We start from the raw sequence: 57,277 nt of genomic DNA on the forward strand, positions 1-57,277 counted from the left end.
ATAAATATATCCATAACTACAACTGCTTACTACAAGGAGAAATAATGGATTTAATTACAAGGCTCTTAGCAGAGAGAGAAGGAAAAGTACACGGTGGTATTTATGATATTACACAGAAACGCTTTGCTTATAATTCTAACCGAATTGAAGGAAGTCGTCTGACAGAAGAGCAGACTAGTTTAATTTATGAGACAAAGACGATCGCAAATATTGATGCAAAAGGAATCAAAATTGATGATTTGGTAGAAATGAATAATCATTTTAAATGTTTTGATTATATCTTAGATACCGTTAACGAGCCACTGACAGAGGACTATATTAAAACACTGCATCGTATTCTAAAAAGTGGAACAAGTTCTGAGCATAACCCGATAGCTCCAGTTGGGCGTTATAAAGTATTGCAAAATGAGGTAGGAAAAATTGCGACAGCTTCTGTTGAACAGACTGAAGATGAGATGCTTTCTTTACTGATTGGCTATGATTTGAAAAAACAGAAAGATTTAGATTACTTAACAAGTTTTCATGCACAATTTGAAAGGATTCATCCTTTCGCAGATGGCAATGGTCGAATAGGTCGATTGCTTTTGTATAAGCAATGCTTAAAAGAAGGGCTTACCCCTTTTATTGTAGATGATATTAATAAGGCAACTTATTATTCAGCACTTGAAGCCTTTCAGGTTCACGATAACCGACAGCTATTATTTGATTATTTCCGATCTGAGCAACTTTTTTATATGAATTATCTTAAAAATAAAGGATTTGAAGGAGCTATCAATGATGAAAAAGAGGGGGACTTCATAAAAAAGTCAGATAAATTCTAAGAAAAGGTGCAACAGTTTAAGCTAAGAGGAGAAAGTCATCCCTGGAAAAAACAGTTATATTTATAAATCTAATTACAAATATAAACATAACTATAACTATAATTATAAAATCTGTTATATTAGTTGTGAGATGATGATTCTGACAACTGTACTGAGCTTGGTTCTTATATCAGGCTTTTATTTTTACCTTGAAATAGAAACAGTTGAATTTCTGATACTCAATTAAATCACTTTAGTATTTTTCAATAATAAATAGGGCGTTGATTTTAATTTAAAGAAAAAGTCTATTTTATTATTGGAACAAAAATAAATTTGATGACTTGTTTTAAAAATCATACAATTTTCATAAGAATTGAAAGGGAAATGAAAAATTGTATGAAACAATTTGATGAATTGAAATTTAGTAGTCAGGAACAAGAAAAGACAAAACAAAATTTTTTACAGCATATTGCACAGTATGATGAGTCGATAAGCTCTAGTATGAGATCTAAAGGATATCGTTGTAAAAATCAGTCTGAACGTACAGTAGCTTTTACATTTGGAGAAGTGACCTTTTCTAGAAAACGTTGGTATAAGAATGGTGAATGTAGAATACCAGTTGATGAAATGTTAGGCTTAGAAAAGAATGTACGTCATTCACAGGAACTATTGTATCAAGCTGCGGTTCTAGCTACAAAACTACCCTATCGTCAGGTAGGAGAGACAATTGAGATGGTTTATAATGTAACTGTCACTAAAGATACGGTCAATAAGGTCGTCAAATTAGCCAATCAATTACTAGAAGAAAAGGATGATTATCGATTTTTTAAAGAAGAGAAGAAGATTGAAAAAATTAAAGCAGATATCATCTACATCGAGGGAGATGGTGTATATGTGAAAACATCTGAAGATGGTTCTGAAAAAAGGAATATGGATTTATCACATTTTGTAGTTCATACAGGCTCAAAACAGATTAGCCCAAATCGTTTTGAGCTAGAAAATAAAAAAGAGCTTATCCGATTGGATAATCGCTCAGCTCGTAGAGAATTGTTGGATTTATTGGAAAATGAATATGAAATTACAAATGAGACCGTACTAGTTACCAATTCTGACTGTGGCAAGGGTTATACTCCACATGTATTTACTGAAATTGCTAAATCATTTAATGTTAAGAGACATGAGCATTTTTGGGACGAATATCACTTGAATAAAGAAATTAAAGAATTTACAAAGTCTTATCCGAGAGAGTTGAGAGAAGACTTATTTCAAGCTATTAGAGAGCATAATAAGAAATTATTAAGGCGTTCACTAGATACTATAGAATCTTTGATTAGTAGTGAAGAGGGAGAGGAAAAATTTGAATATTATTCGAGTAGGTTAATGAGGAATTTTCAGTATACGAAACCAGCGGAGATGAGAGGACTTCCAAAGGCAGGTATTGGGATTATGGAGAGCCAGCATAGAAAAATAACGTATAGAATGAAGCATAGAGGGATGTATTGGACAAGTGAAGGTGGGATAGCCGTAGCGAATATGATATTGTTAGAACGTGAAGGAAAATTAAGAGATTTATTTTTTGGAGAATGGAAGAGGGACTATGATAAGTATACTTCATTGGATCATATCAGTGCGGATAGTGTTCGACCTAAAAATGACTCTAAAGACTACAAACTTCCCCGTTTACATAAAAATATAGAAAAGATATTTAAGATGAAATAATTTAAGTGCTAATTTCAACGAAAACAAAAATATAAATAAGCAAAAATTTCTAGTGAGATTTGGGCTTTTTTGGCGTGGAATAATTGACATTTATCCTGATTTTGGTATAATAGAGATATAAAAAACAACGAAAAAAGGAGTTGGAAATGAGCCTCCAACTCCGCAGAGTAACACAAACCACACTTGTATTACTCAGTCAATAAAATGATAGCATAAGAAGAAATCATTGTCAAGGGCTGAGCATACAAAAATGTTTAGCCCTTTCGTGTATCTGCATTTATTTATATGGAAATCTGGGATTTCTCAAAAATCACGACACATACGTAACTATGTTTTTACTTGACAAGTGCTAGTAGAAATAATAGAATAGTAAAAAACCTTTAAAGCAGTCCAGAGAGGCAGCTAAGGTTAGACGGTGAAAGGGTGGAGACTACCCATTTTTCGTGGAACCTTGCTGTTGGCAGGTTCCTTTTTTCGTGGTTTCTGTTACCCAGACTCTCTCACTAGCAAAGGTAAAAGGAGAAACCTATGCGAGAACATCGTCCAGTCATTGCTCTTGATTTTCCTAGTTTTGAGGCAGTCAAGGAATTTTTAGCTCTTTTCCCAGCAGAAGAAAGCCTTTATCTCAAGGTAGGGATGGAGCTTTATTACGCAACGGGTCCTGAGATTGTATCTTACTTGAAAGGTCTGGGTCATAGTATCTTTTTGGATCTCAAACTTCATGATATTCCCAATACAGTCAAGTCAGCCATGAAGGTCTTATCTAAGCTTGGTGTGGATATGACCAATGTTCATGCGGCTGGGGGTGTAGAGATGATGAAGGCTGCGCGTGAAGGTCTTGGAAGTCAAGCCAAATTGATTGCTGTTACTCAGCTCACATCAACATCAGAGGCCCAGATGCAGGAGTTTCAAAATATCCAAACCAGCCTGCAAGAATCTGTCATTCATTATGCTAAGAAGACAGCTGAAGCGGGATTAGACGGTGTTGTTTGCTCGGCTCAGGAAGTGCAAGTCATCAAGCAGGCTACCAAACCAGATTTTATCTGTCTGACACCGGGCATTCGTCCTGCAGGTGCTGTGGTTGGAGATCAAAAACGCGTTATGACACCTGCTGATGCCTATCAAATTGGGAGTGACTATATCGTAGTTGGACGTCCCATTACCCAAGCTGAGGATCCTGTTGCAGCTTATCATGCCATCAAGGATGAATGGACACAGGACTGGAATTAAAGAATTAGATTAGAAAAACAAAAGGAGAAGACCATGACACTTGCTAAAGATATCGCTAGCCACCTCTTGAAAATCCAAGCCGTTTACCTCAAACCAGAGGAGCCTTTCACTTGGGCCTCTGGTATCAAGTCACCTATTTATACGGATAACCGTGTAACTCTTGCCTATCCAGAAACTCGTACTCTCATTGAAGATGGTTTTGTAGATGCTATCAAAGAAGCCTTTCCTGAGGTTGAAGTGATTGCAGGGACTGCAACAGCAGGGATTCCACACGGAGCTATCATTGCTGATAAGATGAATTTGCCGTTTGCTTACATCCGTAGCAAACCAAAAGACCACGGAGCTGGTAACCAAATCGAAGGCCGTGTAGCTCAAGGTCAAAAAATGGTAGTGGTTGAAGACCTCATTTCAACGGGTGGTTCTGTTCTTGAAGCTGTAGCAGCAGCCAAACGCGAAGGAGCAGATGTACTTGGAGTTGTAGCGATTTTCAGTTACCAATTGCCAAAAGCAGATAAGAACTTTGCGGATGCTGGTTTGAAATTGGTAACACTTTCAAACTATAGCGAGCTTATCCATCTAGCCCAAGAAGAAGGTTACATTACACCAGAAGGACTCGATCTTCTAAAACGCTTTAAAGAAGACCAAGAAAATTGGCAAAATGCTTAAAACATAGAAAATCAGGTAGTCACTAGGATTACCTGATTTCTTTTTGTGATGTTATTGGATCTTATACTCAATGAAAATCAAAAAGCAAACTAGGAAGATAGCCGCAGGTTGCTCAAAGCACTGCTTTGAGGTTGAAGATAAGACTGACGAAGTCAGTCACATATATAATCCAAGGCGAAGCTGACGTGGTTTGAAGAGATTTTCGAAGAGTATTAATCAACTTTTCCACCTTCAACAACTAGATCATCTGCTTTAGCAGCGTCACCGTAGGTTGGGTGGAGTGTTTTTTCATAGGCCTTGTGGAAGAAGTTTTCCTTACCTAATTTTTCAATATCTTTATTAATAAAGTCTAGCAATTCTTGGTTGCCTTTTTGAACTGCTGCTGCGATGGTATCTGGATTACCGAGGGAAGTAATTCCTACTTCAAATCCTTTATTTTCAAGCGCCCAAGCTAGGACTTCAGTATTGTCAGTTGAAAAGGCATCTCCACGTCCGTCAAGAAGAGCTTGGTAAGAGTCACTGTATTGGTCGTATTTTTGGAGTTTTACTTCTGGGTGATTTTTCTCAAAATAAGTTTCAGCGGTCGTTCCTTTTGTGACAATCAAGGTTTTACCTTCAAGTTGTTTGACGTCTGTAATGAGACCAGTCTTAGGTGATACGACACCCAGAGAAACTTTCATATATGGAAGGGCAAAATCAACTTGTTTCTTGCGTTCGTCAGTCACTGTAAAGTTGGCAAGAGTAATATCTACCTTGTTTGAAATCAAGTATTCAGCACGGTTGGCAGCGTCGACTGAAACGTATTTAACCTTGACGCCAAGGTCTTGCGCTAATTGGTTCCCAAGCTCAATATCGTAGCCTTGGTAAGAACCGTCATTGTCAACGTAACCAAAGGGTTTCTTGTCTCCAAATACGGCGATTCGTAGCTCACCGCTTTTTTTGATTTCATCAATTGTGCGAGCCTTGGCAGTGGTTTTGCCAGAGGATGAACCAGCGTTTCCACCTGAGCTACAAGCAGTGACAAAGATAAGGGCAAAGGCAAGTGCCAAAACAGTTAAGAGTGGTTTGAGTAGTTTCATAAAAATCTCCTTTATAGATATGAGCCAAATTGGCTAAAGTCAAAGACGTTTAAAAATTCCTGGGCTCGTTTGGTTTGCGGATTGGTAAAGAAGGCTTGAGCCGTTCCTTCTTCAGCGATTTTCCCTTGGTTGAGGAAGATAATCCGATCGGCAATTGCTTGGGCAAACTGCATTTCATGGGTTACTAAAATCATGGTACGGCCTTCTTGGGCCAAGTCGTTGATGAGTTCCAGAACCTCACGCACCATTTCTGGATCCAGCGAAGCAGTCACTTCGTCAAAGAGGATAATTTCTGGATGCATGAGGAGGGCACGGACAATTGCAACCCGTTGCTTCTGTCCACCAGATAATTGACGGGCAAAGCTATGTTGTTTATCTAGAAGTCCGACACGTTCTAGTAGTTGCAGAGCTTCTTCCGTTACTTCCTTCTTGTCCCTTCCTTGAGCTTTGATAGGGCCTAGGATGAGGTTTTGTAGGACATCCAGATGGGGAAAGAGTTCATAACTTTGAAAGACCATGCCAATCTTTTGGCGAACTAGGTGAAAGTCTTTTTTATTTTCAACGATAGACTGACCGTCCAGAAGAATATCTCCACCTTGAATACTTTCTAAGCCGTTGAGGCAACGAAGGAGGGTACTTTTTCCACAACCAGATGGCCCTAGGATAACCACAACTTCCCCTTTTTTGATATCTAGAGAAAGTCCTTGGAGGATGGGATTGTCTCCGAAGGATTTTTTTAGTTCCTTGATTTCTAAGATAGTTTCAGACATTTAGTTCCTCCAATGTTTTTCTAGGTGAGTGGATAGTTTGGAAATAGGAAAGCAAACTGCGAAATACAAGACCAGAATGGTTCCATAAATCCAAAAGGAAGCGGTTGGGATGGTCAAGCGATTGCTATCGATGATTTGTTGTCCAACCTTGGTAACCTCTACAACTCCAATCAAAACAACCAAGGAGGTGGTTTTAATCATCCGAGTGACAAGATTGATAGCCTGCGGTAGCAGTCTTCTCAAGACCTGTGGGATGATGATGTGGTAGTAAAGTTGAACATTGGTTAAACCTAGCGCCTGTCCACTTTCAAACTGATGCTTAGGGAGGGAAGTGATGGCCCCACGAACCAAGTCTCCCATTTCAGCTGTTCCCCAGAGGGTAAAAACGATAATAGCTGAAGTCTCACCTGAGATATTGATATTAAAGTTTCGAGCCAAGCCAAAGTAAACGATGAAAAGTAGCACCAGCTGGGGCATGATACGGATAAATTCCAGATACAATCGTGTTAAAAATCGTATGATTCTAGAATGGGAGGTCATGATGATTCCCATGACTGTTCCGAACATCATGGATAAGAGGACAGACAGGATGGATATACCAATCGTAACGCCCAATCCCTGTAAGATTCTCAGGAGATTATTCCCCTGAAAGAGTACTTGGATTCCCGAATCCTGCATGGCGGAGCCTCCTTTCTATCCAGCTAAAGACCAGTGAGATGGGTAGCAGCATGATCAGATAAGCAACTACCAACATAGCTAGCGCAATGTCTGTCTCATAATAGAGCCCAATCAAGTCCTTGGCGACGTACATGAGGTCGGCTAAAGCCACTGCTGAGAAAACAGAGGTTTCCTTGATGAGGAAAATGACATTGGCACTAAAAGACGGTAGAGCCACCGCTGTTGCTTGCGGAAGAACCACATAGCGAAAGACCTGTACAGGTGTCAGACCGATAGCTAATCCAATCTCCTGCTGGGTTTGACTGACGGCTTCCAGCCCACTTCGGAAAGATTCTGCCATATAGGAGCCTCCTAAAAAGACCAGTCCTAAAGTGGCACAGACTTCTGAAGATAGGACAATCCCGATTCGGGGAAGACCGAAGTAGAGAAAGAAGAGTTGAATCAAAAGGGGCGTATTACGTGACAATTCAATATAGGCTGTCGCTACTTGCGCCGAAACAGGGATTCGATAATGTCGGATGATACTAACGATTAAACCGAGCAGAAAGGATCCCAGAATCCCCCAAACTGAAATATGCAAGGTTAGAAGAAATGCCTTTTGATATAGTGGTAGATATTGTTCAACAATGGACCAATCCAAAAATAGAACCTCCCATCTAGAAATAATACAGTTATTGTAGCACTTAAAATCTCCTTTGGATAATATGTATTTTTTATTGTCGTTATAAGGATTTTTTATCATAGAAATAAAATTTCTGAAATTTCCAAACAAAACTCTTGAAAATGATTGAAAAAAGAGTTATTATAGTTGTATAGTAAAAAGCAAACGCTTACTTAATCAAGGAGGACAGTTTATGTCATACAAAACAAGCAATGCAGAAGGTCATGTAGATTTCATCAATACCTATGATTTGGAGCCCATGGCGCAAAAAGTGATCCCTAAAGCAGCCTTTGGTTATATCGCCAGTGGAGCAGAGGATACTTTTACTTTACGGGAGAACATCCGTGCTTTTAACCACAAACTCATCGTTCCGCATACGCTTTGCAATGTAGAAAATCCAAGTACAGAAATTGAATTTGCAGGTGAAAAATTGTCTTCACCAATCATTATGGCGCCTGTTGCGGCTCATAAATTGGCAAACGAACAAGGTGAAGTGGCAACTGCGCGTGGTGTGCATGAGTTCGGTTCTCTTTACACAACCAGTTCTTACTCTACTGTTGACCTTCCAGAGATTTCTGAAGCCCTCCAAGGGACACCTCATTGGTTCCAATTTTACTTTAGTAAAGATGATGGCATTAACCGCCACATCATGGACCGTGTGAAGGCTGAAGGTTATAAGGCGATTGTCTTGACGGCAGATGCTACTGTAGGGGGTAATCGTGAAGTGGATAAGCGTAATGGTTTTGTCTTCCCAGTTGGCATGCCGATTGTTGAAGAATACCTGCCAGAAGGTGCTGGTAAATCAATGGACTTTGTTTACAAATCAGCTAAACAACGCTTGTCTCCACGCGATGTAGAATTTATCGCTGAATACTCAGGACTTCCTGTGTATGTCAAGGGACCACAATGCCGTGAGGACGTTGAACGTTCGCTTGCTGCAGGAGCTTCTGGTATCTGGGTAACCAACCACGGTGGTCGTCAAATCGACGGTGGACCAGCTGCCTTCGACTCACTTCAAGAAGTAGCAGAAGCAGTTGACAAACGTGTGCCGATTGTCTTTGACTCTGGTGTTCGCCGTGGTCAACACGTCTTTAAAGCCTTGGCTTCAGGAGCAGACTTAGTAGCTATTGGTCGCCCGGTTATCTATGGCTTGGCTCTCGGCGGTAGTGTTGGTGTGCGTCAAGTCTTTGAACACTTGAATGCGGAATTGAAGACAGTCATGCAGTTGTCTGGAACTCAGACTATTGAAGATGTCAAACACTTCAAGCTCCGTCACAATCCATACAACCCAACCTTCCCAGTTGACCCACGTGACTTAAAATTGTATTGATAAAAGAGATTGCCTCCACTGAATGTGGAGGTTTTTCTTCGTGTATTGGAAGAATAAATCGCTATCAAAAACTATATAAAGATATTTTTCGGTCAAATATCTTGCTAGAGCTTTCATTTTTTGCTATACTGGTGCAGTAATTAAATAATAAAGACATTTGGGGTGCTTTAAGCTGAGATGATACCCATTGAACCTGATACAGTTAAGACTGGCGAAGGGAAATGTGAACAGTTTTTTTCGTATGGCGAAATGAACGATCTAATCTTGTAAGTCAACTCTAATTCTTGATTGTAATTGGAGTTTTTTTGTTTATATAAAACTGGATAGGCTTGTTTAGGTAGCTCTCTGCAAATGCCCTAGATTTTCTTTAAAAGGGTCAAGTGAAACTAGGATTTTGCTTGGTATTTTATTGATTACTAAGGAGTAAAGAGAGGAAAAATAAATATGGAAACACAGATTTATGCATTTCAGCCAGGTTTGACTGTTGGAGAATTATTAAAAAGTAGTCAGAAGGATTGGCAGGCTGCTGTCAATCATCGTTTTGTCAAGGAACTTTTTGCAGGGACAATTAAGAATAAGGTCTTAAAAGACTACCTAATTCAAGATTATCACTTCTTTGATGCCTTCTTATCCATGCTGGGTGCCTGCGTAGCTCACGCAGACCAGCTTGAATCCAAACTTCGTTTTGCCAAGCAACTAGGCTTTCTTGAAGCAGATGAAGATGGTTATTTCCAAAAGGCTTTCAAAGAGTTAAAAGTATCTGAGAATGATTATCTGGAAGTGACCTTGCACCCTGTAACAAAAGCCTTTCAGGATCTTATGTATTCGGCAGTGGCTTCATCAGACTATGCCCATCTTTTGGTCATGCTGGTCATTGCAGAAGGTCTCTATTTAGACTGGGGTTCTAAAGATTTGGCTCTACCTGAAGCCTATATTCATTCGGAATGGATCAATCTCCACAGAGGTCCTTTCTTTGCAGAGTGGGTTCAATTTCTGGTTGACGAACTCAATCGTGTTGGGAAAGGTCGAGAAGATTTGACAGAACTTCAGCAACGCTGGAATCAAGCGGTCGCTTTAGAATTAGCCTTTTTTGATATTGGTTATGACGCCTAGAGAAAGTTTAGGATATTTACAAATTTGATGAGGTAAATCATTCAATGTAAATGAAAAAAATTTCTTAACAAAAGATAGAGATAAATCGAAATCAGTATATCGTATAAAGTGAAAAGGAAGGATTTCAATATGACAAGTTTAAAATTATTAAAAGAAAAAGCACCTTTGGTCATTTGCATCACCAATGATGTAGTAAAAAATTTCACAGCAAATGGATTAGTAGCACTGGGTGCGTCACCAGCTATGAGCGAGTACCCAGCAGACTTAGAAGATTTATTAAAATATGCTGGAGGATTATTGATTAACATTGGGACTTTAACGGATGAAAATTGGAAGCTGTATCAAGAGGCACTAAAAATTGCTGAAAAATATAATGTCCCTGCAGTTTTAGATCCTGTAGCCTGTGGAGCAGGAGAATATAGAAAAAAAGTAGCAGATGATTTAATCAACAATTACAAACTAGCTGCGATTAGGGGAAATGCTGGAGAGATTGCTTCTTTAGTAGGTATAAATGTGGCATCTAAAGGAGTAGATAGTGCTGGTGTGGATAATATTGATGAGATTGCTCTAGCAGCCAACGCTAAGTTCAATATTCCAATTGTAGTAACAGGTGAAGTGGATGCTATTGCGGTAAATGGAGAAGTGGTAACGATTCATAATGGTAGTGCCATGATGCCAAAAGTTATTGGGACAGGATGCTTATTAGGTGCTGTAGTAGCAAGCTTTATCGGACTAGAAAAAGGTCAAGAATTGAAATCTTTAGAAACAGCAATGTTAGCATATAATATTGCCGGGGAAATGGCAGAAAAGCGTCCTAATGGACATCTACCAGGAACGTTTAAAGTTGAATTTATTAATGCATTATATGAAGTTACTGATAAAGATATAGAAACATTTAAAAAGGTGAAATAAGATGTTTAATAAAGAACTATTAAAATTATATTTTATTTGTGGAACGACTACTTGCTTAGGTAAGGATTTATATACAGTTGTTGAAGATTCTTTAAAAGGTGGTATAACTTTATTTCAATTTCGAGAAAAAGGTAAAGGTGCTTTAGAAGGTAAAGAAAAACTGGAATTAGCAATAAAACTTAAAAAACTTTGTAAAAAATACAATGTACCGTTTATCGTAAATGATGATATAGAGTTGGCATTAGAAATAGATGCTGATGGGGTTCATGTAGGACAAGATGACCTAGGTGTTGATGAAATTAGAAAATTGATGCCAGATAAAATAATTGGTCTTTCTATAAAAAACGAGAAAGAATTTCAACAGTCAAAAGTTGAATATGTAGATTATGTTGGTGTTGGTCCTGTATTTGATACCCAGTCAAAAGATGATGCTGGTGGCGCTATAGGTTATGAAGGTCTTAAATTGATGAGAAAACTATTGCCACAAATGCCCTTAGTTGCAATTGGTGGGATACAGACGCAACATATTAAAGACATTATGAAGACCAATGTTGACGGTGTTTCAATCATTTCAGCAATATCGTATGCAAAAAATATAGAAAAAACTGTTCGAGAAATGAGTGAACAATAGGTATCTATCCTTGGATTCTAAGTAAGTGGAAGTTTTCCTTTTCTAAAAAGATATGTCCAGATTCAGCTTGAATGGCTAATTCATCAAACAGGTCATTTGTTTTTTGCAAAAGAAAGATCTGCTGTCTTTGTGAGTGCAAGGCTGTATTTCCAGTTCAATTTCTTGAACTAGTATAAAATGTGTGTTATAATAATCACATAATTAAATAATAAAGACATTTGGGGTGCTTTAGGCTGAGATGATACCCATTGAACCTGATACAGTTAAGACTGGCGAAGGGAAATGTGAAACGCTTTTTTCGTATGTCGAAAAGAACGGTCTAATCTTGTAAGCTGAACTCTAATTCCTATCTGTAATTAGAGTTTTTTCTTTTACGAAACTGGATGAAGGTGTTATAAAGCCTTTTGGTAGCTCACCTTGAGTGCCCCAATTTTCTTTAAAAAAAGGAGTTTTTTATGTTGAAAAAATGGCAGTTAAAAGATGTTATCTTGCTTGCTTTCTTGTCTATCTTTTTTGGTGGGGTTTTCGTTGGTTCAGGATATGTGTATAATATTCTCAGCCTACTCTTAACACCTCTTGGTTTACAGGCTTTTGCCAATGAAATCCTCTTTGGACTCTGGTGTATGGCTGCGCCCATTGCTGCCATCTTTGTTCCGAGAGTCGGAAGTGCAACGATTGGAGAAGTGCTAGCTGCGCTTGCTGAAGTCCTTTATGGTAGCCAATTCGGTCTAGGTGCCCTTTTGTCCGGCTTGGTTCAAGGTTTGGGAAGTGAACTTGGTTTTATCGTAACTAGAAATCGCTATGAAAGTTGGCTCTCTCTAACTGCCAATAGTATTGGGATTACGCTTGTTAGTTTTGTCTATGAATACATTAAGTTAGGTTACTATGCCTTCTCCCTTCCTTTTGTCCTTTCCTTGCTAGTGGTACGTTTTATTTCCGTCTTTTTCTTCTGTACTATCTTGGTTCGTGCCATTGTCAAACTCTATCATCAGTTTGCAACTGGAGGAAAAGCATAGATGGGGCTGGAATTACGGGAGATTCAGTCTCCAATTTTTTCAGAACCGATTGATTTTACCTTTCATGGGCAAGCCTTTACCTTGTTAGTTGGGAGCAGTGGTTCAGGGAAATCTAGTCTCTTTCAAATGATTTCCCAAGTCAGTTCTCTTCCCTATAGCGGTCAAGTCCTGATAAACGGGAGCGAGGTCAGTCAGCTTTCTATCATCGAACGTATCCAGACGGTTGGTATTCTATTTCAAAATCCCAATCATCAATTTACCATGGAGAACTTGTTTGAGGAGCTGGTTTTTACCTTGGAAAATATTGGGCATCCCGTTCAGGAAATTGATTCTAAAATAGCAGAGGTTGTCCAGCAATGTCGCTGCAAGGCAATCTTGCACCGTCCCATTCATCACTTATCAGGTGGAGAAAGGCAAAAGGCTGCTTTGGCTGTTCTCTTTGCTATGAATCCTAGGGTCTATCTCTTGGATGAGCCTTTTGCTTCCATTGACCGCAAGAGTAGGATAGAGATATTGGAGATTCTAAAAGAGTTAGCTTCTAATGGGAAGACAGTTATTTTGTGCGACCATGATTTAACGGACTATGAAGCCTATATCGATCATATGGTGGAGCTAAGAGATGGCCAACTAAGAGAAGTATTTCAAATCCCTACCTCTGAGACGACACAGGTTGCTTCAAAGGAAGTTGCTTCTAGCCCAGAACTATTCCACATGGATAGAGCAACTTGTGAGCTGGATAAGCGCCCCCTCTTTTCAATTGCGGATTTCACATTCTACCAAGGAATTTCCTGTATCTTGGGTGATAATGGTGTCGGGAAATCAACCCTCTTTCGCTCCATTCTTCAATTTCAAAAGTATAAGGGGCGCATTACTTGGAAGAGTTCGGTTCTAAAAAATAAAAAGAGTTTGTATCATGACCTGACGGGTGTTGTTCAGGAAGCTGAGAAACAGTTTATCAGAGTCAGTCTGCGAGAAGAGCTTCAATTAGATGGACCTGATTCTGAAAGAAATCAGCGGATTTTTCAAGCTTTACGGTATTTTGATTTGGAGCAGGCGCTCGATAAGAGTCCCTATCAATTAAGTGGTGGTCAGCAAAAGATTCTTCAGCTCTTGACCATCTTGACCAGCAAGGCTTCTGTGATTTTACTAGATGAACCTTTTGCAGGTTTGGATGATAGAGCTTGCCATTATTTTTGTCAGTGGATTGTGGAGGAGAGAAATCAAGGAAGAAGTTTTCTGATCATTAGCCATCGTTTAGATCCTTTGATCTCTGTAGTTGATTATTGGATTGAGATGACTAGTCAGGGTCTCAGTCATGTGAAAGCAGTGACAATTACCAAACCACTCACATCTCAGAGTAGCAATACCCAAGGGGAGGTGAGGTAGTATGGTCAAAGTAGCAACCCAGACACCGATTATCAGTCTCTTTTTGCTGATTTTATCCTTGGAAACATCTTTTATTCCTTCGATTGTTCTTAATCTTTCGGTAGTCGCATTTTGTATTCTCTTTATGCTCTATTACCGTCGATTTAAAATGTTAGCTTGGATTATTCTGCTTGCCATTTTGCCATCCTTTGCTAACTACTGGGCAGTTCATTTGCATGGTGATGTTTCCCAAGCAGTTATACTTGGTACCAGAGCTTTTGTGACAGTTTGTATAGGGATTGTATTTATCTCAAGCATCTCACTAAAAGAGTTACTATTGTACTTGGCTCAAAAGGGGTTATCACGGTCTTGGGCTTATGCCTTAATTGTGGTATTCAATTCCTTCCCCCTTATCCAGCAAGAAATCAAGTCCCTCAAGGAAGCGTGCTTATTACGCGGTCAAGAACTGCATGTTTGGTCTCCCTTGATTTACAGCAAGGTTCTGATGACAGTCTTTAGGTGGCGCCATCTTTACCTGAGAGCTCTGTCGGCGCATGGATATGACGAACATGCACAGTTGAAGAATAGCTATAGGACTTTTTATATTCCTCAAAGGACAATATTCATCTACCTGCTTTTCTTTTTATTGCTTCAAACCAGTCTATTTTTATAAAGGAGTTATTATGGAATTTACAGATATTGCGATGGAATTATCCAAGAAAGCTTGGCAGGCTTCCTTTCATCATCCCTTTATTTTACAATTACAAGAGGGGAATTTAGAACCTGCCATTTTCCGCTATTACCTGATTCAGGATGCCTACTATCTGAAGGCCTTCTCAGAAATCTATCATCTTTTGGCTGATAAGGCTTCAAACCAAGAGATGAAAAGACTCTTGAAACAAAATGCTCAGGGTTTAGTGGAGGGTGAGTTATTTATTCGCCAACAATTTTTCAAGGAATTGGAAATCAGCGACCAGGAAATGGAGCAACATCCAATCGCTCCAACCTGCTATCATTATATCTCTCACATTTATCGGCAATTTGCAGAGCCAAACTTGGGCATTGCCTTTGCAAGTTTGCTGCCTTGTCCTTGGTTATACCATGATATAGGCAAATCACTTAATCTTAAACCATCACCAAATCCTCTCTATCAACAATGGATTGAAACTTATATTACGGATGAGTTAGAGCAACAGATCAGAGAGGAGGGAGCACTGGTCAATCAGCTCTATCGAGAAAGTGACGAGACAGACAAGCAAAAAATGCTAGATGCCTTCCACATCAGTGTTCATATGGAAGCCAAGTTTTGGGAAATGGCCTACCAACACCAGACATGGAAGAGTGATTTACAGTCTTTAGAAACAGGAGAAGAATAGGAATATGAGAAAGCACCAACTACAAGTTCACAAATTAACCATTTTATCTATGATGATTGCCCTTGATGTAGTCCTTACGCCTATCTTTCGGATTGAGGGAATGGCACCGATGTCCAGTGTAGTCAATATTCTAGCGGGAATCATGATGGGACCTGTTTATGCCTTGGCCATGGCTACAGTCACAGCCTTTATCCGTATGACGACTCAAGGGATTCCTCCTTTAGCTCTCACAGGAGCGACTTTTGGAGCCCTCCTTGCAGGTCTCTTTTATAAGTATGGTCGAAAATTTTATTTTTCTGCCTTGGGAGAAATTTTGGGAACAGGTATTATTGGTTCTATTGTTTCCTATCCTGTTATGGTACTCTTTACAGGATCAGCTGCTAAGCTCAGCTGGTTTATCTACACGCCTCGATTTTTCGGAGCAACCTTGATTGGTACAGTGATTTCCTTTATTGCCTTTCGATTTTTAATCAAGCAGGAATTCTTTAAAAAAGTGCAAGGATATTTCTTTGCTGAAAGGATAGACTGATGCAGGCATTGACAAATCCTTTTCCTATAGGCTCTAGTTTCCTCATTCACTGTATTACCAATGAGATTTCTTGTGAGATGCTGGCAAATGGAATTTTGGCTCTGGGATGCAAACCTGTCATGGCAGATGATCCCCGTGAGGTTCTTGATTTTACTAAGCAAAGCCAGGCACTCTTCATCAATTTGGGGCATTTGTCAGCTGAGAAGGAAAAAGCAATCCGCATGGCAGCCTCGTATGCAGCTCAAGTTTCTCTTCCAATGGTAGTAGATGCGGTTGGCGTAACGGCTTCCTCTATTCGTAAGAGCTTAGTTAAAGACCTTTTAGACCATAGACCTACGGTACTTAAAGGAAATATGTCAGAAATTCGAAGTCTTGTTGGCTTAAAGCACCACGGCGTTGGGGTCGATGCGAGTGCTAAAGATCAAGAAACGGAGGATTTGCTTCAAGTCTTGAAAGATTGGTGTCAGACCTATCCTGGTATGTCTTTCTTAGTTACTGGCCCCAAGGACCTTATTGTTTCGGAGAATCAAGTTGCTGTACTGGAGAATGGCTGTACTGAATTAGACTGGATAACAGGGACAGGAGACTTGGTTGGAGCCTTAACAGCTGTTTTTCTCAGCCAAGGAAAGACTGGTTTTGAAGCTTCTTGCTTAGCAGTCTCTTATCTCAATATCGCTGCTGAGAAAATAGTTGTTCAAGGAATGGGATTGGAAGAATTTCGTTACCAAGTACTCAATCAGCTTTCGCTCCTAAGAAGAGATGAAAATTGGCTAGATACCATCAAAGGAGAGGTTTATGAATAGAGAAGCACTTAGACTATATCTGGTAACCAATCGCTATCAAGATTCCGTGGAAAGCTTTCTTGCAAAAGTTGAGACGGCCTGCCGTTCAGGGGTTACCATAGTCCAATTGCGAGAAAAAAATCTCACAACCAATCAATATTATCAGCTGGCAAAAGAAGTCAAGGAAATAACAGATGCTTATCAGGTACCCTTGATCATCGATGATCGTTTGGATGTCTGTCTTGCAGTTGATGCAGCAGGTCTGCATATCGGAGATGATGAATTACCAGTTTCGGTAGCTCGCAAAGTCTTGGGTCCTGAAAAAATCCTCGGTGTCACCGCTAAAACAATAAAAAGAGCTCTGGAAGCGGAGAAATTAGGTGCAGATTACTTGGGGACAGGAGCCATTTTTCCGACAACCACCAAGGAAAATGCACCCATTACTCTGATATCGACCTTGAAAACAATTTGCCAAACGGTTGCCATTCCAGTAGTTGCTATTGGAGGCTTGACTTCAGAGAACATTGACCAGATTATGGGCACTGGCATAGCTGGTGTAGCTGTTGTACGTGATTTGATGCAGGCAGAAGATATTGAGGCAAAAACGCAAGCCTTTTTAACAAAGTTGCATGACATTATTTCCTAACTAATACTCAATGAAAATCAAAGAGGAAGCTAGCCTCAGGTTGCTCAAAGCCCTGCCTTGAGGTTTTAGATAAGACTGATGAAGTCAGCTCAAAACAGTGTTTTGAGGTTGCAGATGGAAGCTGACGTAGTTTGAAGAGATTTTCGAAGAGTATAAAAACTCTCTAATTCCCTTAAAGTGGGAACTAGAGAGTTTTTTTCTTAATCTTTAAAAGTTGTATGGTTGACTGGGCCAGAACCATGACCAAGTTGAGGAGCGTCTTGAATAGCTTTTGTGATAAAGGCCTTGGCCTTATCAACTGCCTGATAAAGGCTTTTTCCCTTGGCTAGTTCAGCAGTAATTACTGCAGCAAAGGTACATCCAGTACCATGGGTGTGACAGGTTTGAATTCGTGGGCTTTCCCAGACAAACTGTTCATCCTTGGTAAAGAGGAAATCCTTAGCACCGCCTTCGAGATGACCACCTTTGATGACTACAGACTGAGGACCAAATTCTTTTAGAATCAGGCGACCAGCACGCTGCATGTCTTCAGGATCATGGATTGAAAAACCAACAATCTCTTCTGCCTCAGGAAGATTTGGCGTAATAATAGTTGCTAGAGGTAGTAAGTTTGTTTTGAGATAGTCTCTAGCACTTGAGTCGATCAAGGCATCTCCGCTAGTCGCTACCATAACTGGATCTAAAACATAGGGACAGTCCAACTTTTTAAGATAGGGTTGGATGATTTCCATGATTTCGGTAGTTGCCAACATCCCAGTTTTTACAGCCTGAGGTGGAATATCAGAAAAGACACTGTCCAATTGGGCTTTCAACATTTGAGGAGAAACGTGCTCGATTAATTGAACACCTCTGGTATTTTGAGCGACAAGACTGGTTACAACAGCCATTCCATAGACATCTCTAGCTTGGAACGACTTTAAATCAGCCATAATGCCAGCACCACCACTGGGGTCAGTACCTGCAATGGTCAAAGCAACGGGTAAATAAGTCATCTAAAACCTCCCAACCAACTGAAGTTTGTATTCTTAAGAACAAGCTGGTCTGTTTTAGAAAGGTAATAGAAGACTGCTAGTCCCCATTATCATTTCCACTTCCATCAGCTAGCATTACCTAGATTGAGTCAAAGGGTCTAACAGTTGTTAATCTCAGCTTTACGCACCCCTAGTGGTTGTTTTCTTTTTTCTTTAGTATAGCATATTTTTATTGTTTATATAGTAATATTTGACTGCAAATCGTTTTTCAAATGATTAAAATCCTATTTTTCGAAGAAAAGATTGATTTTATAATTGACAAACGTAGACTTTGAGAGTATACTGATAATTGTAATTGACGAATGTAGATTTTGGAGGTGTGATGATGCAGATTTCAGATGCAGAATGGCAGGTCATGAAGATTATTTGGATGCAAGGAGAGCAGACCAGTACGGATTTGATCAGGGTTCTGGCGGAGCGGTTCGACTGGTCAAAGTCAACCATTCAAACTCTTTTGGCTCGTTTGGTTGAGAAAGAGTGTCTGACAAGGAAGAAAGAAGGTAAGTCCTTTGTTTATTCAGCCCTTTTAACTTTGGACCAAAGTCGGGATTTACTTGTCCAAGATATCAAGGACAAGGTTTGTTCTCGTAGGATTAAGAACTTGTTGGCTGATTTGATTGCTGAATGTGATTTTACTCAGGCTGACTTGGAAGACTTGGAAGCTGTGATTTCTGAGAAGAAATCAAGCGCTGTAACAAAAGTAAAATGTAATTGTATGTAAAGGAGACGTCATGTTAAATAGTATTGTAACCATTATTTGTATTTCCCTTATCGCGTTTATCTTGTTTTGGTTTTTCAAAAAGCCTGAAAAATCTAGACAAAAGGCCCAGCAAAAAAAGAGCTACCAAGAGATTCGAGTGGAGGTCATGGGGGGCTATACGCCTGAGTTGATTGTCCTCAAGAAATCAGTGCCAGCCCGCATTGTCTTTGACCGCAAGGATCCTTCACCCTGTCTGGATCAGATCGTCTTTCCAGACTTTGGTGTACATGCGGACCTGCCCATGGGTGAAGAGTATGTAGTGGAAATCACGCCTGAGCAGGCTGGAGAGTATGGTTTCTCTTGTGGCATGAATATGATGCACGGTAAGATGATTGTAGAATAGGAGAATAATATGACTGAAATTATAAAAGCAAGTCTTGAAAATGGTGTTCAAAAAATCCGTATCACGGCAGACAAAGGCTATCATCCAGCCCACATTCAACTGCAAAAAGGAATTCCAGCTGAGATTACCTTTCATCGTACAACACCTTCAAACTGTTATAAGGAAATTCTGTTTAAAGAAGAAGGTATCTTGGAACCAATCGGCGTAGATGAGGAGAAAGTCATTCGTTTTACACCTCAAGAATTAGGTCAACATGAATTTTCTTGTGGTATGAAGATGCAAAAGGGGAGTTATACCGTAGTTGAGAAGACTCGAAAATCTCTATCACTTTTACAGCGTTTTTGGATTACCAGTATCTTTACTGTGCCTCTTGTGATTCTCATGATTGGGATGTCGACAGGAGGAATTAGTCACCAAGTCATGCGTTGGGGCACCTTTTTAGCCACAACACCGATTATGCTAGTAGCAGGTGGTCCTTATATCCAAAGTGCTTGGGCTAGTTTTAAAAAGCACAATGCCAACATGGATACCTTGGTTGCTCTGGGAACCCTAGTGGCCTATTTCTATAGCTTAGTTGCCCTCTTCGCTGGCCTCCCCGTTTACTTTGAAAGTGCTGCATTTATCTTCTTCTTCGTTCTTATGGGAGCCGTTTTTGAGGAGAAAATGCGGAAAAATACTTCCCAAGCTGTGGAGAAATTACTTGACTTGCAGGCTAAAACTGCAGAAGTCTTGCGTGAGGATCACTATGTTCAAGTTCCTTTGGAACAAGTCAAGGTAGGTGACCTGATTCGAGTGCGTCCCGGTGAAAAGATTGCGGTTGATGGGGTTGTAGTCGAAGGTGTGTCCAGTATTGATGAGTCTATGGTGACAGGTGAGAGTCTGCCTGTGGACAAGACAGTTGGAGATACTGTCATTGGCTCAACCATCAATAATAGCGGAACACTTGTTTTTAGAGCAGAAAAAATTGGTTCAGAGACTGTTTTGGCTCAGATTGTTGATTTTGTAAAGAAAGCTCAGACAAGTCGTGCGCCGATTCAGGACTTGACGGATAAAATTTCAGGCATTTTTGTCCCAGCAGTTGTCATTTTAGGGATTGTGACCTTTTGGGTTTGGTTTGTCTTGCTCAGGGATAGTGTAGTTGTGCTTGGAGCTAGCTTTGTATCTTCGCTTCTCTATGGAGTAGCAGTTCTGATTATTGCCTGCCCTTGTACCTTGGGTCTTGCAACACCGACAGCCCTTATGGTAGGGACAGGACGCAGTGCCAAGATGGGAGTTCTTCTCAAAAATGGAATGGTTCTACAGGAAATCCAGAAAGTTCAAACTATTGTCTTTGATAAGACTGGGACTTTGACGGAAGGGAAGCCTGTGGTAACAGATATCATTGGCGACGAAGTAGAAGTGCTTGGATTGGCAGCTTCCTTGGAAGAAGCTTCTCAACACCCACTGGCTGAAGCCGTTGTGAAACGAGCGAGTGAAGCTGGACTTGAGCTTCACACTGTGGAAAATTTCCAAGCCTTGCACGGAAAAGGTGTCTCAGGGCAAATCAATGGAAAACAAGTTCTGCTTGGAAATGCTAAAATGCTGGATGGCATGGATATTTCTAGCACTTATCAGGAAAAACTAGAAGAACTGGAAAAAGAAGCTAAGACAGTTGTGTTTTTAGCTGTTGACAATGAAATCAAAGGCTTGCTTGCTTTGCAAGATATTCCCAAGGAAAATGCTAAGCTTGCCATCAGTCAGTTGAAAAAACGTGGTCTTAAAACAGTCATGCTGACAGGAGATAATGCTGGTGTGGCGCGTGCTATTGCAGATCAAATCGGAATCGAAGAGGTCATTGCAGGTGTCTTGCCAGAAGAAAAAGCCAACGAAATCCATAAACTACAAGCGGCTGGCAAAGTAGCCTTTGTTGGTGATGGCATCAATGACGCTCCTGCCCTCAGTGTAGCAGATGTGGGGATTGCTATGGGAGCTGGAACGGATATCGCCATCGAGTCAGCAGATTTGGTGTTGACAACTAATAACCTCCTAGGAGTGGTGCGTGCCTTTGACATGAGTAAGAAAACCTTTAATCGAATTCTGCTCAATCTTTTCTGGGCCTTTATCTACAATGTCGTCGGAATTCCGATAGCAGCAGGAGTCTTTTCAGGTGTTGGACTAGCTCTCAATCCAGAATTGGCAGGTCTAGCCATGGCCTTTAGTTCTGTATCTGTTTTGACCAGTTCTCTTCTCTTAAACTTTACTAAAATAGACTAAAAGTAATGACTAGATTTCTTTGTTATAAAACAGGAATGACAGCACTTTCAAAACTGTATTAGAATAGAGAATAGAGAGTTTTGAGCAGATTTTTAGAAAAGTCAGCATAAATATGATACAGTGGAATAGTAAAAATTTGGAGAACGTTTCCAATTCTATGTAATCGTATTCTCCAAGTCTAAAAAAATTGAAGGAGAGTTATCATTATGACTCAAGGGAAAATTACTGCATCTGCAGCAATGCTTAATGTATTGAAAACATGGGGCGTAGACACAATCTACGGTATCCCATCAGGAACACTCAGCTCATTGATGGACGCTTTGGCTGAAGATAAAGATATCCGCTTCTTGCAAGTTCGCCACGAAGAAACAGGTGCTCTTGCAGCGGTTATGCAAGCTAAATTCGGCGGCTCAATCGGGGTTGCAGTTGGTTCAGGTGGTCCAGGTGCGACTCACTTGATTAACGGTGTTTACGATGCAGCTATGGATAACACTCCATTCCTAGCAATCCTTGGATCACGTCCAGTTAACGAATTGAACATGGATGCTTTCCAAGAATTGAACCAAAACCCAATGTACAACGGTATCGCTGTATATAACAAACGTGTAGCTTATGCTGAGCAATTACCAAAAGTTATTGACGAAGCTTGCCGTGCTGCAGTTTCTAAAAAAGGTCCAGCTGTTGTTGAAATCCCAGTAAACTTCGGCTTCCAAGAAATCGATGAAAATTCATACTACGGTTCAGGTTCATACGAGCGTTCATTCATCGCTCCTGCTTTGAACGAAGTTGAAATCGACAAAGCTGTTGAAATCTTGAACAATGCTGAACGTCCAGTTATCTATGCTGGTTACGGTGGTGTTAAAGCTGGTGAAGTGATTACTGAATTGTCACGTAAAATCAAAGCACCAATCATCACAACTGGTAAAAACTTTGAAGCTTTCGAATGGAACTATGAAGGTTTGACAGGTTCTGCTTACCGTGTTGGTTGGAAACCAGCCAACGAAGTGGTCTTTGAAGCAGACACAGTTCTTTTCCTTGGTTCAAACTTCCCATTTGCTGAAGTTTACGAAGCATTCAAGAACACTGAAAAATTCATCCAAGTCGATATCGACCCTTACAAACTTGGTAAACGTCACGCCCTTGACGCTTCAATCCTTGGTGACGCAGGTCAAGCAGCTAAAGCTATCCTTGACAAAGTGAACCCAGTTGAATCTACTCCATGGTGGCGTGCAAACGTTAAGAATAACCAAAACTGGCGTGATTACATGAACAAAATCGAAGGTAAAACTGAGGGTGAATTGCAATTGTATCAAGTTTACAATGCAATCAACAAACATGCTGATCAAGACGCTATCTACTCAATCGACGTAGGTGACACTACTCAAACATCTACTCGTCACCTTCACATGACACCTAAGAACATGTGGCGTACATCTCCACTCTTTGCGACAATGGGTATTGCCCTTCCTGGTGGTATCGCTGCTAAGAAAGACAATCCAGATCGCCAAGTATGGAACATCATGGGTGACGGTGCATTCAACATGTGCTACCCAGACGTTATCACAAACGTTCAATACGACCTTCCAGTTATTAACGTTGTCTTCTCAAATGGTAAATATGCCTTCATCAAGGACAAATACGAAGACACAAACAAACACTTGTTTGGTTGTGACTTCCCTAATGCTGACTATGCGAAAATCGCTGAAGCGCAAGGTGCTGTAGGATTTACAGTTGACCGTATCGAAGACATCGATGCAGTTGTTGCAGAAGCTGTTAAACTCAACAAAGAAGGTAAAACTGTTGTGATCGATGCTCGCATCACTCCACACCGCCCACTTCCAGTAGAAGTACTTGAATTGGATCCAAAACTTCACTCAGAAGAAGCAATCAAAGCCTTCAAGGAAAAATACGAAGCAGAAGAACTCGTACCATTCCGTCTCTTCTTGGAAGAAGAAGGGTTGCAATCACGCGCAATTAAATAATTTCTCTCGTCGAAAATCAAATATAAACTGCGTTATCTTCACCTTGCCGTACTCCAGTACTGCCTGCAGTTTGATGCCTTGTTTATTCTTTGATTTTCATAGAGAGAAACATAAAAAGATCGGAGCAATCCGGTCTTTTTATGGAGGATAGTAAATGAATTTAAATCAATTAGATATTATCGTTTCAGATGTTCCCCAAGTCTGTGCTGACTTGGAGCGTATTTTGGATAAACAGGCAGATTATGCTGATGATGGTTTTGCTCAGTTTACGATTGGCAGTCACTGTCTGATGTTGTCTCAAAATCATTTGGTTCCTTTGGAAAATTTTCAGTCAGGAATCATTCTTCATATAGAGGTTGAGGATGTAGACCAGAACTACCAACGGTTGAAAGAACTTGGTATCCAGGTTTTAAACGGTCCAACTGTAACCGATTGGGGAACAGAATCCTTGCTTGTAAAAGGTCCAGCTGGTCTAGTGCTTGATTTTTATCGTATGAAATAAGGTGCTTAGTCGTTTGACGTTAACCTTAGCTATTTTTAAAACAGAAATTGAGAATATGAACTATTGAAAAGATCGGAGCAATCCGGTCTTTTTAATATAAAGAAATTGCATATAAATAGTTGACAGCGTTTTCCTAAAATCTTATAATAAAAATATAAGAGCAGAAAATAAGACTGATATGGAAAGGAGAAATATGATTAAACAGCTGTAGTAAGTGAATTTTCTTAATTCGTTAGGAGGAAAGAGATGCAAAAAAAGGATGTTTATCTAATCTGTATGACCATGATTATCTGTTCAATTATTATAGGTTTGATTGTAGGAAGTTTTATTTTGCATGGTCTTGAAGATATTGCAGCAATCATTAACCACGGCTTGCTGACAATCAATCAATCTATCCATTGATTGACAAGAGCTATTCATTTTTACATTTTATGGATTAAACAGATCGGAGTAATCCGGTCTGTTTCTTATCACAAGCTTGTGATAGTTCACATTTTTATAATAAAACTCTTAAAGTCTTGCTTATTTTTGTATTAAATTATAAAATAGAAAGTATAAAAGAATAAAAGAGGTTTTGAAAATGTCTGAAAAACAAATGAAAGTGTTGGGCTGGGCAGCGACCTTTATGTCTGTTATGATGTATGTATCATATTTCCCACAAATCATGAATAATCTTGCCGGTCAAAAAGGCAACTTCATTCAACCCCTAGTCGCAGCTATCAACTGTAGTCTCTGGGTTTACTATGGTCTTTTCAAGAAGGAAAGAGATATTCCACTTGCAGCTGCTAATGCACCAGGTATCGTTTTTGGCCTTGTGACGGCTATTACAGCTTTGATTTAAAAAGAAGACTGGTTTCAGTTTTGTTCGTTTATGAAAATAGATGCTTCATTAAAGTAATTTTTGAATGAGAGTTGAGGAAAAAAGTCCAGTGACAGCTAGCTTTACGAGAGTCTTTTATGTTCGTCTCTATCAAAGAAAAAAGTATATCGTTACTATTTTTACAAAATCTTCTCCCTACTTTATAAGATAGGAAAAAGAGTTCAATTCGAACTCTTTTTTTGCTATAATGAGGGGAGAAAAATCAGACAGGAGATCAAGATGTCAGAACCATTATTTTTACAATCAGTTATGCAAGAAAAAATCTGGGGTGGTACCAAGCTACGTGATGAGTTTGGCTACGATATCCCAAGTGAAAAAATCGGAGAATACTGGGCTATCTCAGCCCATCCAAATGGTGTCTCTAAAGTTGCCAATGGTCGTTTCGAGGGAACAGACCTGGCTACTTTATATGCAGAGCACCGTGAATTGTTTGGCAACCGTCCAGAGCCTGTATTTCCACTTTTGACCAAAATTCTCGATGCCAATGACTGGCTCAGTGTTCAAGTTCATCCAGATGATGCTTATGGACTCGAGCATGAAGGCGAGCTTGGAAAAACAGAGTGCTGGTACATCATCGCTGCGGATGAAGGTTCAGAGATTATCTACGGGCATAATGCCAAGTCAAAAGAAGAACTCCGCCAGCAAATCGAAGATAAAAACTGGGATGCCTTGCTGACAAAAGTACCAGTTAAGGCTGGAGATTTCTTCTATGTGCCAAGTGGAACTATGCACGCTATCGGTGCAGGCATCTTGATTCTTGAAACCCAACAGTCTAGTGATACTACCTATCGCGTTTATGACTTTGACCGCAAGGACGACAAGGGCAACTTGCGTGAACTTCACCTTGAAAAATCCATTGATGTCTTGAATATTGGTGAGCCTGCAAATAGCCGTCCTGTAACTGTTAAAGCAGATGATTTGCGTTCCACTCTCCTTGTATCCAATGATTTCTTTGCAGTTTACAAGTGGGAAATTACTGGAGAAGTTGACTTTGAAAAGACAGCTGACTACAGCTTGTTTAGTGTCTTAGCTGGTCAAGGTCAACTGACTGTTGACGGAAAAAACTATCCAATCCAAAAAGGCAGCCACTTTATCCTACCAAGTGATGTTGAAGCTTGGACTCTGGAAGGGCAAGATTTGGAATTGATTGTTAGCCATCCATAAAAAAGAAAGGGCCTGAGTTTACTACTCAAGTCCTTTTTGATTACATAAATTGGGCGATGAAGACCACGATGATGATGATTGGAATGATGAAACGAAGAAGGAAGAGCCAGACTTGGAAAAGTCCTTGTTTCCATGCCGTTTCATCAAGATGGAGTTCCTCCATAGCAAGAGCCTTCTTGAAGATGTAGCCTGTAAAAAGTGAAAGGCAGAGAGCTCCAAATGGCATGAGGAGATTGGAAACCAAGAAGTCCATAGCGTCAAAGAAGGTCTTCCCAAAGATGTGAGCATCCGCCATAACACCGTAAGATAGGGCTGAAGGAATGCCAAAGACAAAGGTCAAAATTCCTAAAATCACACTCCATTTAGCACGCTTGCTGTTGTCCTGGTTGGTGATATTGCCTACATTGATTTCCAGCATCACGACAGAAGAAGTGACCGTCGCAAAGAGGAAGAGCAAGAGGAAGAGGATGTAGAAAATGGTTCCAAAAGGCATCTTGTCAAAGAGTTGAGGCAAGACGATAAAGAGCAGGCTCGGTCCCCCTTCAGACTGGATATTGAAGGCTGACATAGCAGGAAAAATGGCTAGACCTGCCATGATGGATACCGAGATATTCATGGCTACGATAGAAATCCCTGATTGGACTAGATTGGTTTTCTTGTCCAAGTAAGAAGCATAGGTCAGCATGGCTGTAACCCCTAGTGAGAGGGCGAAGAAAGATTGTCCCAGAGCATAGAGGAGACCAGCACTGGTCAGTTTTGAAAAATCTGGTTTGAGGAAGTAAAGAACCCCTTCCATGGCATTTGGCAAACTGAGAGAGCGTCCAATGATGACGACAAAGATGATAAAGAGCAGGGGCATCATGACCTTAGAAGCTCTTTCAATCCCTTTTTGAACCCCACGTGATACAATAAAGATATTCAATAAGATAAAGGCTGCTTGAGCTCCTAGGGCAATGGCTGGATTTGAAATGATTGAAGTAAATAACTGAGCATAGTCATTGGTAATGCCTAGGTGGAGAGCTTTACCGATAGCGATACCTAAATAAATGAAGACCCATCCTCCAATAACACTGTAGAAAGATAAGAGGATAAAGAGGGCAAAGGCACCAATCCAACCGATAAAGTTGTACTTACTATTCTTGCCTAGTTTTCCAAAGGTTTTGATAGCTGAGACACCAGCACTTCGGCCGAGAGCAAATTCAGCCAGCAATAGGGGGAAACCGATTAAAATAGTGGAAATGAGAAAGACTAGTAAAAAGCCTCCTCCACCGTTAGCAGCAGTCATGTAGGGGAATTTCCAAACGGCTCCAAGTCCGATGGCTGAACCAGCAGATGCTAGGATAAAGCCCAGTTTAGAACCCCATTGCGATTTTTCAGACATAGTTAAACTCCTAAAATTAGTATTACAAAAGAAAAAGCTACTGCCCTTGGCAACTAGCCTCATCAGTACTCAAAATGAGCGTTTCTTTTGATTGATAGACTTGACTATCCTATCATGTTTTCTAAGGTCTGTCAAGAAAACCATTTTCATGTTATGATAAAGTAAAAAATTTCGCAAAATCGCTTGACTCTGACCTAAGGGGAGGGGGTATACTATCAATGTAAGGAGGAAATCATGTACCATATAAAAGAAGCTGCCCAGCTTTCAGGTGTCTCTGTCAAGACCCTGCACCACTACGATAAGATAGGACTTTTGGTTCCTTTAAAGTCGGAAAACGGCTATCGAACCTACAGTCAGGAGGATTTGGAACGCCTTCAGGTTATTCTTTATTACAAATATCTAGGTTTTTCTTTAGAAAAGATAGCAGAGCTATTAAAGGAAGAAAGGACAGATTTATTGCCTCATTTGACTAGGCAGTTGGACTATTTGACTCGAGAAAGGGAACATCTGGATACCTTGATTTCAACCTTGCAAAAAACCATTCAAGAACAAAAAGGAGAAAGAGAAATGAGCATTCAAGAGAAATTCGCTGGATTTAACTACCAAGACCATCAAAAATACCACTACGAGGCGGTAGAGAAATATGGACAAGAAGTCATGGACCAAGCGCTGGAGCGCCAAAAAGGTCACGAAGACGAAGCTACGGCTGCCTTCAATCAAGTATTTCGAGCCTTGTCACAAAATCTTCAAGCTAGTCTACCTGTAACAGCAGCCGAAAATCAAGAAGAAGCTGCTAAACTCTTGCAAGCCATTCGTACTTATGGATTCGACTGCTCCGTTGAAGTATTCGGTCATATCGGTAAAGGCTACGTCTACAACCCAGAATTTAAGGAAAACATTGACAAATTTGGACCTGGCACCGCCCAGTATACATCAGATGTCATTGCCCATTATGTCCAAACTCAGACAAAATAAAATCGGAGGAGTATTCTTCCGATTTTTTCTAAATTCAAGCACTACTTGCTTAATAATTTTTCTACTACATTCAATTTTCGCATGGTCAAATCTACATTAAAAAGTTTTTCAAGATAGTTGGTATGGAGTTTCTTTTGTTTTGCAGTTCTAGGGAGATAGAGGTAAAGACAATGGTTACCGATACAAATTTCTTCTTCACCGTAATCAATTTTCAATTTTTCTAAAGGGAGACTTGGAATAGATTCTTGATAAAAAATCACGTGTATACGGTCATAAAGATAGTGTTCTCCAAACGGGTTTTCTTGGACAATGTTTTCAAAATCATCCTTATTCTTAATGATTATTTTGAGATTGGCTCCAATCTTTTCCTTTATTAGAGTATGAACCTGTTCTCGTATTTCTTCGAGAGCTAAGTTACTTTCAAGAATAATATTTCCACTTTGAATATAGGTTCGAACTTGTTGAAAACCAGCTTCTGTCAAGATATCTACTAGATAAGACATTTTAGGGATAGCATTTTTTCCATTAGGAGTAACTCCCCTTAACAAGATAATATGTTCCAAAGGGCTTCCTTTCTTTTGGGGTAGATTGTTCCATTGAGTAATGTATATTTAGATTAGATTTGATCCCGCAACCCAGCCAGTACAGAGGGCAGAAGTGATGTTAAAGCCACCTGTGTGGGCGTTGATATCCATGACCTCGCCAGCAAAGTGGAGGCCAGGTACCAGCTTACTTTCCAGAGTTTTAGGGTTGATTTCCTTAAGACTGACGCCACCCTTGGTAACAAAGGACTTGGCGAGGGACATTTTACCAGTCACAGGGATTTTGAGGGACTTGATAGACTGGAGCAGTTTTTCACGTTCCTTTTCAGTCAGTTGTTTGACTTTGTCAGGATAGCCTTGTACAAAAAATTCTGCCAAGCGTTCTGGTAACAAGGTTTTTAAAGCATTTTTCAAGGATTTTTCCCGACTTTCTTCTAGGAATTTAGCCAAGTCCTTCTCAGAAAGTTGAGGCAAAACATCTAGTGAGAGAACCTCCCCACCCTTGACAAAACTAGACATACGCAGAGCAGCAGGGCCAGACAAACCAAAGTGGGTAAAGAGCAGATCGTGGGTGATGACATGCTTACCATAGCTTAGGGTCACATCGTCCAGAGAAATCCCCTGTAAGGCCTTGTGTGGAAAATCTGTCAACAAAGGACTTTCAGCAGCCTCAAGCTCGGTAATGGTATGTTTGAAATGGCGGGCAATCTCATGACCAAAACCAGTCGAACCAGTCGAAGGATAAGACTTACCACCAGTTGTGACAATGAGTTTATCACAAGTGAAGGTTTGGTCTGCGGACTTAAGGACAAACTGGTCGTCTACCTTTTTAACCGAAACAATTTCGGTTTGAGTAGCAACTTGACCACCGAGCTCAGTGATTTTCTTTTCCAAGGCCTCAATAATGGTACGAGACTTGTCACTAGCAGGAAAGACGCGTCCGTGGTCCTCGACCTTGAGTTTAACCCCATTTTCAGTAAAAAAGTTGATGATATCATGGTTATCAAATTGGGAGAAGACACTGTAGAGAAAGCGCCCGTTTCCAGGGATGCCAGCAAGTAGGTCATCTAGAGTTCCGTTGTTGGTGACATTGCAACGTCCCCCACCAGTCCCAGCTAATTTTTTTCCAAGTTTCCGATTTTTTTCGATGAGGAGGGTTTTCTGTCCATAAAAGCTACTGGAAATCGTAGCCATCATGCCAGCAGGTCCTCCACCGATGACGATAGTATCAAAATGTTTCATAGCTCTATTGTACCATAAAAAACAAGAGATGATGGTCACCTCTTGTTAAGAATGCAATTAATCAATTTCATATCCCATCAGCAAACCACCATCTTCTGCATAAAAACTGCAGAGACCAGAGGTTGGGAGAATTTTAATATCCGCTTGTGGGAAATTTTCACGGATTCGGTCTGAAAGCTGTTGGCAACATTTCTCGTTATTGCGTTGGGCCATGACAATACGGCCACCAGCATAACCAGCTTTTATTAACTCCTCATAGGCTGCCTGAATCGATTTCTTTGGTCCTCTTGCTTTTTGTAGCAATTCGAGAGTTCCAGTTTCACTAGCTTCTCCGACCATACGGATATTTAGAAGGCCAACGACTGTACCGATAAGCTTGCTCAAACGTCCGTTTTTTACCAAGTTATCGACCTTTGCTAGAACAAAGAGCAACTTGGTTTTTTCTTGATAGGCAGTGATAGCTTCAACCACTTCTTCAAAAGATAAGCCTTGGTCAATCAAATCATTCAATTTTTCTACGAGCAAGTCAACTTCACCGCCAGCAGACAAACTATCAATTACATGAATCTTAGTATCAGGATGGTCTTCCAGATAAATATTCTTGGCCAGTTGCGCACTATTGTGGCTGCCAGAAAGAGTACCAGTGATGGTTACTAGGAAAATGTTTTTGGCTCCTTCAAATGCTCGCAAATAATCATCTGGGCTTGGACAAGCTGATTTTGAAGCTTCTGCAGTTGCATACATGGTTTCCATCATTTGGTCAATATCAAGATTGGCATCATCAACAAAGACCTGATCAGCTACTTGAATGGTTAAGGGGACACTTACAAAGGTCGTGTCAATAGCTGGTGTCTCCAGCTGACGATAATCACAACCAGAGTCAGCAATAATCTTCCAAGTCATAGAAATTCTCCATCTTTGCCACTTATACATTGACAAAGGTTCTGTCTTTTTTTACAATTATATCATGAAAACCCTTGAAACAAAAGCCTCATCCGTCTGTTGTGACAAGTAGAAAGAAAATGTTATGTCTGAACGTAGAATCTCTGAAAAATCTCTTGAAAATCTCAGAAAATCAAACCAAGAATCCAATTTATTAACTAGAGAAGCCATCGAAACAGCCCTCTTACAACTCTTGGAAAAAAAGGACTTGACCAAGATTAGTATTTCTGAATTGGTCAAACGTGCAGGCGTTTCGCGTGCAGCCTTTTATCGCAATTATGATTCCAAAGAGGAGATTTTAGAAAGCGTCTTTAAACGAACTGTCCACAATATTATGAAACAGCTGCATCATTACGATTTAAAGACAGACCTTTATCTGGTCTGGGTTCACCTTTTCCGAGAAGCAAGAAAGGAAGCCAGAGTGATTCAACTGGCCTTGGATTACCATTTAGAAAAAATCTTTGTCCAAGCCATGCAGGAATTTTTAGAAAAATACCATGGAAAATCAAAAGGTGTCAGCTCTTATCTTCATTCCTTTTGGAGCTCGGCCATCGTCTCTGTTCTTTTAAAATGGATCAAGGATGGCATGAAGGTACCTGCTGAAAAGATAGCGGATTTACGGTTACCATTTTTTAAAAAATAGAGAAAAAGGAGAAGAGATATGACTGAAAAAAGACTGGCCTGGGATGAGTATTTTGCAGCTCAAGCCCTACTAATTGCCAATCGTTCCACTTGTAAACGCGCTAAAGTGGGCGCGATTCTGGTAAAGGATAATAAGGTTATTTCCACTGGATATAATGGTTCGGTGTCAGGTACCGAGCATTGTATTGACCACGAATGTCTGGTCATTGAAGGTCACTGTGTTCGCACCCTTCACGCTGAGGTCAATGCTATCCTTCAAGGTGCAGAACGTGGTGTTCCTAAAGGCTTTACAGCCTATGTAACCCATTTTCCTTGTCTCAACTGTACAAAACAATTGCTTCAGGTCGGTTGTAAGCGTGTGGTTTATATCAACCAGTACCGAATGGATGACTACGCCCAATACCTCTATCAAGAAAAGGGAACAGAATTGACTCATTTACCACTTGAGACCGTACAGACAGCTCTTAAAGAGGCAGATCTAATGTAAAAATTATCAAAAATAAATGGTTTAGAAAGATTTTTAAACCGTTTTTTGGTATAATAAGAAGAATAAATTGAAAGAAGGAATTCCAAAAATGGGAAAAATTGAAGTTATTAATCACCCGCTGATTCAACACAAATTGTCAATCTTGCGTCGTACAGATACTTCTACAAAAGCTTTTCGTGAGCTAGTAGATGAGATTGCAATGTTGATGGGGTATGAAGTACTTCGTGATCTTCCACTAGAAGATGTGGAAATCGAAACACCAATTACAAAAACAGTTCAAAAACAATTGGCAGGTAAGAAATTGGCCATCGTTCCAATCTTGCGTGCAGGTATCGGGATGGTTGATGGGCTCTTGAGCTTGGTTCCAGCTGCTAAAGTTGGCCATATCGGTATGTACCGTGATGAAGAAACACTTCAACCAGTTGAGTACTTGGTGAAATTGCCTGAAGATATTGACCAACGTCAAATTTTTGTCGTAGACCCAATGTTGGCAACAGGTGGCTCAGCAATCTTGGCTGTTGATTCTCTTAAAAAACGTGGTGCATCAAATATCAAATTTGTCTGCCTTGTATCTGCTCCAGAAGGTGTAAAAGCCCTTCAAGAAGCTCATCCAGATGTAGAAATCTTTACAGCAGCCTTGGATGAACGCTTGAACGAACACGGTTATATCGTTCCAGGTCTTGGTGATGCTGGAGACCGCTTGTTCGGTACGAAATAAGATCGAAAAGAAGATTGACTTGGAAAAGGATTTCTAGTCGTGAAAGGAGGTTGAGTTTTTGTTTCTGTCTAATGAAAACAGAGCAAAAATTTGACCTTTTTTGACCAAGATATTATAATAGTCTTATCTTCAGTCATTTGACAAATAAAACTCAAAAGGAGAAATGAATGATTCCTGTAGTTATTGAACAAACAAGCCGTGGAGAACGTTCATACGATATTTACTCACGTCTTCTCAAAGACCGCATCATTATGCTGACAGGCCCAGTTGAAGACAACATGGCTAACTCAGTTATTGCCCAGTTACTTTTCTTGGATGCCCAAGATAGTACAAAAGATATTTACCTTTATGTTAATACACCTGGTGGTTCTGTTTCAGCTGGTTTGGCAATCGTTGATACCATGAACTTTATCAAGGCTGATGTCCAAACTATCGTTATGGGAATGGCTGCATCTATGGGGACAGTCATCGCATCAAGTGGAGCAAAAGGTAAACGTTTCATGCTTCCAAATGCTGAATACATGATTCACCAACCAATGGGTGGTACAGGTGGTGGTACACAACAAACTGATATGGCGATTGCTGCAGAACACTTGCTTAAAACTCGTAATACTTTGGAAAAAATCTTGGCTGAAAATTCAGGTCAGTCAATCGAAAAAGTTCATGCAGATGCAGAACGCGATAACTGGATGAGTGCTCAAGAAACACTTGAATATGGCTTTATTGATGAAATCATGGCCAACAATTCATTGAACTAATGATCAAAGAAGGCAAACTCGACTGGGTTTGCTTTTTTTGGTATAATAGGGAGAGATTTCTTAGAAAGAGGATTTATCATGTTTGAAAAAGTCAATCGATCTGGCTTGATTATCTATCTTTACTATAATCGTGATGTCAAAAAATTGCAGGATTATGGAGATATTACCTATCATTCCAAGAAACATCGTTACTTACAACTCTATGTTCCAACTCAAGAAGTGGAGCAATTGGTCGGGCGCTTGAGCAAGGAAAAGTTTATAAAAAAAGTCAGAGTTTGTCATATCCAAGAGCTGGAAACACCCTTTGTGGGCAATCTTTATCGAGAGGAAAACGTTATCATCGAAAAAGTTTAAGAATAGTGTTGACAATTTTCTGATAATTCGGTATATTCTTAACATGCTATTTATTTAAGAAATAAGGAGACAAAAAAGATGAAGAAAAAATTTGCCCTATCGTTTGTGGCGCTTGCAAGTGTAGCACTTCTTGCAGCCTGTGGAGAAGTGAAGTCTGGAGCGTCAAACGCTGCTGGTAACTCAGTAGATGAAAAGACAATCAAAATCGGATTTAACTTCGAAGAAACTGGTGCTGTAGCAGCCTACGGAACATCTGAACAAAAAGGTGCCCAACTTGCTGTTGATGAAATCAATGCCGCAGGTGGTATCGATGGAAAACAAATCGAAGTAGTTGATAAAGATAACAAGTCTGAAACAGCAGAGGCTGCTTCAGTAACAACTAACCTTGTAACTCAATCTAAAGTATCAGCAATCGTAGGACCTGCGACATCTGGTGCAACTGCAGCTGCGGTAGCGAACGCTACAAAAGCAGGTGTTCCATTGATTTCGCCAAGTGCGACTCAAGATGGGTTGACTAAAGGTCAAGATTACCTCTTTATCGGAACTTTCCAAGATAGCTTCCAAGGAAAAATTATCTCAAACTATGTTTCTGAAAAATTAAATGCTAAGAAAGTTGTTCTTTACACTGACAATGCCAGCGACTATGCTAAAGGGATTGCTAAATCTTTCCGCGAATCCTACAAGGGTGAAATTGTTGCAGATGAAACTTTCGTAGCAGGTGACACAGACTTCCAAGCAGCCCTTACAAAAATGAAAGGGAAAGACTTTGATGCTATCATCGTCCCTGGTTACTACACTGAAGCTGGTAAAATTGTAAACCAAGCGCGTGGCATGGGAATTGAAAAACCAATCGTTGGTGGTGATGGATTCAACGGTGAAGAATTTGTACAACAAGCAACTGCTGAAAAAGCATCAAACATCTACTTTATCTCAGGCTTCTCAACTACTGTAGAAGTTTCAGCTAAAGCAAAAGCCTTCCTTGACGCATACCGTGCTAAGTACAACGAAGAGCCTTCAACATTTGCAGCTTTGGCTTATGACTCAGTTCACCTTGTAGCAAACGCAGCAAAAGGTGCTAAAAACTCTGGTGAAATCAAGGATAACCTTGCTAAAACAAAAGATTTTGAAGGTGTAACTGGTCAAACAAGCTTTGATGCAGACCACAACACAGTCAAAACTGCTTACATGATGACCATGAACAATGGTAAGGTTGAAGCAGCAGAAGTTGTAAAACCATAATAGAAAATGTTGAAATAGGGAATGAGACTCGGACTCACTCCCTGTTTCGATGTTTAAGAACCTATCAAAAAGTGAGGGAAAACCCTCAAAATTATAAATAGAAAGAGTGAATCTTATGCTCCAACAACTAGTAAATGGTTTGATTCTAGGTAGCGTATACGCGCTGTTAGCCCTAGGATATACCATGGTTTACGGAATTATCAAGCTCATCAATTTCGCCCACGGTGATATTTATATGATGGGAGCCTTTATCGGTTATTTCTTGATTAATTCTTTCCAAATGAATTTCTTTGTAGCTCTTATTGTAGCTATGTTAGCGACAGCTATTCTTGGTGTCGTGATTGAGTTCCTTGCTTACAGACCTTTGCGCCACTCTACGCGTATTGCTGTTTTGATTACGGCTATTGGGGTTTCTTTCCTATTGGAGTATGGGATGGTCTATCTGGTTGGTGCCAATACCCGTGCCTTTCCTCAAGCGATTCAAACAGTTCGCTATGATTTGGGACCAGTTAGCCTAACAAACGTGCAGTTAATGATCTTGGCCATTTCCTTGATTTTGATGATTTTGTTACAAGTCATTGTTCAAAAGACTAAGATGGGGAAAGCCATGCGTGCAGTATCCGTAGATAGCGATGCGGCGCAATTGATGGGGATCAATGTAAACCGTACGATCAGCTTTACCTTTGCTTTGGGTTCTGCTCTTGCGGGTGCGGCTGGTGTTCTGATTGCCCTCTATTATAACTCTCTTGAGCCTTTGATGGGGGTTACTCCAGGTCTTAAATCTTTCGTTGCCGCGGTACTTGGTGGTATTGGAATTATTCCTGGTGCGGCTCTTGGTGGCTTTGTGATTGGTCTATTGGAAACCTTTGCGACAGCCTTTGGAATGTCAGACTTCCGTGATGCCATTGTTTATGGAATCTTGTTGTTGATCTTGATTGTCCGCCCAGCTGGTATCCTTGGTAAAAATGTGAAAGAGAAGGTGTAAACGATGAAGGAAAATTTAAAAGTTAATATTCTATGGTTACTCCTTTTGTTAGCTGGCTATGGCTTGATTAGTGTACTGGTTTCAGTCGGAGTACTCAACCTATTCTATGTACAGATTTTACAACAAATCGGAATCAATATTATTCTGGCTGTTGGTCTCAACTTAATCGTTGGTTTTTCAGGACAATTTTCACTTGGTCATGCTGGTTTCATGGCGATTGGTGCCTATGCAGCAGCTATTATTGGTTCTAAATCACCAACCTACGGTGCCTTCTTTGGAGCCATGCTGGTAGGAGCTTTGCTTTCAGGAGCAGTTGCCTTGCTTGTCGGAATTCCAACCTTACGTTTGAAGGGAGACTATCTTGCGGTAGCGACTCTAGGTGTTTCTGAAATTATCCGTATCTTTATCATCAATGGTGGAAGTCTTACAAATGGTGCGGCAGGTATCTTGGGAATTCCAAACTTTACAACTTGGCAAATGGTTTACTTCTTTGTTGTGATTACAACCATTGCAACCTTGAACTTCTTGCGTAGTCCAATTGGTCGTTCAACCCTCTCTGTTCGTGAAGATGAAATCGCTGCAGAGTCAGTCGGTGTTAATACAACTAAAATTAAAATCATTGCCTTTGTCTTTGGTGCCATTACTGCAAGTATTGCAGGGTCACTTCAGGCAGGATTTATTGGATCTGTTGTACCGAAAGATTACACATTCATCAACTCAATCAACGTTTTGATTATTGTTGTATTTGGTGGCCTTGGTTCCATTACAGGTGCCATTGTTTCAGCTATTGTTCTTGGAATTTTGAATATGCTTCTCCAAGATGTTGCCAGCGTGCGTATGATTATTTATGCTTTAGCCTTGGTATTGGTAATGATTTTCAGACCAGGTGGACTACTTGGGACATGGGAATTGAGTCTATCACGTTTCTTTAAAAAATCTAAGAAGGAGGAACAAAACTAATGGCATTACTTGAAGTAAAACAGTTAACCAAACATTTTGGCGGTCTAACAGCTGTTGGAGATGTGACTCTTGAATTGAACGAAGGGGAACTGGTTGGACTAATCGGTCCAAATGGAGCTGGTAAAACCACTCTTTTCAACCTCTTGACAGGTGTTTATGAACCAAGTGAGGGAACAGTAACCCTAGATGGTCACCTTTTGAATGGAAAGGCGCCTTATAAGATTGCTTCTTTGGGACTTGGACGTACTTTCCAAAATATCCGTCTCTTTAAAGATTTAACCGTTTTGGACAATGTTTTGATTGCTTTTGGCAACCATCACAAACAGCATGTTTTTGCTAGTTTTTTGCGCTTACCAGCTTTTTACAAGAGTGAAAAAGAATTAAAAGCTAAAGCCTTGGAATTGTTGAAAATCTTTGATTTAGATGGGGATTCAGAAACTCTTGCTAAAAACCTCGCCTACGGACAACAACGTCGTTTGGAAATTGTTCGTGCCCTTGCTACGGAACCTAAAATTCTCTTTTTAGATGAACCAGCAGCAGGTATGAACCCTCAGGAAACAGCTGAATTGACTGAGTTAATTCGTCGTATCAAAGATGAATTTAAGATTACGATCATGCTGATTGAACACGATATGAATCTGGTCATGGAAGTAACAGAACGTATCTACGTACTTGAATATGGCCGTTTGATTGCCCAAGGAACTCCAGACGAAATTAAGACCAATAAACGCGTTATCGAAGCTTATCTAGGAGGTGAAGCCTAATGTCTATGTTAAAAGTTGATAATCTTTCTGTGCATTACGGCATGATCCAGGCAGTCCGTGATGTAAGCTTTGAAGTGAATGAAGGAGAAGTTGTTTCCCTTATCGGTGCCAATGGTGCTGGTAAAACAACCATTCTCCGTACCTTGTCAGGTTTGGTTAGACCAAGCTCTGGAAAGATTGAATTTTTAGGTCAAGAAATCCAAAAAATGCCGGCTCAGAAAATCGTGGCAGGTGGTCTTTCACAAGTTCCAGAAGGACGCCACGTCTTTCCTGGCTTGACTGTTATGGAAAATCTTGAAATGGGAGCTTTCTTAAAGAAAAATCGTGAAGAAAATCAAGCTAACTTGAAGAAGGTCTTTTCACGCTTCCCTCGTCTTGAAGAACGCAAGAACCAGGACGCAGCTACTCTTTCAGGGGGAGAGCAACAAATGCTTGCCATGGGACGCGCCCTCATGTCAACACCAAAACTTCTTCTTTTAGATGAACCATCAATGGGACTTGCACCAATATTTATCCAAGAGATTTTTGATATCATTCAAGATATACAGAAGCAAGGAACAACCGTCCTCTTGATTGAACAAAATGCCAATAAAGCACTCGCAATCTCTGACCGAGGCTATGTACTGGAAACAGGAAAAATTGTCCTATCAGGAACAGGAAAAGAACTTGCTTCATCAGAAGAAGTCAGAAAAGCATATCTGGGTGGTTAAAAAGGTCCGGGGGACCTTTTTAATCGGTGGATAGAGATTGCGAAGCAATCATCGCATAGTCTGGGAGACTAGTTTAGGTTGTAGATAAAGATTGCGAAGCAATTATCTTATCCAGTGGATTGTTTTAGTCGGTGGATGAGGATTACGAAGTAATCATCAATTTAGTCCGGGGGACCTTTTTAGTCGGTAGATGGAGATTACAAAGTAATCTACATATATATTGAAAGCTTAATTTCTAATAATTAAAAAATCGAATGAAAGCTATCTTACTTTCATTCACAGAGCTCGATTTCAGAGCTCTTTTTGCTAGCTTATTCATACTTTTCTGAATTTTGAAAAAGAAATGTAAGCGTTTGATAGATTTACAAAAAGATTGTATAATAGGGATAAGAATAGAAAAGGAGAAGTCTCATGGCAGTTAAAGATTTTATGACCCGCAAGGTAGTGTATATTAGTCCAGATACAACAGTATCTCATGCAGCAGATTTGATGAGAGAGCAAGGCTTGCACCGTTTGCCCGTTATCGAAAATGATCAATTGGTTGGTTTGGTGACTGAGGGAACCATTGCACAAGCAAGTCCATCGAAAGCAACCAGTCTTTCTATCTATGAGATGAATTATCTTCTGAATAAGACAAAAGTAAAAGATGTCATGATTCGCGATGTTGTCACTGTTTCAGGCTATGCGAGTCTTGAGGATGCAACTTATTTAATGTTGAAAAACAAGATTGGTATTCTTCCTGTCGTAGATAATCATCAAGTATACGGAGTTATTACGGACCGTGACGTTTTCCAAGCCTTTCTTGAAATTGCTGGTTATGGAGAAGAAGGAATTCGTGTGCGCTTTGTTACGGAAGATGAAGTTGGCGTTCTTGGTAAGATTGTTTCTCTAATCGTTGAAGAAAATTTGAATATCTCCCATACAGTCAATATTCCGCGCAAGGATGGTAAGGTGATTATCGAAGTGCAAATCGATGGATCAATTGATTTACCAGCCTTGAAAGAAAAATTTGAAGCAAATGGTATTCAAGTGGAAGAAATCACTCGCACTTCAGCAAAAGTCTTGTAAGAAGGGAAGCCCAAAGGCTTCTTTTTTTATAGCTTCTTTTTTCATAAAAAAGGGATTATAGCAAAAGATGGAAAGAAATGATAAAATATGCTATAATGAAATGATGTAAAAAAGGAGTATTTATGGACATTTCAGTAATCCGTCAGAAAATTGACGCAAATCGTGAAAAATTAGCTTCTTTCAGGGGGTCTCTTTGACCTCGAAGGGCTAGAGGAAGAGATTGCCATCTTGGAAAACAAGATGACAGAACCTGACTTTTGGAACGATAATATCGCGGCCCAAAAAACGTCGCAAGAATTAAATGAATTAAAAAACACCTATAACACCTTCCACAAAATGGAAGAGTTGCAGGATGAAGTCGAAATTTTATTAGACTTTTTAGCTGAAGACGAGTCAGTTCAAGAAGAACTGGTAGAGCAGTTAGCCGAACTTGATAAGATGATGACCAGCTATGAGATGACTCTACTCTTGTCAGAACCTTATGACCACAATAATGCCATCTTGGAAATCCATCCAGGTTCTGGTGGTACTGAGGCTCAGGACTGGGGTGATATGTTGCTTCGTATGTATACTCGTTATGGTAATGCTAAAGGCTTTAAAGTAGAAGTATTGGATTATCAAGCAGGTGATGAGGCTGGTATTAAGTCGGTGACCTTATCATTTGAAGGGCCTAATGCCTATGGTCTTCTCAAGTCAGAAATGGGTGTGCACCGTTTGGTGCGAATTTCGCCGTTTGACTCTGCCAAACGTCGCCATACATCTTTCACATCCGTAGAAGTGATGCCAGAATTGGATGATACTATTGAAGTGGAAATCCGTGAAGATGATATCAAGATGGATACCTTCCGTTCAGGTGGTGCTGGTGGACAAAACGTCAACAAGGTTTCAACAGGTGTACGTTTGACCCACATTCCAACTGGAATTGTTGTCCAATCAACGGTCGATCGTACCCAGTATGGAAATAGAGATCGTGCCATGAAGATGTTGCAGGCTAAGCTCTATCAAATGGAGCAAGAGAAGAAGGCTGCGGAGGTAGATTCTCTCAAAGGTGAGAAAAAGGAGATCACATGGGGAAGCCAAATCCGTTCTTATGTCTTCACACCTTATACTATGGTAAAAGATCACCGAACTAGCTTTGAGGTTGCTCAGGTAGATAAGGTTATGGATGGGGACCTAGATGGTTTTATCGATGCCTATCTCAAGTGGCGCATTAGCTAAGATAGAAAGGAAGTCACATGTCAATCATTGAAATGAGAGATGTCGTCAAAAAATACGACAACGGAACGACTGCCCTACGCGGTGTTTCGGTCAGCGTTCAACCGGGGGAATTTGCTTACATCGTAGGACCTTCAGGAGCAGGGAAGTCAACTTTTATTCGTTCTCTGTATCGTGAAGTAAAAATCGATAAAGGAAGCCTATCAGTTGCTGGTTTTAATCTGGTTAAGATTAAAAAGAAAGATGTCCCGCTTCTACGTCGTAGTGTTGGGGTTGTCTTCCAGGATTATAAACTCTTGCCAAAGAAAACTGTTTATGAGAATATTGCATACGCTATGGAAGTAATCGGGGAAAATCGCCGTAATATCAAAAAACGAGTGATGGAAGTTTTGGACTTGGTTGGCTTGAAGCATAAGGTTCGTTCTTTCCCAAATGAACTCTCAGGTGGGGAGCAACAGCGGATTGCGATTGCGCGTGCCATTGTAAATAATCCCAAAGTACTGATAGCCGATGAACCAACAGGAAACCTGGATCCTGACAATTCATGGGAAATTATGAATCTCTTGGAACGGATTAACCTACAAGGGACAACTATTTTGATGGCGACTCATAATAGCCAGATTGTAAATACCTTGCGCCACCGTGTCATTGCCATTGAAAATGGTCGTGTCGTTCGTGACGAATCAAAAGGAGAGTATGGATACGATGATTAGTAGATTTTTTCGCCATTTATTTGAAGCCTTAAAAAGTTTGAAACGAAATGGTTGGATGACAGTAGCTGCTGTCAGTTCAGTCATGATTACTTTGACCTTGGTGGCCATATTTGCATCTGTTATTTTCAATACAGCGAAACTAGCTACAGATATTGAAAATAATGTCCGTGTAGTAGTTTATATCCGAAAGGATGTGGAAGATAACAGTCAGACAATTGAAAAAGAAGGTCAAACTGTTACAAATAATGACTACCACAAGGTATATGATTCTTTGAAGAACATGTCTACGGTTAAGAGTGTTACCTTTTCAAGTAAAGAAGAACAATATGAAAAATTAACTGAGACAATGGGAGATAACTGGAAAATCTTTGAAGGAGATGCCAATCCTCTCTATGATGCCTATATTGTAGAGGCAAACACTCCAAATGATGTAAAAACTATAGCCGAAGATGCTAAAAAAATTGAAGGTGTCTCTGAGGTTCAAGATGGCGGTGCCAATACAGAAAGACTCTTCAAGTTAGCTTCATTTATCCGTGTTTGGGGACTAGGGATTGCTGCCTTGTTAATTTTTGTCGCAGTTTTCTTGATTTCAAATACCATTCGTATTACCATTATTTCCCGCAGTCGCGAAATTCAAATCATGCGCTTGGTTGGAGCTAAAAACAGTTATATTCGTGGACCGTTCTTGTTAGAAGGAGCCTTTATCGGTTTATTGGGAGCTATCGCACCATCTGTTTTAGTCTTTATTGTTTATCAAATGGTTTACCAATCTGTCAACAAATCGTTGGTAGGGCAAAATCTATCCATGATTAGTCCAGATTTATTTAGTCCTTTGATGATTGCCCTACTATTTGTGATTGGAATTTTTATTGGTTCACTGGGATCAGGAATTTCCATGCGCCGATTCTTGAAGATTTAGGTAAAATAATTATTTTTATGAGGAGGTTGTAAAATCTCCTTTTTTGCTATAAAAATTTTAGAAAAGGGACTTCTAATACTCAATGGAAATCAAAGAGCAAACTAGGTAGCTAGCCATAGGATGCTCAAAATACTGTTTTGAGGTTATAGATAAGACTGACGAAGTCAGTCACATATATACGGTAAGGCGACGCTGACGTGGTTTGAAGAGATTTTCGAAGAGTATAAAGAAGTCGCTCAGAGAAGACTTCTTGATGGCTAACTTGAACTTGAAATTTGGCACTAGAAATTTTTTTGAAAAAAGAGTATTTTTTTGAATAAAAGCCTTTACAAAAAAAATTAAAGTGGTATAATTAAATCATAAAAGGTGCAAACGTTTTCGTAAAACGTTTGCCTAAATAAAAATAAAGGAGATTTGAATGATGAAAGATACATTCAAAAATGTCTTGTCTTTCGAATTTTGGCAAAAATTCGGTAAGGCTTTGATGGTGGTTATCGCGGTTATGCCGGCTGCTGGTTTGATGATTTCAATCGGTAAGTCTATCGTGATGATTAACCCAACCTTTGCACCACTCGTTATTACTGGTGGTGTACTAGAGCAAATCGGTTGGGGAGTTATCGTTAACCTTCATATCTTGTTCGCCCTCGCTATTGGAGGAAGCTGGGCTAAAGAACGTGCTGGTGGTGCTTTCGCCGCTGGTCTTGCCTTCATCTTGATTAACCGTATCACTGGTACAATCTTTGGTGTATCAGGCGATATGTTGAAAAATCCAGATGCTATGGTTTCAACACTATTGGGTGGGCAAATCAAAGTTGCTGATTACTTCATTAGTGTTATGGAAGCCCCAGCATTGAACATGGGTGTCTTCGTAGGGATTATTTCTGGTTTTATTGGAGCAACTGCTTACAATAAATACTATAACTTCCGTAAGCTTCCTGATGCACTTTCATTCTTTAACGGAAAACGTTTTGTACCGTTTGTAGTTATTCTTCGTTCAATAATTGCTGCAATTGTACTTTCAGCTTTCTGGCCACTTGTGCAAACTGGTATCAATAGCTTTGGTATCTGGATTGCTAACTCACAAGAAACTGCTCCAATCCTTGCACCATTCTTGTATGGTACATTGGAACGTTTGCTCTTGCCATTTGGTCTTCACCACATGTTGACTATCCCAATGAACTACACAGCTCTTGGTGGTACTTATGAGGTCTTAACTGGTGCAGCAAAAGGTAGCCAAGTATTTGGTCAAGATCCACTTTGGCTTGCATGGGTAACAGACCTTGTAAACCTTAAAGGTACTGATGCTAGTCAATACCAACACTTGTTAGATACTGTTCACCCAGCTCGTTTCAAAGTTGGACAAATGATCGGTTCATTCGGTATCTTGATGGGTGTGGTTGTGGCTATCTACCGTAATGTTGATGCTGACAAGAAACATAAATACAAAGGTATGATGATTGCGACAGCTCTTGCAACATTCTTGACAGGGGTTACTGAACCAATCGAATACATGTTCATGTTTGTAGCAACACCTATGTATCTTGTTTACTCACTTGTTCAAGGTGCTGCCTTCGCTATGGCTGACGTCGTAAACCTACGTATGCACTCATTCGGTTCAATCGAGTTCTTGACTCGTACACCTATTGCAATCAGTGCTGGTATCGGTATGGATATCATTAACTTCATTTGGGTAACTGTTCTCTTTGCTGTAATCATGTACTTTATCGCAAACTTCATGATTCAAAAATTCAACTACGCAACTCCAGGGCGTAACGGAAACTACGAAACTGCTGAAGGTTCAGAAGAATCTAGCAGCGAAGTGAAAGTTGCAGCAGGCTCTCAAGCTGTAAACATTATCAACCTTCTTGGTGGACGTGCAAACATCGTTGATGTTGATGCATGTATGACTCGTCTTCGTGTAACTGTAAAAGATGCTGACAAAGTCGGTGACGCAGAACAATGGAAAGCAGAAGGAGCTATGGGTCTTGTCATGAAAGGACAAGGGGTTCAAGCTATCTACGGACCAAAAGCTGACGTATTGAAATCAGATATCCAAGATATCCTTGATTCAGGTGAAATCATTCCTGAAACTCTTCCAAGCCAAATGACTGAAGCACAACAAAACATTGTTCACTTCAAAGGTCTTACTGAGGAAGTTTACTCAGTAGCAGACGGTCAAGTTGTTGCTTTGGAACAAGTAAAAGATCCAGTATTTGCTCAAAAAATGATGGGTGATGGATTTGCGGTAGAACCTGCAAATGGAAATATCGTATCTCCAGTTTCAGGTACTGTATCAAGCATCTTCCCAACAAAACATGCTCTTGGTATTGTGACCGAACCAGGTCTTGAAGTATTGGTTCACATTGGTTTGGACACAGTAAGTCTTGAAGGTAAACCATTTACAGTTCATGTTGCTGAAGGACAGAAAGTTGCAGCAGGAGATCTCCTTGTCACAGCTGACTTGGATGCTATCCGTGCAGCAGGACGTGAAACTTCAACAGTAGTTGTCTTCACAAATGGTGATGCAATTAAATCAGTTAAATTAGAAAAAACAGGTTCTCTTGCAGCTAAAACAGCAGTTGCTAAAGTAGAATTGTAATATACTTGAGGTTGGAAGCTGTATTCCAACCTCTTATTTTGGGAGAAAAGAATGAAATTTTTAACACTCAATACTCACAGTTGGATGGAAAAAGAAGCTGAGGAAAAATTCCAGATTTTGCTTGAGGATATTCTTGAAAAGGATTATGATTTGATTTGTTTCCAAGAAATCAATCAGGAGATCACATCTCCAGAGGTGGAGGTCAATAATTTTTATCAAGCTTTGCCAGCAGCTGAGCCGATTCATCAAGACCATTATGTTAGACTTTTGGTTGAAAAGTTGTCTGAGCAAGGGAAAAATTACTACTGGACTTGGGCCTATAATCATATCGGATATGACCGCTATCATGAAGGTGTGGCAATCTTATCTAAAACACCGATTGAAGTAAGAGAAATTTTGGTTTCAGATGTGGATGATCCAACAGACTATCATACTCGCCGTGTTGCCCTGGCTGAAACTGTAGTTGATGGTAAGGAGCTTGCAGTTGCAAGTGTTCACCTTTCTTGGTGGGATAAAGGTTTCCAAGAAGAATGGGCACGATTTGAGGCTGTCTTGAAAGAATTGAACAAGCCGCTTTTGCTAGCTGGAGATTTCAACAATCCGGCTGGACAGGAAGGCTACCAAGCTATTTTAGCTAGTCCATTAGACTTACAAGACGCATTTGAAGTTGCTCAAGAGAAAAGCGGTAACTATACTGTTCCACCAGAAATTGATGGCTGGAAGGGGAATACAGAACCCCTTCGAATCGACTATGTTTTTACTAGCAAGGAGTTAGCGGTAGAAAATTTACATGTCGTATTTGATGGCAACAATAGTCCGCAAGTGAGTGATCACTATGGCTTGAATACTATTTTAAACTGGAAATAATGACTGATACTCTTCGAAAATCTCTTCAAACCACGTCAACGTCGCCTTGCCGTACTCAAGTACAGCCTGCGGCTAGTTTCCTAGTTTGCTCTTTGATTTTCATTGAGTATGAAAAGAGGTTGGAATTCTCAAATTCCAGCCTTTTTCTGACTAGAAAAGTTACTGGAAATAGCCTAAATAAGTGGGATTACTGAAATGGAATAAAATGTGGTATAATTGATAGGATAGATAGAATCGAGGATATTATGTCATTTACGAAATTTCAATTTAAAAACTATATTAGAGAAGCCTTGGAGGAGCTGAAATTTACAACTCCAACAGAGGTGCAAGATAAGTTGATTCCTATTGTTTTGGCAGGTCGTGACCTAGTCGGTGAATCAAAAACAGGTTCAGGTAAGACTCACACTTTCTTGTTACCGATTTTCCAGCAACTAGATGAAGCCAGCGATAGTGTACAAGCAGTGATTACTGCACCGAGTCGTGAGTTGGCTACTCAAATTTACCAAGCAGCCCGTCAGATTGCTGCCCACTCAGATGTCGAAGTTCGTGTGGTTAATTATGTGGGTGGTACGGATAAGGCTCGCCAGATTGAGAAATTGGCAAGCAATCAGCCTCATATTGTTATTGGAACGCCAGGCCGTATTTATGACTTAGTTAAGTCTGGTGACCTAGCTATTCACAAGGCTAAGACCTTTGTGGTCGATGAGGCAGACATGACCTTGGATATGGGATTCTTAGAAACTGTTGATAAGATTGCTGGAAGCCTTCCAAAAGACCTGCAATTCATGGTCTTCTCAGCGACTATTCCACAAAAACTGCAACCATTCTTGAAAAAATACTTATCAAATCCTGTCATGGAGAAAATCAAGACCAAAACGGTCATTTCTGATACCATTGATAATTGGTTGATTTCTACTAAGGGACGTGACAAGAATGCTCAAATTTACCAGTTGACTCAGTTGATGCAACCCTATTTGGCAATGATTTTTGTTAACACTAAAACGCGTGCTGATGAATTACATTCATATCTGACTGCTCAAGGCTTGAAGGTGGCAAAAATTCATGGGGATATTGCCCCTCGTGAGCGCAAGCGTATCATGAATCAAGTGAAAAATCTGGATTTTGAGTATATTGTCGCAACAGATTTGGCAGCGCGTGGAATTGACATTGAAGGTGTTAGTCATGTCATCAATGATGCCATTCCACAAGATTTATCCTTCTTTGTGCACCGTGTTGGTCGAACTGGACGAAACGGCCTACCAGGTACAGCTATTACCCTTTACCAGCCAAGTGATGACTCGGATATCCGTGAGTTGGAGAAATTAGGAATTAAATTTACTCCGAAGATGGTCAAAGACGGGGAATTTCAAGATACTTATGACCGTGATCGTCGTGCCAACCGTGAGAAAAAACAAGATAAACTTGATATCGAAATGATTGGTTTGGTTAAAAAGAAAAAGAAAAAAGTCAAACCAGGTTATAAGAAAAAAATTAAATGGGCGGTTGATGAAAAACGTCGCAAAACCAAGCGTGCTGAAAATCGCGCTCGCGGTCGTGCAGAGCGTAAAGCAAAACGCCAAACATTTTAATAGCAATTGTTGGAGTGTTGAGCTCCAACTTTTTAATTATGTGACTTTCAGTCCGTCTCGCTCCGTTAGGTGCGAGACAAAAAAACCACTCGCTATGCGGGTGCGCGTCGAAGGTTATACCAAAAAACTCCGAACGCGATACAATAAAGGTGTTCAAGCCAATTGTAAAGCGAAAGGAGAAAAATATGGCACAAAAGGTTCATAGTTTATCGTACACAAAGTAGTTTATCACATTCGAATCACAAAAAATTTTAAAAAATGGCAATATTTGTTAACAAGAATTTTGTCGTTTGTTATAATGTAGTTGTAAATGATTAAGATTGGTAATCAAACATATATAGGGAGGAATGTTTTGAATAAGAAATATAATATAGTTCTATTTTTGTTGTTTATAGTTTATTTATTGGGATATTTTTCAATTTCAAAAACTTTCATTCCTATAATGTGTGTGATCCAAGTATTTTTGATAGAACATATATTTAGAGTTCGAAATAGAATGATGCAAATAGGTGAAATTTTAATTATTCTTGCTTCTATAATATTATTTATTGATAGTATATTGAGTTTGTAACAAAAGGCTTCTCTATAAAATCAAATTTTCCAGATACCTGCTGAAGCTGATTTATCATCTCATCTTTCTTCTACTATCTACGTCACTAAACTTGACAGACATATATTGCAGGTACAACCTCTCTACCTACAATCTTACAGGTTAGTTTCTTAGTTTGTTATTTGATTTTCGTTGAATTTTATTTGATAAAAAGAAATGCTCCTCCAAGACGGAAGAGCATCTTTTATTGTGATTTTGATTCGGTTTCTGCCGACTCGGGATGGAGTTCTTGGTAACTTGGTGCCTTGAAAAGGTCAGTACTAGTTTTGCCTTGTCGTTGGCTAAAAAGACTAGTTGACTGACTACCTTTTTCCTGCTCAATCTTTTGAAGAATTGGTAAAGAATTGAGGTAAGAAATACTTTCAGTATCAACTTTTCCAAGATGATCTGCTTGGTAGAAACGGATCAAATCGCCAGTTTGAATCTGGTCGCTGATTTTCAGTTGTTGACTGGCTGCCTGCCGAACGCTTTCCAGTTCAGTCTGAGTTTGTTCATCAAGATTACTGATTTCAAGACCACTTTCAGTATAGTAGGTTCGTCCGTCGTAGCTGGTGTATTTTGGTGTGACGAAGGAATTGGCAGTCCGAAAGGCAACGATTTCTTGATGATCTGGAGACAGAAGGTCTTGGCCGACTTGAAGAAAGGAACTGGACTCAATACCAAGGAGGTGTTCGAGAGTCGGTAAGATATCGATTTGTCCACCGTAGGTATTGATGATTTGCCCCTTTTCATAACCAGGCATGACCACCATAAAAGGCACTCGTTGCAACATGGCATTGTCGTAATTAGACCAGTTCTCAGAAGTCTTTCCAATCAAGGGTGCCAGCTCAGGATTTCGGGAGTTGGAAATACCATAATGGTCTCCGTAGATGACGATGATAGATTTTTCATAGAGGCCACTTTCTTTGAGATAGTCAAAGAAGGCCTTGATAGCACTATCCAGATAGTTGGCGGTTTGGAAGTAGCCATTGATCGTTTCATCTTTGGTTTTAGCCAGTGGGAAACCAAGCTCATCGCCTGTCAGATTGCTAGCATAGGGATAGTGATTGGACACCGTGATATACTTGGCATAAAAAGGCTGCTGCAAATGCTCCAGATACTGGATAGAATCTTTCATCATGATTTTATCATTTAAACCATATTGGAAAGAATTGCTACTGTCTTGCTTGGTGAAGTAGGATGCATCAAAGAAGTATTGATAGCCCCATTGTTTGTAGGTCGTATTTCGATTCCAGAAGGTCCCGATATTGCCGTGAAAGACAGCACTTGATTGGTAGCCATTTTTTGATAGGATAAAAGGAGCTGCCTGCTGGGTATTGGTGCCACCGTAATTGACCATAAAGGAACCTTGGTCAAGTCCAAACAAACCAGTCTCCAGCATGGTTTCTGCATCTGAGGTTTTACCAGCCTTGACTTGGTTAAAGATATTCGAAAAGGCTAGGGTAGATTGCGAATGGTAGAGGGAATTTAGGAAGGGAGTGACTTCATGCTCAGTTCCATCTAGGTTGAGTTTATAGTCAAGCAGGAACTGTTGGAAACTCTCCAAGTGGAGATAAATCACATTTTTTCCTTTGGCTAAGCCAAAATAGTCTGGATTGGGCTTAGCCGAATGCTCTTGAATATAATCTGTAATAGGTTGAAGGTCAGTCTCAGAGGCCTTAGCACGTTCTTTATTAGCGCTATAGGATTGGTTGGCACTATAACCTAGAAAAGCTGGTAAACTGAGGGCGCGGACAACATAATAATTCGAAAATCCTCGCGATAGGAGATCGGGACGCTCGATTTCAGCCAAAAAAAGATTAGCTGAAAAGAGCAGGGCTGAGAGAGCAGTGATGGCAATACTGGAGCGAAATTTGAAAGGTCTCCTATCCAAATGGATGAATTTTTTATAGAAAAGGAAAGTCAGCAGTGGGAAATCCATAAAATAGATGAAATCCCAAGGACGCAGTAACTCTAGTTCTGCAGTGCCGACAGACACCTTGCTGACCACCTTCATGGTATTAGCCGTGATAAAGTCGCTAAATTCTCGATAGTAAAAGACATTGGAATAGAGCCAAATGAATAAAAGGCTATAAATAGCTATACTCAGACCATAAAAGATCTTAGTTGAGCGAGCATAGAGGGCTAGAGCCAGCAGGAGTAGTCCTAGAGGAAGGGGGTTGAAAAAGGCGATAAAGGCAAGGTAATTTCCCTGCAACTTGCCTACTTGAATATCTAAATTAAAGTCAACGGCATAGGCTAATAAGGTTTTGAGCCAATAGAGGATTAAAAGGGTTAGGACAAAACCCAGTCTGGTACCGACGGCTTTTTGGATTTTGTTAAAATTGCTTTTCACACATTTACTTCCTAATTTTTTATTAGTATTAGTATACCATTTTTTAAAAGAAGAGTAAAAAAGCAAGGGTAGTTTCTTTTTTGAGAATTGTCTAAAAGTTTGATATAATGGTAGTTATGAATAGAATAAGAGTTAGCAAAAGGGTTGAAAAGAAGCTCGCTAAGGGGCTAGTTTTACTAGAAGCCAGTGATCTTGAGAATGTCAATCTTAAGGATCAGGAAGTAGAAGTGCAGAGTCAGGAAGGAATCTTTCTTGGGACTGCCTACCTTTCCCAGCAAAACAAGGGCTTGGGCTGGTTTGTTAGTAAGGACAAGGTGGCCTTCAATCAAGCTTTCTTTGAAACGCTGTTTAGACAAGCTAAAGAAAAGAGAAAATCCTATTATCAAGATGATTTGACAACTGCCTTTCGTCTCTTCAACCAAGAGGGAGATGGCTTTGGCGGTCTGACAGTGGACCTTTATGGCGACTATGCTGTCTTTTCTTGGTATAACTCTTATGTTTATCAGATTCGTCAGACCATCTCAGAAGCCTTTAGACAGGTTTTTCCTGAGGTTTTAGGGACCTATGAGAAGATCCGCTTTAAAGGATTGGACTATGAATCTGCCCATGTTTATGGTCAAGAAGCACCTGACTTTTTCACTGTTTTGGAAAATGGTGTTCTGTATCAAGTCTTTATGAACGATGGCTTGATGACAGGGATTTTCCTAGACCAGCACGAGGTTCGTGGGAGCCTGGTTGATGGATTGGCTATGGGTAAATCCTTGCTCAATATGTTTTCCTACACAGCAGCCTTTTCAGTAGCTGCAGCTATGGGAGGAGCAAGTCAGACAACTTCTGTTGATTTAGCCAAACGTTCACGAGAATTGTCTCAAGCGCATTTTCAGGCAAATGGAATCAGTACAGACGACCATCGTTTTATAGTCATGGATGTCTTTGAATATTTCAAATATGCCAAACGAAAAGGCTTGACCTACGATGTCATTGTCCTAGATCCGCCTAGTTTTGCTCGAAATAAAAAACAAACTTTCTCTGTGGCTAAGGATTATCACAAGTTGATATCCCAGAGTCTTGAGATTTTAAATCCGGGAGGAATTATCATTGCCAGTACCAATGCTGCCAATGTTTCCCGCCAGAAATTTACAGAACAAATTGATAAAGGCTTTGCAGGAAGAAGTTACCAGATTTTAAACAAATATGGTCTTCCAGCAGATTTTGCCTATAATAAAAAAGATGAAAGTAGTAATTACCTCAAGGTGATTAGTATGAAGGTTAGTAAATGAAATTAATCGTTTCAGTAATGCCAAGAAGTTTAGAGGAGGCTCAGGCTCTGGATGCCACAAGGTATCAAGATGCTGATATTATTGAATGGCGTGCCGACTATCTGCCTAAGGAAGCGATTTTGCAGGTGGCTCCAGCTATTTTTGAAAAATTTGCAGGCCGTGAGTTGGTTTTCACGCTACGAACTCGCTCTGAAGGGGGAGAAATCGACCTTTCTCCAGAAGAATATATCCATCTAATCAAGGAAGTGGCGCAACTCTATCAACCAGACTATATTGATTTTGAGTACTATAGCTACAAGGATGTTTTTGAGGAAATGCTGGACTTCCCAAATCTCGTTTTGAGTTACCATAATTTCCAAGAAACACCTGAAAATATGATGGAAATCTTGTCAGAGTTGACGACCCTAAATCCAAAACTTGTTAAGGTTGCAGTGATGGCTCACACGGAGCAGGATGTCTTAGACTTGATGAACTATACACGAGGCTTTAAAACCCTCAATCCTGAACAGGAATATGTGACCATTTCTATGGGTAAGGTGGGTAAGGTCTCTCGTATCACTGCGGATGTGACTGGTTCGAGTTGGTCTTTTGCCAGTCTGGATGAGGCAAGTGCCCCAGGTCAGATTTCTCTAGCTAACATGAAAAAAATTCGGGAGATTTTGGATGAAGCTTGATGGCTATACACGTTTAGCTGCCGTTGTTGCCAATCCTATTAAGCATTCTATTTCCCCCTTTATTCACAATAGTGCCTTTGAGGCGACAGCTACCAACGGTGCTTATGTAGCTTGGGAGATTGAAGCGAGTGACTTGGAAGTCACAGTGGCTAATATTCGTCGCTACCAGATGTTTGGTATCAACCTGTCCATGCCCTATAAGGAGCAAGTGATTCCTTATTTGGATGAATTGAGCGATGAGGCGCGCTTGATTGGTGCAGTTAATACGGTTGTTAATGAGAATGGCACTTTAATTGGATATAATACAGATGGCAAGGGATTTTTTAAGAGCTTGCCTTCTTTTACAATTTCAGGTAAGAAGATGACCCTGCTGGGTGCAGGTGGTGCGGCCAAGTCCATTTTGGCACAAGCTATTTTGGACGGCGTCAGTCAGATTTCGGTCTTTGTTCGTTCAGTTTCCATGGAAAAAACAAGACCTTACCTAGACAAGTTACAGGAGCAGACAGGCTTTAAAGTGGACTTGTATGCTTTAGAAGATGTTTCTGAACTGCAAGCAAGGATTGCTGGGTCGGATCTACTGGTCAATGCGACAAGTGTAGGGATGGATGGTCAATCATCTCCAGTTCCTGAAAACATTGTCCTATCAGAAACTCTTTTAGTAGCAGATATTATTTACCAACCCTTTGAAACGCCATTTTTAAAATGGGCCAGAAGTCAGGGCAAACCAGCGGTTAATGGTCTGGGAATGTTGCTCTATCAAGCTGCAGAAGCTTTTCAACTGTGGACAGGCAAGGAAATGCCAACAGAAGAGATTTGGCAGTCCTTAACAGAAAAATACCAATAAAGAAAGGGAGATTCTCCTATGAAAATCAGAATCGATATTCCTCATCATCCTTATGATATTCAGATTGAAAAAGGTTGTCTGGCTCAGGCTGGCCAATGGTTGCGAGAACTCTGGCAACCACAAAAGGTAGTCATTGTGACAGATAACCATGTAGCTTCTCTTTATGCAGAGAAGGTCAAGCTCAGCCTAGAAGATGCTGGTTTTCAGGTAGCAGTTTTTGACTTTTTAGAAGGGGAAGAAAGAAAGAATTTAACCACTGTCCAGAAAGTCTATGAATTTTTAGTCAAGCAAGGTCTGACTCGTAGCGATGGAGTCGTGGCTCTCGGAGGTGGTGTCGTTGGAGACCTGGCTGGTTTCGTAGCCTCTACCTATATGCGGGGTATTCACTTTGTTCAGATTCCGACCAGCTTGACAGCTCAGGTTGATTCTTCTATCGGCGGAAAGACAGGCGTTAACACTCCATTTGCTAAAAATATGGTGGGTACCTTTGCCCAACCAGACGGGGTTCTGATTGATCCGCTTGTCCTTGAAACACTCGGAAAGAGAGAGTTGATTGAAGGAATGGGTGAGGTTATCAAGTACGGCTTGATTGAGGATCCAGAACTGTGGCAAATCTTGACGGAGCTGGATGGTTCTGTTGAGAGCATTTTGGAACATGCAGAGACCTTGATTGAACATTCTTGTCAGGTCAAGCGCAAGATGGTGGTTGAGGATGAGCTGGACAATGGTGTTCGCCTTTACCTCAACTTTGGCCACACTATTGGCCATGCCATTGAAGCAACTGCCGGTTATGGAAAAGTCATGCATGGTGAAGCTGTGGCCATGGGCATGGTGCAGATTTCCAAGGTTGCTGAGAAAAAGGGTCTCATGCCAGCTGGCATTACCCAGTCCATCACAGAAATGTGTCAGAAATTTGGCTTGCCTGTTAACTATGAAAACTGGGATGTTGACAAGCTTTATCAAGCTCTTACTCATGACAAAAAAGCGCGTGGCAACACCTTGAAATTGGTCTTGGTACCAGAGCTTGGTTCAGCAACCATTCACCCAGTTTCTCTGGAAGAGATGAAAGACTACTTGGTAAAATAAGGAGAGTGTATGAGATATTTAACTGCAGGAGAATCACACGGCCCCCGTCTAACGGCTATCATTGAGGGAATTCCAGCTGGACTACCTTTGACAGTCGAGGATATCAATGGAGACCTTAGACGCCGTCAGGGTGGCTACGGTCGTGGTGGTCGTATGAAGATTGAGAGTGACCAGGTTGTCTTTACTTCGGGTGTTCGCCACGGGAAGACGACGGGGGCTCCCATTACCATGGATGTCGTCAATAAAGACCACCAAAAATGGCTGGATATCATGTCTGCTGAGGACATTGAAGACCGCCTAAAAAGCAAACGGAAAATCACTCATCCTCGGCCAGGTCATGCCGATTTGGTTGGGGGCATCAAGTACCGTTTTGATGATTTGCGAAATTCTTTGGAGCGTTCATCAGCTCGTGAAACCACCATGCGAGTGGCAGTCGGAGCAGTAGCTAAACGCCTCTTGACTGAGCTGGATATGGAGATTGCCAACCATGTCGTAGTCTTTGGTGGCAAGGAAATAGATGTACCTGAAAATCTGACAGTTGCGGAGATTAAGGAACGAGCTGCCCAGTCAGAAGTTTCTATTGTCAACCAAGAAAGGGAACAAGAAATCAAGGATTATATTGACCAAATCAAACGTGACGGTGATACCATCGGTGGGGTTGTGGAGACAGTCGTTGGAGGTGTTCCAGTTGGTCTTGGTTCCTATGTCCAATGGGACAGAAAATTGGATGCAAGATTGGCCCAAGCTGTTGTCTCTATCAATGCCTTTAAAGGGGTGGAATTTGGTCTTGGATTTGAGGCTGGTTATCGTAAAGGCAGCCAAGTTATGGATGAAATTCTCTGGTCTAAAGAAGACGGTTATACCCGCCGTACCAACAATCTAGGGGGCTTTGAAGGTGGTATGACTAATGGGCAACCCATTGTTGTTCGTGGTGTCATGAAACCCATTCCTACTCTTTATAAGCCTCTTATGAGTGTGGATATCGAAACCCACGAACCTTATAAGGCAACCGTGGAGAGAAGTGATCCGACCGCTCTTCCAGCTGCAGGAGTGGTTATGGAAGCTGTTGTGGCAACGGTTTTGGCACAAGAAATCCTCGAAAAATTCTCATCAGATAATCTTGAGGAACTAAAAGAAGCGGTAGCCAAACACCGAGACTATACAAAGAATTATTAAGGAGTTCCTATGGCAAAAACAATCTATATCGCAGGTCTTGGTTTGATTGGTGCCTCTATGGCACTTGGTATCAAACGCGATCATCCAGATTATGAAATTTTAGGCTATAATCGCAGTCAAGCTTCGAGAGATATTGCCTTGAAAGAAGGCATGATTGACCGTGCAACGGATGATTTTGCCAGTTTTGCTCCTTTGGCAGATATCATCATTCTCAGCTTGCCAATCAAGCAAACCATTGCTTTCATTAAGGAGTTGGCCCACTTGGACTTGAAAGAAGGCGTCATTATTTCAGATGCTGGTTCAACCAAGTCAGCCATTGTGGATGCGGCGGAGAACTATTTGTCTGGCAAGTCTGTTCGCTTTGTCGGGGCCCATCCCATGGCTGGTAGTCACAAGACAGGGGCTGCTTCTGCGGATGTCAATCTTTTTGAAAATGCCTATTATATCTTTACACCTTCAAGCCTGACAGGTCAGGATACGCTTGAGGAAATGAGGGATCTGCTTTCAGGTCTTCATGCTCGCTTTATCGAGATTGATGCCAAGGAGCATGATCGGGTGACTTCTCAGATTAGCCATTTTCCTCATATTCTGGCTTCTAGTCTCATGGAGCAGACTGCGGTCTATGCTCAAGAACATGAGATGGCAAGGCGCTTTGCGGCTGGTGGTTTTCGAGATATGACCCGAATTGCGGAAAGCGAGCCGGGTATGTGGACCTCCATTCTCTTGTCCAATCGTGAAACTATTCTAGACCGCATTGCGGATTTCAAGGAGCGTTTGGAAGCGATTGGTCAGGCCATTAGTAAGGGAGATGAAGAGCAAATTTGGAACTTTTTTAACCAAGCGCGTGAACAACGTCAGGCCATGGAAATCCATAAGCGTGGCGGTGTGGATAGCTCTTATGACCTTTATGTCGATGTTCCTGATGAAGAAGACGTTATTTTACGAATCTTGGAATTGCTGCGAGGAACTTCCTTGGTCAATATTCATATCAATGAGGAAAACCGTGAAGATATTCACGGGATCCTACAAATTTCATTTAAAAATGCTCAAGACTTGGAACGAGCCGAGCATCTCATAACAGAAAATACAGACTATACAGTCGTCATCAAATAAGGAGAACATCATGTCAAATATTTACGATAGTGCAAACGAACTCAGTCGCGGTCTACGCGAATTGCCAGAATACAAGGCTGTTAAAGCAGCTAAAGATGCGATTGCAGCAGATGCTGAGGCAAGTAAAATCTTTACAGAATATGTTGCCTTCCAAGAAGAAATTCAAAGACTAGCCCAGACAGGGCAAATGCCAGACGCATCCTTCCAAGCGAAAATGGAAGGCTTTGGTAAACAGATTCAAGGGAACAGCCTCTTGTCAGAATTCTTTACCA

The 57,277-nt window shown here is 40.5% G+C and carries 59 protein-coding genes and 3 riboswitches (1 of these 62 cut by a window edge); of the genes, 49 read left to right on the top strand and 10 right to left on the bottom strand.

Annotated elements, in window-relative coordinates; genetic code table 11:
* Positions 1-44 precede the first annotated feature (44 nt).
* The 4 genes from HT724_RS05105 (at position 45) to pyrE (ending at position 4,415) form a co-directional block, all read left to right on the top strand.
* Positions 45-821: a Fic family protein gene (locus HT724_RS05105; RefSeq protein WP_173276691.1), complete on the top strand. Its 777-nt coding sequence runs from the start codon at positions 45-47 to the stop codon at positions 819-821.
* 375 nt (positions 822-1,196) lie between these two features.
* Positions 1,197-2,519: an ISLre2 family transposase gene (locus HT724_RS05110; RefSeq protein ID WP_240156724.1), complete on the top strand. Its 1,323-nt coding sequence runs from the start codon at positions 1,197-1,199 to the stop codon at positions 2,517-2,519.
* 528 nt (positions 2,520-3,047) lie between these two features.
* Positions 3,048-3,749, top strand: a complete 702-nt coding sequence (pyrF, locus tag HT724_RS05115; RefSeq protein WP_173276690.1) for an orotidine-5'-phosphate decarboxylase — start codon at positions 3,048-3,050, stop codon at positions 3,747-3,749.
* Between the two features lie 33 nt (positions 3,750-3,782).
* Positions 3,783-4,415 (top strand): orotate phosphoribosyltransferase, encoded by a 633-nt coding sequence (pyrE, locus tag HT724_RS05120; RefSeq protein ID WP_173276689.1) that lies wholly within the window; start codon positions 3,783-3,785, stop codon positions 4,413-4,415.
* Between the two features lie 212 nt (positions 4,416-4,627).
* On the opposite strand, the gene HT724_RS05125 is transcribed toward pyrE, so the two are convergent.
* The 4 genes from HT724_RS05125 to HT724_RS05140 are packed head-to-tail and all read right to left on the bottom strand — an operon-like array spanning position 4,628 to position 7,582.
* Entirely contained in the window at positions 4,628-5,494 is an 867-nt protein-coding gene (locus HT724_RS05125; protein ID WP_173276688.1) for a cysteine ABC transporter substrate-binding protein, read from the bottom strand.
* Positions 5,495-5,505: 11 nt separating this feature from the next.
* The gene (locus HT724_RS05130; protein ID WP_173276687.1) at positions 5,506-6,264 is read right to left on the bottom strand and encodes an amino acid ABC transporter ATP-binding protein; all 759 of its coding nucleotides are present in this window, start codon (positions 6,262-6,264) and stop codon (positions 5,506-5,508) included.
* Entirely contained in the window at positions 6,265-6,942 is a 678-nt protein-coding gene (locus tag HT724_RS05135; RefSeq protein WP_001154146.1) for an amino acid ABC transporter permease, read from the bottom strand.
* Positions 6,902-7,582, bottom strand: a complete 681-nt coding sequence (locus tag HT724_RS05140) for an amino acid ABC transporter permease (protein ID WP_173276686.1) — start codon at positions 7,580-7,582, stop codon at positions 6,902-6,904. Before HT724_RS05140 ends, HT724_RS05135 begins: the two co-directional genes overlap by 41 nt.
* A 214-nt stretch (positions 7,583-7,796) precedes the next feature.
* On the opposite strand from HT724_RS05140, the gene lctO reads away from it, so the two are divergent.
* From lctO to thiE (HT724_RS05195), 11 genes are all read left to right on the top strand, one after another.
* Positions 7,797-8,933 (top strand): L-lactate oxidase, encoded by a 1,137-nt coding sequence (gene lctO, locus HT724_RS05145; protein WP_088791092.1) that lies wholly within the window; start codon positions 7,797-7,799, stop codon positions 8,931-8,933.
* Between the two features lie 148 nt (positions 8,934-9,081).
* Positions 9,082-9,170, top strand: a riboswitch (TPP riboswitch).
* A 207-nt stretch (positions 9,171-9,377) separates the two neighbouring features.
* Positions 9,378-10,046 (top strand): TenA family protein, encoded by a 669-nt coding sequence (locus tag HT724_RS05150; protein ID WP_173276685.1) that lies wholly within the window; start codon positions 9,378-9,380, stop codon positions 10,044-10,046.
* Between the two features lie 129 nt (positions 10,047-10,175).
* The gene (thiM, locus tag HT724_RS05155) at positions 10,176-10,958 is read left to right on the top strand and encodes a hydroxyethylthiazole kinase (protein ID WP_173276684.1); all 783 of its coding nucleotides are present in this window, start codon (positions 10,176-10,178) and stop codon (positions 10,956-10,958) included.
* Between the two features lies 1 nt (position 10,959).
* Positions 10,960-11,589, top strand: coding sequence for a thiamine phosphate synthase (gene thiE / locus HT724_RS05160; protein ID WP_166731202.1), 630 nt, complete (start codon positions 10,960-10,962; stop codon positions 11,587-11,589).
* 209 nt (positions 11,590-11,798) lie between these two features.
* A riboswitch (TPP riboswitch) is annotated at positions 11,799-11,887 on the top strand.
* 157 nt (positions 11,888-12,044) lie between these two features.
* Positions 12,045-12,605 (top strand): ECF transporter S component, encoded by a 561-nt coding sequence (locus tag HT724_RS05165; RefSeq protein WP_173276683.1) that lies wholly within the window; start codon positions 12,045-12,047, stop codon positions 12,603-12,605.
* Positions 12,606-13,991: an ABC transporter ATP-binding protein gene (locus tag HT724_RS05170; protein WP_173276682.1), complete on the top strand. Its 1,386-nt coding sequence runs from the start codon at positions 12,606-12,608 to the stop codon at positions 13,989-13,991.
* A 1-nt stretch (position 13,992) separates the two neighbouring features.
* Positions 13,993-14,643, top strand: coding sequence for an energy-coupling factor transporter transmembrane component T (locus HT724_RS05175; protein WP_173276681.1), 651 nt, complete (start codon positions 13,993-13,995; stop codon positions 14,641-14,643).
* 10 nt (positions 14,644-14,653) lie between these two features.
* Complete coding sequence (gene tenA, locus HT724_RS05180) at positions 14,654-15,346, top strand: thiaminase II (RefSeq protein ID WP_173276680.1); 693 nt, start codon at positions 14,654-14,656, stop codon at positions 15,344-15,346.
* A 4-nt stretch (positions 15,347-15,350) separates the two neighbouring features.
* Positions 15,351-15,875, top strand: coding sequence for an energy coupling factor transporter S component ThiW (thiW, locus tag HT724_RS05185; protein ID WP_173276679.1), 525 nt, complete (start codon positions 15,351-15,353; stop codon positions 15,873-15,875).
* Entirely contained in the window at positions 15,875-16,678 is an 804-nt protein-coding gene (locus tag HT724_RS05190; protein ID WP_173276678.1) for a hydroxyethylthiazole kinase, read from the top strand. The genes thiW and HT724_RS05190 overlap by 1 nt, the downstream gene beginning before the upstream one ends.
* A complete protein-coding gene (thiE, locus tag HT724_RS05195) occupies positions 16,671-17,303 on the top strand; it encodes a thiamine phosphate synthase (protein ID WP_173276677.1) in 633 nt (210 codons plus the stop codon). The genes HT724_RS05190 and thiE (HT724_RS05195) overlap by 8 nt, the downstream gene beginning before the upstream one ends.
* A 200-nt stretch (positions 17,304-17,503) precedes the next feature.
* On the opposite strand, the gene thiD is transcribed toward thiE (HT724_RS05195), so the two are convergent.
* Entirely contained in the window at positions 17,504-18,295 is a 792-nt protein-coding gene (gene thiD / locus HT724_RS05200) for a bifunctional hydroxymethylpyrimidine kinase/phosphomethylpyrimidine kinase (protein WP_173225285.1), read from the bottom strand.
* A gap of 83 nt (positions 18,296-18,378) precedes the next feature.
* Positions 18,379-18,476, bottom strand: a riboswitch (TPP riboswitch).
* A gap of 183 nt (positions 18,477-18,659) precedes the next feature.
* Here thiD and HT724_RS05205 point away from each other — a divergent pair.
* The 8 genes from HT724_RS05205 (at position 18,660) to manA (ending at position 26,218) form a co-directional block, all read left to right on the top strand.
* Positions 18,660-19,055, top strand: coding sequence for a CopY/TcrY family copper transport repressor (locus HT724_RS05205; protein WP_070842694.1), 396 nt, complete (start codon positions 18,660-18,662; stop codon positions 19,053-19,055).
* Positions 19,056-19,065: 10 nt separating this feature from the next.
* Positions 19,066-19,437, top strand: coding sequence for a cupredoxin domain-containing protein (locus HT724_RS05210; RefSeq protein ID WP_173276676.1), 372 nt, complete (start codon positions 19,066-19,068; stop codon positions 19,435-19,437).
* A gap of 9 nt (positions 19,438-19,446) precedes the next feature.
* On the top strand, positions 19,447-21,690 hold the full coding sequence (locus HT724_RS05215) for a heavy metal translocating P-type ATPase (protein WP_173276675.1): 2,244 nt from the start codon (positions 19,447-19,449) through the stop codon (positions 21,688-21,690).
* A gap of 206 nt (positions 21,691-21,896) precedes the next feature.
* Positions 21,897-23,672, top strand: a complete 1,776-nt coding sequence (gene spxB / locus HT724_RS05220; protein ID WP_033681403.1) for a pyruvate oxidase — start codon at positions 21,897-21,899, stop codon at positions 23,670-23,672.
* Positions 23,673-23,826: 154 nt separating this feature from the next.
* Complete coding sequence (locus tag HT724_RS05225) at positions 23,827-24,174, top strand: VOC family protein (RefSeq protein ID WP_173276674.1); 348 nt, start codon at positions 23,827-23,829, stop codon at positions 24,172-24,174.
* A gap of 246 nt (positions 24,175-24,420) precedes the next feature.
* Entirely contained in the window at positions 24,421-24,576 is a 156-nt protein-coding gene (locus HT724_RS05230) for a hypothetical protein (protein ID WP_173213766.1), read from the top strand.
* 178 nt (positions 24,577-24,754) lie between these two features.
* Positions 24,755-25,015 carry a SemiSWEET family transporter gene (locus tag HT724_RS05235; protein WP_004261618.1) on the top strand — a complete coding sequence of 87 codons (261 nt, stop codon included), beginning with the start codon at positions 24,755-24,757 and terminating at the stop codon, positions 25,013-25,015.
* A 258-nt stretch (positions 25,016-25,273) separates the two neighbouring features.
* Complete coding sequence (manA, locus tag HT724_RS05240; RefSeq protein WP_138700161.1) at positions 25,274-26,218, top strand: mannose-6-phosphate isomerase, class I; 945 nt, start codon at positions 25,274-25,276, stop codon at positions 26,216-26,218.
* A 40-nt stretch (positions 26,219-26,258) separates the two neighbouring features.
* Here the strand turns inward: manA and HT724_RS05245 are convergent, their stop codons facing one another.
* A complete protein-coding gene (locus HT724_RS05245) occupies positions 26,259-27,599 on the bottom strand; it encodes a sodium-dependent transporter (RefSeq protein WP_173276673.1) in 1,341 nt (446 codons plus the stop codon).
* A 234-nt stretch (positions 27,600-27,833) separates the two neighbouring features.
* Here HT724_RS05245 and HT724_RS05250 point away from each other — a divergent pair, with 234 nt between their 5' ends.
* Positions 27,834-28,574: a MerR family transcriptional regulator gene (locus tag HT724_RS05250; protein WP_173276672.1), complete on the top strand. Its 741-nt coding sequence runs from the start codon at positions 27,834-27,836 to the stop codon at positions 28,572-28,574.
* A gap of 41 nt (positions 28,575-28,615) precedes the next feature.
* Here HT724_RS05250 and HT724_RS05255 read toward each other — a convergent pair whose 3' ends face one another.
* From HT724_RS05255 to HT724_RS05265, 3 genes are read right to left on the bottom strand one after another with little or no spacing between them, the layout of a single operon-like run.
* The gene (locus HT724_RS05255) at positions 28,616-29,137 is read right to left on the bottom strand and encodes a DUF1697 domain-containing protein (RefSeq protein ID WP_173276671.1); all 522 of its coding nucleotides are present in this window, start codon (positions 29,135-29,137) and stop codon (positions 28,616-28,618) included.
* Positions 29,138-29,185: 48 nt separating this feature from the next.
* The gene (locus HT724_RS05260; protein ID WP_173276670.1) at positions 29,186-30,358 is read right to left on the bottom strand and encodes an NAD(P)/FAD-dependent oxidoreductase; all 1,173 of its coding nucleotides are present in this window, start codon (positions 30,356-30,358) and stop codon (positions 29,186-29,188) included.
* A 57-nt stretch (positions 30,359-30,415) separates the two neighbouring features.
* Complete coding sequence (locus HT724_RS05265) at positions 30,416-31,261, bottom strand: DegV family protein (protein ID WP_173276669.1); 846 nt, start codon at positions 31,259-31,261, stop codon at positions 30,416-30,418.
* 124 nt (positions 31,262-31,385) lie between these two features.
* Here HT724_RS05265 and HT724_RS05270 point away from each other — a divergent pair, with 124 nt between their 5' ends.
* From HT724_RS05270 to HT724_RS10475, 18 genes are all read left to right on the top strand, one after another.
* On the top strand, positions 31,386-31,943 hold the full coding sequence (locus HT724_RS05270; protein ID WP_173213760.1) for a TetR/AcrR family transcriptional regulator: 558 nt from the start codon (positions 31,386-31,388) through the stop codon (positions 31,941-31,943).
* Between the two features lie 18 nt (positions 31,944-31,961).
* Positions 31,962-32,429, top strand: coding sequence for a cytidine/deoxycytidylate deaminase family protein (locus tag HT724_RS05275; protein WP_000136976.1), 468 nt, complete (start codon positions 31,962-31,964; stop codon positions 32,427-32,429).
* A gap of 88 nt (positions 32,430-32,517) precedes the next feature.
* Entirely contained in the window at positions 32,518-33,147 is a 630-nt protein-coding gene (gene upp, locus HT724_RS05280) for a uracil phosphoribosyltransferase (RefSeq protein ID WP_000515974.1), read from the top strand.
* 167 nt (positions 33,148-33,314) lie between these two features.
* Entirely contained in the window at positions 33,315-33,905 is a 591-nt protein-coding gene (gene clpP, locus HT724_RS05285) for an ATP-dependent Clp protease proteolytic subunit ClpP (RefSeq protein ID WP_000613475.1), read from the top strand.
* A 78-nt stretch (positions 33,906-33,983) separates the two neighbouring features.
* The gene (locus tag HT724_RS05290) at positions 33,984-34,259 is read left to right on the top strand and encodes a YlbG family protein (protein ID WP_173276668.1); all 276 of its coding nucleotides are present in this window, start codon (positions 33,984-33,986) and stop codon (positions 34,257-34,259) included.
* Between the two features lie 78 nt (positions 34,260-34,337).
* On the top strand, positions 34,338-35,498 hold the full coding sequence (locus HT724_RS05295; RefSeq protein ID WP_173276667.1) for an ABC transporter substrate-binding protein: 1,161 nt from the start codon (positions 34,338-34,340) through the stop codon (positions 35,496-35,498).
* A 115-nt stretch (positions 35,499-35,613) separates the two neighbouring features.
* Entirely contained in the window at positions 35,614-36,483 is an 870-nt protein-coding gene (locus HT724_RS05300) for a branched-chain amino acid ABC transporter permease (protein WP_000941427.1), read from the top strand.
* Positions 36,484-36,486: 3 nt separating this feature from the next.
* Entirely contained in the window at positions 36,487-37,443 is a 957-nt protein-coding gene (locus HT724_RS05305) for a branched-chain amino acid ABC transporter permease (protein WP_000662290.1), read from the top strand.
* Positions 37,443-38,207 carry an ABC transporter ATP-binding protein gene (locus tag HT724_RS05310; RefSeq protein WP_173276666.1) on the top strand — a complete coding sequence of 255 codons (765 nt, stop codon included), beginning with the start codon at positions 37,443-37,445 and terminating at the stop codon, positions 38,205-38,207. Before HT724_RS05305 ends, HT724_RS05310 begins: the two co-directional genes overlap by 1 nt.
* The gene (locus tag HT724_RS05315) at positions 38,207-38,917 is read left to right on the top strand and encodes an ABC transporter ATP-binding protein (protein WP_000062200.1); all 711 of its coding nucleotides are present in this window, start codon (positions 38,207-38,209) and stop codon (positions 38,915-38,917) included. The genes HT724_RS05310 and HT724_RS05315 overlap by 1 nt, the downstream gene beginning before the upstream one ends.
* A gap of 411 nt (positions 38,918-39,328) precedes the next feature.
* Positions 39,329-39,985, top strand: coding sequence for a CBS domain-containing protein (locus HT724_RS05320; RefSeq protein WP_000268665.1), 657 nt, complete (start codon positions 39,329-39,331; stop codon positions 39,983-39,985).
* A gap of 122 nt (positions 39,986-40,107) precedes the next feature.
* Positions 40,108-41,203, top strand: a protein-coding gene (gene prfB / locus HT724_RS05325) for a peptide chain release factor 2 (protein ID WP_100127798.1) whose coding sequence is annotated in 2 segments (ribosomal slippage) — positions 40,108-40,179 and positions 40,181-41,203 — 1,095 coding nt in all. Because the reading frame shifts where the segments join, the coding sequence is not laid out codon by codon here.
* 17 nt (positions 41,204-41,220) lie between these two features.
* Positions 41,221-41,913 (top strand): cell division ATP-binding protein FtsE, encoded by a 693-nt coding sequence (ftsE, locus tag HT724_RS05330; protein ID WP_000022265.1) that lies wholly within the window; start codon positions 41,221-41,223, stop codon positions 41,911-41,913.
* Positions 41,906-42,832, top strand: coding sequence for a permease-like cell division protein FtsX (ftsX, locus tag HT724_RS05335; RefSeq protein ID WP_000625541.1), 927 nt, complete (start codon positions 41,906-41,908; stop codon positions 42,830-42,832). Before ftsE ends, ftsX begins: the two co-directional genes overlap by 8 nt.
* Before the next feature lie 418 nt (positions 42,833-43,250).
* Positions 43,251-45,431, top strand: a complete 2,181-nt coding sequence (locus HT724_RS05340; RefSeq protein WP_173276665.1) for a PTS transporter subunit IIBC — start codon at positions 43,251-43,253, stop codon at positions 45,429-45,431.
* A gap of 51 nt (positions 45,432-45,482) precedes the next feature.
* Positions 45,483-46,298 (top strand): endonuclease/exonuclease/phosphatase family protein, encoded by an 816-nt coding sequence (locus tag HT724_RS05345; protein ID WP_173276664.1) that lies wholly within the window; start codon positions 45,483-45,485, stop codon positions 46,296-46,298.
* Between the two features lie 245 nt (positions 46,299-46,543).
* Positions 46,544-47,887 carry a DEAD/DEAH box helicase gene (locus tag HT724_RS05350; protein WP_173276663.1) on the top strand — a complete coding sequence of 448 codons (1,344 nt, stop codon included), beginning with the start codon at positions 46,544-46,546 and terminating at the stop codon, positions 47,885-47,887.
* 310 nt (positions 47,888-48,197) lie between these two features.
* Positions 48,198-48,458: a hypothetical protein gene (locus tag HT724_RS10475; protein WP_345789583.1), complete on the top strand. Its 261-nt coding sequence runs from the start codon at positions 48,198-48,200 to the stop codon at positions 48,456-48,458.
* A gap of 223 nt (positions 48,459-48,681) precedes the next feature.
* Here HT724_RS10475 and HT724_RS05355 read toward each other — a convergent pair whose 3' ends face one another.
* Entirely contained in the window at positions 48,682-50,832 is a 2,151-nt protein-coding gene (locus HT724_RS05355; protein WP_173276662.1) for a sulfatase-like hydrolase/transferase, read from the bottom strand.
* Between the two features lie 116 nt (positions 50,833-50,948).
* Here HT724_RS05355 and HT724_RS05360 point away from each other — a divergent pair, with 116 nt between their 5' ends.
* The 7 genes in view from HT724_RS05360 to HT724_RS05390 are tightly spaced (at most 18 nt apart) and all read left to right on the top strand, a layout consistent with a single transcriptional unit that may run on beyond the window.
* Positions 50,949-52,112, top strand: a complete 1,164-nt coding sequence (locus HT724_RS05360; protein WP_173276661.1) for a class I SAM-dependent rRNA methyltransferase — start codon at positions 50,949-50,951, stop codon at positions 52,110-52,112.
* A complete protein-coding gene (gene aroD / locus HT724_RS05365) occupies positions 52,109-52,786 on the top strand; it encodes a type I 3-dehydroquinate dehydratase (protein ID WP_173276660.1) in 678 nt (225 codons plus the stop codon). Before HT724_RS05360 ends, aroD begins: the two co-directional genes overlap by 4 nt.
* A complete protein-coding gene (locus HT724_RS05370; RefSeq protein WP_173276659.1) occupies positions 52,776-53,630 on the top strand; it encodes a shikimate dehydrogenase in 855 nt (284 codons plus the stop codon). Before aroD ends, HT724_RS05370 begins: the two co-directional genes overlap by 11 nt.
* A gap of 18 nt (positions 53,631-53,648) precedes the next feature.
* Positions 53,649-54,716 (top strand): 3-dehydroquinate synthase, encoded by a 1,068-nt coding sequence (gene aroB / locus HT724_RS05375; RefSeq protein ID WP_173276658.1) that lies wholly within the window; start codon positions 53,649-53,651, stop codon positions 54,714-54,716.
* Positions 54,717-54,725: 9 nt separating this feature from the next.
* Positions 54,726-55,892 carry a chorismate synthase gene (aroC, locus tag HT724_RS05380; RefSeq protein WP_173276657.1) on the top strand — a complete coding sequence of 389 codons (1,167 nt, stop codon included), beginning with the start codon at positions 54,726-54,728 and terminating at the stop codon, positions 55,890-55,892.
* A gap of 9 nt (positions 55,893-55,901) precedes the next feature.
* On the top strand, positions 55,902-57,005 hold the full coding sequence (locus HT724_RS05385) for a prephenate dehydrogenase (RefSeq protein WP_173276656.1): 1,104 nt from the start codon (positions 55,902-55,904) through the stop codon (positions 57,003-57,005).
* 10 nt (positions 57,006-57,015) lie between these two features.
* On the top strand, positions 57,016-57,277 hold the 5' portion of the coding sequence (locus HT724_RS05390; protein WP_000065969.1) for a YlbF/YmcA family competence regulator. It continues 77 nt past the right edge of the window; 262 of the gene's 339 nt are visible here — the first part of the coding sequence; the start codon lies at positions 57,016-57,018; its stop codon lies off the right edge, out of view.

Origin of the sequence: Streptococcus sp. k-402 (assembly GCF_013277515.1) — a bacterium.
Taxonomy (GTDB): Bacteria; Bacillota; Bacilli; order Lactobacillales; family Streptococcaceae; genus Streptococcus.

Bases quoted from the DNA above. Each gene is read 5' to 3' on its own strand.
- thiD (WP_173225285.1), bottom strand. From the start codon at position 18,295: ATGACTTATTTACCCGTTGCTTTGACCATTGCAGGTACTGACCCCAGT.
- HT724_RS05305 (WP_000662290.1), top strand. From the start codon at position 36,487: ATGAAGGAAAATTTAAAAGTTAATATTCTATGGTTACTCCTTTTGTTA.
- spxB (WP_033681403.1), top strand. From the start codon at position 21,897: ATGACTCAAGGGAAAATTACTGCATCTGCAGCAATGCTTAATGTATTG.
- HT724_RS05130 (WP_173276687.1), bottom strand. From the start codon at position 6,264: ATGTCTGAAACTATCTTAGAAATCAAGGAACTAAAAAAATCCTTCGGA.
- HT724_RS05150 (WP_173276685.1), top strand. From the start codon at position 9,378: ATGGAAACACAGATTTATGCATTTCAGCCAGGTTTGACTGTTGGAGAA.
- HT724_RS05110 (WP_240156724.1), top strand. From the start codon at position 1,197: ATGAAACAATTTGATGAATTGAAATTTAGTAGTCAGGAACAAGAAAAG.
- HT724_RS05165 (WP_173276683.1), top strand. From the start codon at position 12,045: ATGTTGAAAAAATGGCAGTTAAAAGATGTTATCTTGCTTGCTTTCTTG.
- HT724_RS05205 (WP_070842694.1), top strand. From the start codon at position 18,660: ATGCAGATTTCAGATGCAGAATGGCAGGTCATGAAGATTATTTGGATG.
- HT724_RS05270 (WP_173213760.1), top strand. From the start codon at position 31,386: ATGTCTGAACGTAGAATCTCTGAAAAATCTCTTGAAAATCTCAGAAAA.
- HT724_RS05260 (WP_173276670.1), bottom strand. From the start codon at position 30,358: ATGAAACATTTTGATACTATCGTCATCGGTGGAGGACCTGCTGGCATG.
- tenA (WP_173276680.1), top strand. From the start codon at position 14,654: ATGGAATTTACAGATATTGCGATGGAATTATCCAAGAAAGCTTGGCAG.
- HT724_RS05125 (WP_173276688.1), bottom strand. From the start codon at position 5,494: ATGAAACTACTCAAACCACTCTTAACTGTTTTGGCACTTGCCTTTGCC.
- aroC (WP_173276657.1), top strand. From the start codon at position 54,726: ATGAGATATTTAACTGCAGGAGAATCACACGGCCCCCGTCTAACGGCT.
- HT724_RS10475 (WP_345789583.1), top strand. From the start codon at position 48,198: ATGATTAAGATTGGTAATCAAACATATATAGGGAGGAATGTTTTGAAT.
- manA (WP_138700161.1), top strand. From the start codon at position 25,274: ATGTCAGAACCATTATTTTTACAATCAGTTATGCAAGAAAAAATCTGG.
- thiM (WP_173276684.1), top strand. From the start codon at position 10,176: ATGACAAGTTTAAAATTATTAAAAGAAAAAGCACCTTTGGTCATTTGC.
- thiE (WP_173276677.1), top strand. From the start codon at position 16,671: ATGAATAGAGAAGCACTTAGACTATATCTGGTAACCAATCGCTATCAA.
- ftsE (WP_000022265.1), top strand. From the start codon at position 41,221: ATGTCAATCATTGAAATGAGAGATGTCGTCAAAAAATACGACAACGGA.
- ftsX (WP_000625541.1), top strand. From the start codon at position 41,906: ATGATTAGTAGATTTTTTCGCCATTTATTTGAAGCCTTAAAAAGTTTG.
- pyrF (WP_173276690.1), top strand. From the start codon at position 3,048: ATGCGAGAACATCGTCCAGTCATTGCTCTTGATTTTCCTAGTTTTGAG.
- HT724_RS05300 (WP_000941427.1), top strand. From the start codon at position 35,614: ATGCTCCAACAACTAGTAAATGGTTTGATTCTAGGTAGCGTATACGCG.
- HT724_RS05315 (WP_000062200.1), top strand. From the start codon at position 38,207: ATGTCTATGTTAAAAGTTGATAATCTTTCTGTGCATTACGGCATGATC.
- HT724_RS05360 (WP_173276661.1), top strand. From the start codon at position 50,949: ATGAATAGAATAAGAGTTAGCAAAAGGGTTGAAAAGAAGCTCGCTAAG.
- HT724_RS05170 (WP_173276682.1), top strand. From the start codon at position 12,606: ATGGGGCTGGAATTACGGGAGATTCAGTCTCCAATTTTTTCAGAACCG.
- clpP (WP_000613475.1), top strand. From the start codon at position 33,315: ATGATTCCTGTAGTTATTGAACAAACAAGCCGTGGAGAACGTTCATAC.
- HT724_RS05190 (WP_173276678.1), top strand. From the start codon at position 15,875: ATGCAGGCATTGACAAATCCTTTTCCTATAGGCTCTAGTTTCCTCATT.
- aroD (WP_173276660.1), top strand. From the start codon at position 52,109: ATGAAATTAATCGTTTCAGTAATGCCAAGAAGTTTAGAGGAGGCTCAG.
- HT724_RS05350 (WP_173276663.1), top strand. From the start codon at position 46,544: ATGTCATTTACGAAATTTCAATTTAAAAACTATATTAGAGAAGCCTTG.
- HT724_RS05215 (WP_173276675.1), top strand. From the start codon at position 19,447: ATGACTGAAATTATAAAAGCAAGTCTTGAAAATGGTGTTCAAAAAATC.
- HT724_RS05290 (WP_173276668.1), top strand. From the start codon at position 33,984: ATGTTTGAAAAAGTCAATCGATCTGGCTTGATTATCTATCTTTACTAT.
- HT724_RS05135 (WP_001154146.1), bottom strand. From the start codon at position 6,942: ATGCAGGATTCGGGAATCCAAGTACTCTTTCAGGGGAATAATCTCCTG.
- HT724_RS05245 (WP_173276673.1), bottom strand. From the start codon at position 27,599: ATGTCTGAAAAATCGCAATGGGGTTCTAAACTGGGCTTTATCCTAGCA.
- aroB (WP_173276658.1), top strand. From the start codon at position 53,649: ATGAAAATCAGAATCGATATTCCTCATCATCCTTATGATATTCAGATT.
- HT724_RS05345 (WP_173276664.1), top strand. From the start codon at position 45,483: ATGAAATTTTTAACACTCAATACTCACAGTTGGATGGAAAAAGAAGCT.
- HT724_RS05265 (WP_173276669.1), bottom strand. From the start codon at position 31,261: ATGACTTGGAAGATTATTGCTGACTCTGGTTGTGATTATCGTCAGCTG.
- HT724_RS05310 (WP_173276666.1), top strand. From the start codon at position 37,443: ATGGCATTACTTGAAGTAAAACAGTTAACCAAACATTTTGGCGGTCTA.
- HT724_RS05385 (WP_173276656.1), top strand. From the start codon at position 55,902: ATGGCAAAAACAATCTATATCGCAGGTCTTGGTTTGATTGGTGCCTCT.
- upp (WP_000515974.1), top strand. From the start codon at position 32,518: ATGGGAAAAATTGAAGTTATTAATCACCCGCTGATTCAACACAAATTG.
- HT724_RS05235 (WP_004261618.1), top strand. From the start codon at position 24,755: ATGTCTGAAAAACAAATGAAAGTGTTGGGCTGGGCAGCGACCTTTATG.
- HT724_RS05175 (WP_173276681.1), top strand. From the start codon at position 13,993: ATGGTCAAAGTAGCAACCCAGACACCGATTATCAGTCTCTTTTTGCTG.
- HT724_RS05275 (WP_000136976.1), top strand. From the start codon at position 31,962: ATGACTGAAAAAAGACTGGCCTGGGATGAGTATTTTGCAGCTCAAGCC.
- thiW (WP_173276679.1), top strand. From the start codon at position 15,351: ATGAGAAAGCACCAACTACAAGTTCACAAATTAACCATTTTATCTATG.
- thiE (WP_166731202.1), top strand. From the start codon at position 10,960: ATGTTTAATAAAGAACTATTAAAATTATATTTTATTTGTGGAACGACT.
- HT724_RS05295 (WP_173276667.1), top strand. From the start codon at position 34,338: ATGAAGAAAAAATTTGCCCTATCGTTTGTGGCGCTTGCAAGTGTAGCA.
- HT724_RS05250 (WP_173276672.1), top strand. From the start codon at position 27,834: ATGTACCATATAAAAGAAGCTGCCCAGCTTTCAGGTGTCTCTGTCAAG.
- HT724_RS05370 (WP_173276659.1), top strand. From the start codon at position 52,776: ATGAAGCTTGATGGCTATACACGTTTAGCTGCCGTTGTTGCCAATCCT.
- HT724_RS05320 (WP_000268665.1), top strand. From the start codon at position 39,329: ATGGCAGTTAAAGATTTTATGACCCGCAAGGTAGTGTATATTAGTCCA.
- HT724_RS05105 (WP_173276691.1), top strand. From the start codon at position 45: ATGGATTTAATTACAAGGCTCTTAGCAGAGAGAGAAGGAAAAGTACAC.
- HT724_RS05210 (WP_173276676.1), top strand. From the start codon at position 19,066: ATGTTAAATAGTATTGTAACCATTATTTGTATTTCCCTTATCGCGTTT.
- HT724_RS05340 (WP_173276665.1), top strand. From the start codon at position 43,251: ATGATGAAAGATACATTCAAAAATGTCTTGTCTTTCGAATTTTGGCAA.
- HT724_RS05225 (WP_173276674.1), top strand. From the start codon at position 23,827: ATGAATTTAAATCAATTAGATATTATCGTTTCAGATGTTCCCCAAGTC.
- HT724_RS05230 (WP_173213766.1), top strand. From the start codon at position 24,421: ATGCAAAAAAAGGATGTTTATCTAATCTGTATGACCATGATTATCTGT.
- pyrE (WP_173276689.1), top strand. From the start codon at position 3,783: ATGACACTTGCTAAAGATATCGCTAGCCACCTCTTGAAAATCCAAGCC.
- lctO (WP_088791092.1), top strand. From the start codon at position 7,797: ATGTCATACAAAACAAGCAATGCAGAAGGTCATGTAGATTTCATCAAT.